49 protein-coding genes, 1 pseudogene and 1 riboswitch (2 of these 51 running past the window's edge) are annotated in these 57,671 nt (G+C 42.8%); of the genes and pseudogenes, 38 read left to right on the top strand and 12 right to left on the bottom strand.

Going from position 1 to position 57,671, the window contains the following annotated elements; all coding sequences use genetic code 11:
• From NSQ66_RS29795 to NSQ66_RS29770, 6 genes are all read left to right on the top strand, one after another.
• Positions 1 to 319: the 3' portion of a response regulator gene (locus NSQ66_RS29795; RefSeq protein WP_306018805.1), read on the top strand. It extends 1,262 nt beyond the left edge of the window; 319 of the gene's 1,581 nt are visible here — the last part of the coding sequence; the start codon falls outside the window, past its left edge; it ends in the stop codon at positions 317 to 319.
• A gap of 195 nt (positions 320 to 514) precedes the next feature.
• Positions 515 to 1,435: an ABC transporter permease subunit gene (locus NSQ66_RS29790; RefSeq protein ID WP_036682339.1), complete on the top strand. Its 921-nt coding sequence runs from the start codon at positions 515 to 517 to the stop codon at positions 1,433 to 1,435.
• A 40-nt stretch (positions 1,436 to 1,475) separates the two neighbouring features.
• On the top strand, positions 1,476 to 2,357 hold the full coding sequence (locus NSQ66_RS29785; protein ID WP_036682338.1) for a carbohydrate ABC transporter permease: 882 nt from the start codon (positions 1,476 to 1,478) through the stop codon (positions 2,355 to 2,357).
• 54 nt (positions 2,358 to 2,411) lie between these two features.
• Positions 2,412 to 3,998 carry an ABC transporter substrate-binding protein gene (locus NSQ66_RS29780; RefSeq protein ID WP_036682336.1) on the top strand — a complete coding sequence of 529 codons (1,587 nt, stop codon included), beginning with the start codon at positions 2,412 to 2,414 and terminating at the stop codon, positions 3,996 to 3,998.
• 459 nt (positions 3,999 to 4,457) lie between these two features.
• Positions 4,458 to 6,884, top strand: a complete 2,427-nt coding sequence (gene helD, locus NSQ66_RS29775) for an RNA polymerase recycling motor HelD (protein WP_076140596.1) — start codon at positions 4,458 to 4,460, stop codon at positions 6,882 to 6,884.
• A gap of 14 nt (positions 6,885 to 6,898) precedes the next feature.
• Entirely contained in the window at positions 6,899 to 7,483 is a 585-nt protein-coding gene (locus NSQ66_RS29770; protein ID WP_036682333.1) for a Crp/Fnr family transcriptional regulator, read from the top strand.
• A gap of 8 nt (positions 7,484 to 7,491) precedes the next feature.
• On the opposite strand, the gene NSQ66_RS29765 is transcribed toward NSQ66_RS29770, so the two are convergent.
• Positions 7,492 to 8,211, bottom strand: a complete 720-nt coding sequence (locus tag NSQ66_RS29765; protein ID WP_076099759.1) for a DUF4386 domain-containing protein — start codon at positions 8,209 to 8,211, stop codon at positions 7,492 to 7,494.
• Between the two features lie 81 nt (positions 8,212 to 8,292).
• Complete coding sequence (locus NSQ66_RS29760) at positions 8,293 to 8,874, bottom strand: TetR/AcrR family transcriptional regulator (protein ID WP_036682330.1); 582 nt, start codon at positions 8,872 to 8,874, stop codon at positions 8,293 to 8,295.
• 293 nt (positions 8,875 to 9,167) lie between these two features.
• On the opposite strand from NSQ66_RS29760, the gene NSQ66_RS29755 reads away from it, so the two are divergent.
• The 7 genes and pseudogenes from NSQ66_RS29755 (at position 9,168) to NSQ66_RS29725 (ending at position 14,887) form a co-directional block, all read left to right on the top strand.
• Positions 9,168 to 10,355, top strand: coding sequence for an MFS transporter (locus tag NSQ66_RS29755; protein WP_051491242.1), 1,188 nt, complete (start codon positions 9,168 to 9,170; stop codon positions 10,353 to 10,355).
• Between the two features lie 75 nt (positions 10,356 to 10,430).
• Positions 10,431 to 10,715, top strand: coding sequence for an alpha/beta-type small acid-soluble spore protein (locus NSQ66_RS29750; protein WP_036682328.1), 285 nt, complete (start codon positions 10,431 to 10,433; stop codon positions 10,713 to 10,715).
• Positions 10,716 to 10,944: 229 nt separating this feature from the next.
• Positions 10,945 to 11,157, top strand: a pseudogene (locus tag NSQ66_RS29745) (YiaA/YiaB family inner membrane protein); the annotation flags it as partial.
• A gap of 27 nt (positions 11,158 to 11,184) precedes the next feature.
• Positions 11,185 to 11,421 (top strand): YiaA/YiaB family inner membrane protein, encoded by a 237-nt coding sequence (locus NSQ66_RS29740; protein ID WP_305953524.1) that lies wholly within the window; start codon positions 11,185 to 11,187, stop codon positions 11,419 to 11,421.
• Positions 11,422 to 11,670: 249 nt separating this feature from the next.
• Positions 11,671 to 12,747, top strand: coding sequence for an ankyrin repeat domain-containing protein (locus NSQ66_RS29735; RefSeq protein WP_076140597.1), 1,077 nt, complete (start codon positions 11,671 to 11,673; stop codon positions 12,745 to 12,747).
• A 118-nt stretch (positions 12,748 to 12,865) separates the two neighbouring features.
• Entirely contained in the window at positions 12,866 to 13,783 is a 918-nt protein-coding gene (hprK, locus tag NSQ66_RS29730; RefSeq protein WP_076140599.1) for an HPr(Ser) kinase/phosphatase, read from the top strand.
• Positions 13,784 to 14,005: 222 nt separating this feature from the next.
• Positions 14,006 to 14,887, top strand: coding sequence for an SMI1/KNR4 family protein (locus NSQ66_RS29725; protein WP_076105116.1), 882 nt, complete (start codon positions 14,006 to 14,008; stop codon positions 14,885 to 14,887).
• A 447-nt stretch (positions 14,888 to 15,334) separates the two neighbouring features.
• Here NSQ66_RS29725 and NSQ66_RS29720 read toward each other — a convergent pair whose 3' ends face one another.
• Positions 15,335 to 15,772 carry a MarR family transcriptional regulator gene (locus NSQ66_RS29720; RefSeq protein WP_076105115.1) on the bottom strand — a complete coding sequence of 146 codons (438 nt, stop codon included), beginning with the start codon at positions 15,770 to 15,772 and terminating at the stop codon, positions 15,335 to 15,337.
• Positions 15,773 to 15,893: 121 nt separating this feature from the next.
• Here NSQ66_RS29720 and NSQ66_RS29715 point away from each other — a divergent pair, with 121 nt between their 5' ends.
• Together NSQ66_RS29715 and NSQ66_RS29710 are read left to right on the top strand one after the other, a co-directional pair.
• Entirely contained in the window at positions 15,894 to 16,481 is a 588-nt protein-coding gene (locus NSQ66_RS29715) for an NAD(P)H-dependent oxidoreductase (protein WP_036682318.1), read from the top strand.
• Positions 16,482 to 16,930: 449 nt separating this feature from the next.
• Positions 16,931 to 18,343, top strand: coding sequence for an alanine/glycine:cation symporter family protein (locus tag NSQ66_RS29710; RefSeq protein WP_036682317.1), 1,413 nt, complete (start codon positions 16,931 to 16,933; stop codon positions 18,341 to 18,343).
• A 137-nt stretch (positions 18,344 to 18,480) separates the two neighbouring features.
• On the opposite strand, the gene NSQ66_RS29705 is transcribed toward NSQ66_RS29710, so the two are convergent.
• Positions 18,481 to 18,882, bottom strand: a complete 402-nt coding sequence (locus NSQ66_RS29705) for a RidA family protein (RefSeq protein WP_036682315.1) — start codon at positions 18,880 to 18,882, stop codon at positions 18,481 to 18,483.
• A gap of 414 nt (positions 18,883 to 19,296) precedes the next feature.
• On the opposite strand from NSQ66_RS29705, the gene NSQ66_RS29700 reads away from it, so the two are divergent.
• The 3 genes from NSQ66_RS29700 (at position 19,297) to NSQ66_RS29690 (ending at position 21,850) form a co-directional block, all read left to right on the top strand.
• The gene (locus NSQ66_RS29700; RefSeq protein WP_036682313.1) at positions 19,297 to 19,863 is read left to right on the top strand and encodes a TetR/AcrR family transcriptional regulator; all 567 of its coding nucleotides are present in this window, start codon (positions 19,297 to 19,299) and stop codon (positions 19,861 to 19,863) included.
• On the top strand, positions 19,860 to 20,396 hold the full coding sequence (locus NSQ66_RS29695; protein ID WP_076140601.1) for a DUF2798 domain-containing protein: 537 nt from the start codon (positions 19,860 to 19,862) through the stop codon (positions 20,394 to 20,396). Before NSQ66_RS29700 ends, NSQ66_RS29695 begins: the two co-directional genes overlap by 4 nt.
• A gap of 272 nt (positions 20,397 to 20,668) precedes the next feature.
• Complete coding sequence (locus NSQ66_RS29690) at positions 20,669 to 21,850, top strand: multidrug effflux MFS transporter (protein WP_036682310.1); 1,182 nt, start codon at positions 20,669 to 20,671, stop codon at positions 21,848 to 21,850.
• 106 nt (positions 21,851 to 21,956) lie between these two features.
• Here NSQ66_RS29690 and NSQ66_RS29685 read toward each other — a convergent pair whose 3' ends face one another.
• From NSQ66_RS29685 to NSQ66_RS29675, 3 genes are all read right to left on the bottom strand, one after another.
• On the bottom strand, positions 21,957 to 22,847 hold the full coding sequence (locus NSQ66_RS29685; protein WP_076140603.1) for a diacylglycerol kinase family protein: 891 nt from the start codon (positions 22,845 to 22,847) through the stop codon (positions 21,957 to 21,959).
• 135 nt (positions 22,848 to 22,982) lie between these two features.
• On the bottom strand, positions 22,983 to 23,966 hold the full coding sequence (gene guaC, locus NSQ66_RS29680) for a GMP reductase (RefSeq protein ID WP_036682307.1): 984 nt from the start codon (positions 23,964 to 23,966) through the stop codon (positions 22,983 to 22,985).
• A 166-nt stretch (positions 23,967 to 24,132) separates the two neighbouring features.
• Positions 24,133 to 24,741 (bottom strand): LysE/ArgO family amino acid transporter, encoded by a 609-nt coding sequence (locus NSQ66_RS29675; protein ID WP_076140605.1) that lies wholly within the window; start codon positions 24,739 to 24,741, stop codon positions 24,133 to 24,135.
• Positions 24,742 to 25,022: 281 nt separating this feature from the next.
• Here NSQ66_RS29675 and NSQ66_RS29670 point away from each other — a divergent pair, with 281 nt between their 5' ends.
• The 6 genes from NSQ66_RS29670 to NSQ66_RS29645 all read left to right on the top strand — a co-directional run bounded on the left by NSQ66_RS29670 (position 25,023) and on the right by NSQ66_RS29645 (position 31,092).
• Positions 25,023 to 26,813 carry a hybrid sensor histidine kinase/response regulator transcription factor gene (locus NSQ66_RS29670; protein WP_076140606.1) on the top strand — a complete coding sequence of 597 codons (1,791 nt, stop codon included), beginning with the start codon at positions 25,023 to 25,025 and terminating at the stop codon, positions 26,811 to 26,813.
• A 189-nt stretch (positions 26,814 to 27,002) separates the two neighbouring features.
• On the top strand, positions 27,003 to 27,599 hold the full coding sequence (locus NSQ66_RS29665; protein WP_036682302.1) for a sensor domain-containing protein: 597 nt from the start codon (positions 27,003 to 27,005) through the stop codon (positions 27,597 to 27,599).
• A 23-nt stretch (positions 27,600 to 27,622) separates the two neighbouring features.
• Entirely contained in the window at positions 27,623 to 28,228 is a 606-nt protein-coding gene (locus tag NSQ66_RS29660) for a hypothetical protein (protein WP_038573845.1), read from the top strand.
• On the top strand, positions 28,228 to 28,992 hold the full coding sequence (locus NSQ66_RS29655) for a polysaccharide deacetylase family protein (RefSeq protein WP_052097389.1): 765 nt from the start codon (positions 28,228 to 28,230) through the stop codon (positions 28,990 to 28,992). Before NSQ66_RS29660 ends, NSQ66_RS29655 begins: the two co-directional genes overlap by 1 nt.
• 104 nt (positions 28,993 to 29,096) lie before the next feature.
• Complete coding sequence (locus NSQ66_RS29650; protein ID WP_036682298.1) at positions 29,097 to 30,335, top strand: amidohydrolase; 1,239 nt, start codon at positions 29,097 to 29,099, stop codon at positions 30,333 to 30,335.
• Between the two features lie 97 nt (positions 30,336 to 30,432).
• Complete coding sequence (locus NSQ66_RS29645; protein ID WP_235219470.1) at positions 30,433 to 31,092, top strand: uracil-DNA glycosylase family protein; 660 nt, start codon at positions 30,433 to 30,435, stop codon at positions 31,090 to 31,092.
• A gap of 22 nt (positions 31,093 to 31,114) precedes the next feature.
• Here NSQ66_RS29645 and NSQ66_RS29640 read toward each other — a convergent pair whose 3' ends face one another.
• On the bottom strand, positions 31,115 to 32,029 hold the full coding sequence (locus tag NSQ66_RS29640; protein ID WP_036682294.1) for a phosphatidate cytidylyltransferase: 915 nt from the start codon (positions 32,027 to 32,029) through the stop codon (positions 31,115 to 31,117).
• 95 nt (positions 32,030 to 32,124) lie between these two features.
• Here NSQ66_RS29640 and NSQ66_RS29635 point away from each other — a divergent pair, with 95 nt between their 5' ends.
• The gene (locus NSQ66_RS29635; protein ID WP_036682293.1) at positions 32,125 to 32,685 is read left to right on the top strand and encodes a hypothetical protein; all 561 of its coding nucleotides are present in this window, start codon (positions 32,125 to 32,127) and stop codon (positions 32,683 to 32,685) included.
• Positions 32,682 to 33,437 carry a class I SAM-dependent methyltransferase gene (locus NSQ66_RS29630; protein ID WP_076140608.1) on the top strand — a complete coding sequence of 252 codons (756 nt, stop codon included), beginning with the start codon at positions 32,682 to 32,684 and terminating at the stop codon, positions 33,435 to 33,437. The genes NSQ66_RS29635 and NSQ66_RS29630 overlap by 4 nt, the downstream gene beginning before the upstream one ends.
• A 59-nt stretch (positions 33,438 to 33,496) precedes the next feature.
• Here the strand turns inward: NSQ66_RS29630 and NSQ66_RS29625 are convergent, their stop codons facing one another.
• Both NSQ66_RS29625 and NSQ66_RS29620 read right to left on the bottom strand, forming a co-directional pair.
• Positions 33,497 to 34,771 (bottom strand): HAMP domain-containing sensor histidine kinase, encoded by a 1,275-nt coding sequence (locus tag NSQ66_RS29625; RefSeq protein ID WP_036682290.1) that lies wholly within the window; start codon positions 34,769 to 34,771, stop codon positions 33,497 to 33,499.
• Positions 34,771 to 35,448: a response regulator transcription factor gene (locus tag NSQ66_RS29620; protein ID WP_036682288.1), complete on the bottom strand. Its 678-nt coding sequence runs from the start codon at positions 35,446 to 35,448 to the stop codon at positions 34,771 to 34,773. Before NSQ66_RS29620 ends, NSQ66_RS29625 begins: the two co-directional genes overlap by 1 nt.
• Positions 35,449 to 35,708: 260 nt before the next feature.
• Here NSQ66_RS29620 and NSQ66_RS29615 point away from each other — a divergent pair, with 260 nt between their 5' ends.
• From NSQ66_RS29615 to NSQ66_RS29605, 3 genes are read left to right on the top strand one after another with little or no spacing between them, the layout of a single operon-like run.
• Positions 35,709 to 36,452, top strand: coding sequence for a polyphosphate polymerase domain-containing protein (locus NSQ66_RS29615; RefSeq protein WP_036682286.1), 744 nt, complete (start codon positions 35,709 to 35,711; stop codon positions 36,450 to 36,452).
• Positions 36,445 to 37,125 carry a DUF4956 domain-containing protein gene (locus NSQ66_RS29610; protein WP_036682284.1) on the top strand — a complete coding sequence of 227 codons (681 nt, stop codon included), beginning with the start codon at positions 36,445 to 36,447 and terminating at the stop codon, positions 37,123 to 37,125. The genes NSQ66_RS29615 and NSQ66_RS29610 overlap by 8 nt, the downstream gene beginning before the upstream one ends.
• A gap of 23 nt (positions 37,126 to 37,148) precedes the next feature.
• A complete protein-coding gene (locus NSQ66_RS29605) occupies positions 37,149 to 39,218 on the top strand; it encodes a carbohydrate-binding domain-containing protein (RefSeq protein WP_038573842.1) in 2,070 nt (689 codons plus the stop codon).
• Positions 39,219 to 39,286: 68 nt separating this feature from the next.
• On the opposite strand, the gene NSQ66_RS29600 is transcribed toward NSQ66_RS29605, so the two are convergent.
• Positions 39,287 to 39,853, bottom strand: a complete 567-nt coding sequence (locus NSQ66_RS29600) for a TetR/AcrR family transcriptional regulator (RefSeq protein WP_063829811.1) — start codon at positions 39,851 to 39,853, stop codon at positions 39,287 to 39,289.
• A gap of 269 nt (positions 39,854 to 40,122) precedes the next feature.
• On the opposite strand from NSQ66_RS29600, the gene NSQ66_RS29595 reads away from it, so the two are divergent.
• The 3 genes from NSQ66_RS29595 to NSQ66_RS29585 all read left to right on the top strand — a co-directional run bounded on the left by NSQ66_RS29595 (position 40,123) and on the right by NSQ66_RS29585 (position 43,134).
• Complete coding sequence (locus tag NSQ66_RS29595; RefSeq protein WP_036682280.1) at positions 40,123 to 40,884, top strand: SDR family oxidoreductase; 762 nt, start codon at positions 40,123 to 40,125, stop codon at positions 40,882 to 40,884.
• Positions 40,885 to 41,311: 427 nt separating this feature from the next.
• On the top strand, positions 41,312 to 42,106 hold the full coding sequence (locus NSQ66_RS29590) for an alpha/beta hydrolase (protein WP_036682278.1): 795 nt from the start codon (positions 41,312 to 41,314) through the stop codon (positions 42,104 to 42,106).
• Positions 42,107 to 42,144: 38 nt separating this feature from the next.
• Complete coding sequence (locus NSQ66_RS29585; RefSeq protein ID WP_036682276.1) at positions 42,145 to 43,134, top strand: sensor domain-containing diguanylate cyclase; 990 nt, start codon at positions 42,145 to 42,147, stop codon at positions 43,132 to 43,134.
• A 15-nt stretch (positions 43,135 to 43,149) separates the two neighbouring features.
• Here the strand turns inward: NSQ66_RS29585 and NSQ66_RS29580 are convergent, their stop codons facing one another.
• Positions 43,150 to 44,001: a leucine-rich repeat domain-containing protein gene (locus tag NSQ66_RS29580; RefSeq protein WP_038573837.1), complete on the bottom strand. Its 852-nt coding sequence runs from the start codon at positions 43,999 to 44,001 to the stop codon at positions 43,150 to 43,152.
• Between the two features lie 135 nt (positions 44,002 to 44,136).
• Between NSQ66_RS29580 and NSQ66_RS29575 the strand changes: the two genes are divergently transcribed.
• The 6 genes from NSQ66_RS29575 to NSQ66_RS29550 form a co-directional block, all read left to right on the top strand.
• Positions 44,137 to 44,820, top strand: a complete 684-nt coding sequence (locus NSQ66_RS29575; protein ID WP_076140610.1) for a Crp/Fnr family transcriptional regulator — start codon at positions 44,137 to 44,139, stop codon at positions 44,818 to 44,820.
• A gap of 307 nt (positions 44,821 to 45,127) precedes the next feature.
• Positions 45,128 to 45,859, top strand: coding sequence for an EAL domain-containing protein (locus NSQ66_RS29570; RefSeq protein ID WP_305953606.1), 732 nt, complete (start codon positions 45,128 to 45,130; stop codon positions 45,857 to 45,859).
• 116 nt (positions 45,860 to 45,975) lie between these two features.
• Entirely contained in the window at positions 45,976 to 46,542 is a 567-nt protein-coding gene (locus NSQ66_RS29565; RefSeq protein WP_036682474.1) for a hypothetical protein, read from the top strand.
• 157 nt (positions 46,543 to 46,699) lie between these two features.
• Positions 46,700 to 46,786: riboswitch (cyclic di-GMP riboswitch) on the top strand.
• A gap of 258 nt (positions 46,787 to 47,044) precedes the next feature.
• Positions 47,045 to 52,858: an NPCBM/NEW2 domain-containing protein gene (locus NSQ66_RS29560; protein WP_076140613.1), complete on the top strand. Its 5,814-nt coding sequence runs from the start codon at positions 47,045 to 47,047 to the stop codon at positions 52,856 to 52,858.
• A gap of 244 nt (positions 52,859 to 53,102) precedes the next feature.
• Positions 53,103 to 53,738, top strand: coding sequence for a response regulator transcription factor (locus tag NSQ66_RS29555; protein WP_038573832.1), 636 nt, complete (start codon positions 53,103 to 53,105; stop codon positions 53,736 to 53,738).
• Between the two features lie 84 nt (positions 53,739 to 53,822).
• A protein-coding gene (locus tag NSQ66_RS29550; RefSeq protein WP_339279508.1) for an AAA family ATPase crosses the window boundary here: on the top strand, positions 53,823 to 57,671 show its 5' portion. 1,233 nt of this gene lie beyond the right edge of the window; the window shows 3,849 of its 5,082 coding nt (coding positions 1–3,849); the start codon lies at positions 53,823 to 53,825; its stop codon lies beyond the right edge, outside the window.

The following is a 57,671-nucleotide window of genomic DNA, read 5'->3' as shown; positions in this document are numbered from 1 at the left end:
GAAGTTAATTGATGAAATCACGGAATATGTGAAAGAAAGATTAGATCAAAAAATAACGCTGAACGAAGTGGCCGCCCACTTCGATTTTACGCCTAACTATCTGGGTCATTTGTTCAAGCTTGAAACCAACAGTTTATTCAGCGATTTTTTAAGTGAATTACGGATGAAACGGGTATGCGAGCTGCTCGAAGATCCGACTAAGAAAGTGTATGAGATTGCGGAACAAGCCGGATATAAAAATATTATTTATTTTAACAGACAGTTCAAGCACTACATGGGCATGTCGCCCGGCGAGTACCGGAAGAAAAATAAAATCTAACAAAACAGCGGTGAAATGAAAACCCGGCGATGATTTTTCTGTTATTGGAGAATCGCTGCCGGGTGTTTTTGGTTTATCCGCTAACCTTTTTTTGTCGAATCGTTGAATTAGTATTATGTTTAGTTGTTTCGCTGAATTATCTAAGCGTCTCCGCCCTTTTATAATGAGAGATATAGAGAAGAGAGGGGTGCAAAGATGAAAGGGCATACATTTTGGAGCGATTTGAAAAATTACAGGGTTCTCTTGCTGATGCTGGCTCCGGCGGTTGCTTTTTTCCTTCTGTTTGCCTACGTCCCGATGGCGGGTATTATTATTGCCTTCAAGCATTACGATTACGCGGGCGGTATTTTTGGAAGTGCCTGGAACGGACTCGACAACTTCCGCTTTTTCTTTGAATCAGGCGATGCTTGGCGGGTAACACGAAATACAGCACTATATAACATTGCGTTTATCGTCGTCAATAACAGTTTGCAAATTTTTGCAGCGATTATGTTGTTTGAGGTCGGTGGTAAATGGTTCCGCAAAATCACACAATCGGCGTTGTTCCTGCCTTACTTTATCTCATGGGTCGTTGTCGGAGCGATTGCTTATAACCTGCTCAATTATGATATTGGCACCGTGAATGCTTTGCTCAGAGGTATCGGACTCCAGCCTGTCGATATTTATAATACACCTTCCTATTGGCCGTATATCCTGGTTATAGTTTCTGCATGGAAAAGTCTCGGATACGGAACGGTAATGTACTTGGCTGCGATTACGGGGATAGATACAGAAATGTATGAAGCGGCCGAAATTGATGGGGCTAATATTTTTCAGCGAATTATGAAAGTAACCATTCCAAATTTGTATCCGACGATTATTATTCTGGTGCTGCTGGCGGTCGGAAATATTTTCCGTGGTGATTTCGGGATGTTCTATAATATGATCGGCAACAACGGCTTGCTGTTCTCCTCGACAGACGTTATCGACACTTTCGTATTTAGGTCACTGATTACTTCGAATGATATCGGCATGTCAGCTGCAGCTGGTGTTTTCCAGTCCGTTCTTGGCTTTGCGACGATCATGTCAGTGAACTATGCTGTCCGTAAATACGACAAAGACCGCGCTCTGTTCTAATCGTATCAGGAGTTAAGTCTTTCATAATGGAGGTAACGATATGAAGCAGCTCGATCGTAAAATATTTTCAGGTATTGGTTATGTGTCCCTGATTTTTCTCTCAGTTTTATGTATTTTCCCTTTTATACTTGTCGTATCTTCATCCTTTACGGAAGAAACCAAAATCCTAACGGATGGTTATCAATTTATACCGACGGCCTTCTCAACCGAGGCCTACAGCATTTTGTTTAAGTATCCCGAACAGATGATTCAAGCCTATATAGTGACAATAGGGGTTACTATACTCGGCACGGTGCTTGGCTTGTTTCTGACTTCGATGACTGCTTATGCGCTATCCCGAAAAGATTTTAAGTGGCGCAATAAATTTTCATTTTTCTTTTTCTTTACGACTTTGTTCAGCGGCGGTTTAGTTCCGTGGTATCTGCTTATGGTCAACTACCTGCATATGAAGGATACGCTGATGGCCTTAGTGGTTCCGATGATGCTCAATGTCTTTTATATCATTGTTATGAAGTCTTTTATGGGCAGCATTCCGGAAGCGATTGTAGAATCAGCAAAAATTGACGGCGCAGGCGACTTTAAGATCTATGCTCGTCTAATCCTGCCGCTGTCCAAGCCGGCGTTAGCTACCATTGGATTGTTTCTAGCGCTAGCCTACTGGAATGACTGGTACAATGCATTGCTGTTTGTATCGAATGAAAACTTGATGCCGCTTCAATATTATTTGTATAAAATGCTAGGCAATATGGATGGCATGCGCAAAGCGATGATGGGTGCAGGGGCAGTCGTAACGACATCGATCCCAACCGAGAGTTTGAAAATGGCGATGACAGTTGTGGCCACTGGCCCGATTTTGCTGGCTTATCCATTCGTGCAGAGGTATTTTGTCCAAGGTTTGACGATTGGTGCTGTGAAAGGATGAACCCGGGGACACTCGGTTTATCAATATAATTAAACACAAGGGGGAAGGCTTGAGATGCTGAAGAGAAATAGATTGATAATGCTAGCGCTCGTTTTAACCTTCGTAATGATTCTAAGTGCATGTGGTGGTGGAAACAACAATGCTAATACTTCTGCACAGGCTACAAATAATGCGTCAGAGGGGGGAAGCGACACTACGAACACCTCAGAACCTGCAACTACCTCAGACACCCTTGATACCTCAAAAGAAGTGAAGCTGAAAATGATTTTTGTTGGCCCTAAACCGATAGACTATGATAGCGTTTTTGCTGAGATTAATAAAAAGCTGAAAGAAAAAATTAATGCTACTGTAGAGGGCGAGTTCCTGGATTGGTCGGACTGGGCGCAAAAATATCCGTTGAAGCTGGCAGCAAATGAAGATTTTGACCTCATCTATTCGGCAAACTGGGCTGGCTACAATGACCAGGCGTTGAAAGGCGGATTCCTGGAATTGACTGATGAGCTGCTTACCAAATATATGCCGCAGACTTTAGCAGCCATGTCTGATGTGAGCTGGGATCAGGCTAAAGTAAACGGCAAACTGTACATGGTTCCACAAAACAGAGGGGAATCCGTTGAAAAACTGATTTTGTACCGTGAGGATTTGCGTAAGAAATACAATCTTCCTGAGATCAACAGCCCAGAAGCGTATGCCACTTACTTGAAAACCATAGCGCAAAACGAAAAAGGAATTACACCGTTCACTCCGGAAACAGGAGACTGGAAATTTCATAATTTGGACCGTGTATTGCTGAAGCAGCAAAACGAATGGAATATGTTTGATCTCGACCTTCCGTTTGCTTTCAAATTGACGGATGAAAAAGGGCAAGTATTTAACGTATATGAAACCCAAGAGTTTAAAGATCTACTCGTATATTACAAAGATCTTGCTGATAACAATGCATGGTCGAAAAACGTCCTTAACAGTAAAAATGATCATCAGGCCGATTTTAAAGCAGGCAAAACAGCATCGATTACACACAACAACGGAACACTTGGAGCACTTATGGCTTTGATGCGCCAAGAGAATTCCCCTTATGAAGTAGCTTTGGCTGACATCAACCAAGGCAAGAAGAAATCAGTGGCAATTTCAACACAAAACGGTACTTCGATCCACGCTACTTCCAGAAATGTGGAACGCTCCTTGATGTTCCTCGATCTGATGCAAAATGATAAAGAACTGCACGACCTGATGATGTACGGCCTTAGCGGTGTACATTACGAAGCGGTTGGCGATGACAAATATAAAGCACTTGAAAAGAATCCGAACTTTATGGGCTTCTCTAACTGGAACTTCAACTCGCCACTTAACCGTGACAATGAAGCATTCCCGCAAGAAGCAAACGATCTGGCTAAAGGCTGGGAAGCAAATGTCTATCACTACGCGCTTGAAACCTTTGTATTCGATAACAGCAAAGTGAAAACGGAAATTGCCAACATTGGTAACGTAATGCTCCGTTATGCGATTCCGCTCGAATACGGCGTAATTAAAGATATCGATAAAGGCCTTGAAGATCTGAACAAGCAACTGAAGTCCGCTGGCATTGATAAAATCCAAACCGAACTGCAAACTCAAATTGATGCTTTTTTGGCAAACAAATAAGATAAGGAATAAGGGAGACCTAACAGTCATCAAATGGCTGTTAGGTCTCCCTGTTTAATTGAACTCATCCGCGGGTGAAGTCGCTATCGGACACAGCGGACCCCACAGTCGCTATCAGCCTAAAACATGCCTAGAATGAAGCTCAGGATAAAGAATAGCTGCACTGGAGTCCGAAAGTCTGCTTTAAAGGCTGAAAATCAGTAAACTCAGGAGAACGGATACTCTTTGTGAAAAGGAATAAAAAAGAAGAACCAGCATGAGCTGCCGGTTCTTCTTAATATATAATTTGCGCACAACGAAATAACGTGATAATATGAGAAGATCACTGTTAATACGTGTATTTTAGACAGATTTACTACATCTTATTTATACATTAATAATACCATGCGGATTAGCAGTTTGTCAAATTTGTATTTTTGCTTCTTGATAACAACCTTGAAAAGGAGCGTGTTAGTAAAAATGTTAAACGAAAAAGATTGGCAGGGAGAACAGAAACGGCTAGATTTGGTCACGGAAGAATTGCAATCAAAGATTGGCGAGCTGGAACCGGAAGTGACAGGATTACGTGAACAGGTGACGGACATCCGCAAGCAGTTTTGGGAGGAAGTTACGGTCAATACGAGCACACATGAGGATTTCGAGGAGACCTTTTACAGTATAAAACAGCAGGAAGCATTGTTGTCTGAGCGGGAGCGTAGCCACCGCCAACGGATGCAGCGTTATAAGAACATGAAACGGCTGCTGCCGTCACCCTATTTTGGACGAATGGACTTTCAAGAAGATGGATTGAACTCTAATGAGCAAATCTATATCGGGGTGGCGTCTTTCATCGATGCAGAAGGTGTCAACTTTCTGGTATATGACTGGCGGACACCTATTGCAAGTATGTATTATGACCATTCGCCAGGCGCCGCCTCTTACGATACACCCGGAGGACAAATTTCGGGGACAATGATGCTGAAGCGGCAATACCAGATCCGTCAGGGTCAGCTTCAGAACGTGTTCGATACGAGCTTAACGATCGGTGATGAATTACTTCAGCAGGTGCTTGGTAAGGGTGCGGATTCACAAATGAAGAGCATCGTGGCGACTATTCAGAAGGAACAGAACGCTATTATCCGCAACGACAGTAGCCATATGCTAATTGTGCAGGGGGCGGCGGGCAGCGGAAAAACATCCGCAGCGCTGCAACGGGTAGCCTATTTACTATATAAACACCGTGATAGGCTCAAGGCAGATCAGATTGTTCTTTTTTCGCCTAATCCGATGTTTAACAGTTATGTATCTACGGTGCTTCCCGAGCTTGGCGAGGAGAATATGCAGCAAACAACCTTTCAGGAGTATGTTGATTATTGGCTCGGATCTACGGTTCGTTTAGAGGACCCGTTCGAGCAGATTGAATTTGTACTGACGTCCAAAGCTTCTCCAGAGTATGAAGCGCGCCTAACTGGAATGCAGTATAAAGCTTCAGAAGCTTTTCTGCATGCTCTGCAAAACTATGCGTTGTGGTTAGGGAAGGAAGGGATGTTGTTTCATAGTATCCGTTTTCGGGATCGCGAGTTGATTACTGCGGAGCAGATGAAATCACAATTTTACAGCTATGATAGCTCCATTCGTTTGGCTAATCGCATCGTTTTATTGCGTGAATGGCTACTGCGTCAGTTGGCTTCGCTGGAGCGTCAGGAACAGGAGGCATTCTGGGTTCAAGATGAACTCGATTACCTCGATACCGATCAGTATGCCGAAGCTTACAGTGAGATACTTAAGAAATATCGGCGGGAAGAAGCCGTCTTTGATTTTACGACTCAGTATCTTGAGAACTATGGGGATTTTCCTAATCAGGATCAAGGGGAAGAGAATGTTTTTGACTTTGGTCTGCAGGAAGAAGAACTGCTGCGCCGCATGATTGTGAAGGAGCACTTTAAACCGCTGAGACGGGATACCAAACGGCTTAAGTTCATAGATACGATTGGGTTATACAATCAGTTATATAGCGACGATGTCATTTATCGAAGAATGACGAACGAGACTGAGGTACCTGCTCAGTGGCTGGAAATTTGTAAGCAAACGAAGGAAAAGCTGAGCCGCGATGAACTCTTTTGCGAGGATGCGACTCCATTCCTGTATTTAAAAGAACTTGTCGAGGGGACTCGTATGAACACAGAGGTGCGGCATCTGTTTATCGATGAAGGCCAGGATTATTCGCCGTTCCAATACGCGTTTCTCAAACAGCTGTTTCCCCGCGCGCGCATGACTGTGCTCGGCGATTTCGGCCAAGCGATTTTCCCGCAAGCAACGAATTTGCACGAGGTGGATTCGCCTTTGATCCGGCTTTATGGGGAAGATGAAACGAGCCTGATCCGTCTAATTCGAAGTTATCGATCAACTCGTCAGATTGTGGAGTTTACGAAGGCGTTGCTGCCTAAGGAGGAGATCGTACCTTTTGAAAGAGAGGGTGAGAAGCCGTTCCTAGTGAAGGCGAGTAGCGACGTAGAGCGGGCGATAAGAATTAAAGAGGATCTCGCGGCGCTGATGGCTGAAGGGCTCGACTCTATTGCCGTTATTACCAAGACTGCAGCTGAAAGCCGTGCGGCCTATGAAGAATTAAAGAAACAAGGATGCGAAGCTCTGCGGCTTATTACGAAGGAGACGCTCACTTTTGAGAAGGGCATTTTAGTAATTCCCGCTTATCTCGCAAAAGGGGTTGAATTCGACGCCGTACTGATTTATGATGCTTCCACACAGACGTATGATCGGGAAAGCGAACGCAAGCTTTTTTATACAGCCTGTACGCGTGCGATGCATCGGCTTCTGCTGTACACAACGGGTGATTGGTCACACTTTATTCAGCGGTTAGAGGTATCTTTATATGAGGTCGTGCAATGAGATTGGAGAGATAAATGAAAAGCATATTGTATAAGTATATGAGTAAATTTACATCTCTTAACGAAATGGAACAGCAGGATATTGTTGAAGGTATTCCTATTGAGGAATACAAGAAGGGAACGGTACTCCTTAGACAAGGAGACGTTCCCTCAAAATGTTTTTTTGTGTTAAAGGGATGTGTGAGGCAGTCCTCGGTAGATGAATCGGGCAAAGAAGTCACATCTAATTTTTATACGGAAGAGCAAGCGGTTTCGATTTTTAATCGGCATCAAGAGAGTAGACCCTCAGCGTACACCTTAACCTGCCTAGAAGACAGCATATTGGTGGTTGGTGATCTTAATGCGGAACAGGATATGCTCCATAAACACGCTCAGCTGGAAACCATGATACGCAAAATGGTAGAGGAAAACCTGGGTGAGGTTCAGGATGAGTTGACTTCCTTTATTGCTTCCAATCCTGAAGAACGTTACAAAGCCTTGTTACAAAAAAGACCTCATTTACTTACCCGTGTCCCCCAACATCAACTAGCCAGTTATTTGGGGATTACGCCAGAGTCATTAAGTAGAATTAAGAAGCGGGTTCATTCCGGTGATGAATAGCAAAATCGTTATACACTTTTGGGGATTTTTCCACCTCTAAGCAGTAGCCATATCCCAAAGCCTAGTTCTCCTACAATCATAGGAATAGTAAAAATAAAATTAAGTGTTGTAATGACTGCCTCATATTGTGTGAGAAACATTTTGCTTAGATGAATGATAATATAGCCTATTGAAGCAAGCAGCAGCAGGATGCTGATTACTTTAGGAATGACATCGGATTTTAAAGCCACATAGCCCACTATTAACAAATGCCCGCCAAAAACGACTAACCCCATAGACCAAATGAATTGAAATGCATCCAGAAATAACATCATAAATGCTTGAGTTTGTTCGATTGTTAATGTGGAAAAGCCATTTGTGTTTCCCGTGAACAGCAGCACAAATATCAAGGTTAAGATAGAGATTGCCAATATAGCGGAATAGGTTAAACGGAGCCATGCGCCGAGTAATGAAAGATTTTGGTTGACGGGTTCTAGAAACATATAAAACGCCCAGGCGACCAGAATGTCAGCAATCATAATGATGATCCAGCCCAAGATTTCCCCTTTGAAAAGGTTGTTGGAAGATACGATGTTAATAAATGTGGCACTGGCATCGCCTTGCACAACAAGAGTCCCATGGACAAAGCCATATGAAAAAAATGAAGCAATGGTCATGATGATCAGTGATATTCCAGCTGTTAAAGCGGACTTGCGCTGATTCGACAGGTCTTTTTCTGAGATAGCCATAAGATAGCCTCCTAAAGGACTTTTATTTCATTGTAATTAGGAGTACTATGTCGGGCATTGACTTAAATCAAGACTCTGAATTTAATCAAGCGAAGTAAGTATCATTGTTATCGCGTTATCAACAAAGGATCGCTCTGGGCGAGATTTCAAGAGTACAGTAAGCCCTATTAGCGATACGATTAGTGCCTGTGCCAAGGCCTTCGCATTTACACCACCCTTAAGCTCACCTGATTGTATACCGCGTTCAATAGTTTCTTGAAATATGACCGATAGATACATTTGATGTTCTCTTGTAAGGATCTCGAATTTCTCATCATGAGGTGCCAGCTCGACCATTGTATTGATGCAAAAACATCCTCGGTTCACACTGCCTGAATACTCCTCCGCCACCACATCTTCAAAAAAACTACGAAAGGCTTTTTTCACGGATGGATTGCTTTGAAGTTGGGCTCGGACACGAGAAGCATGGGACATCGTATATTTACGTAGCGCAGCTTCGAACAATTCTTTTTTGTCTCCAAAAGCTGAGTATATACTGGGGCGTTGAATGCCCATTCTGGAAGTTAAATCACTTAATGAGGTAGCCTCATATCCCTTTTCCCAAAATAGCTCCATAGCTGATTCTAATACTTTTTCCTCGTCAAATTCACGGGTTCGAGCCATTATAACACCCCTCTTTATATTTGATTTCAATAATTGATTACCGAACAGTATTTTATAATACTAGAACTAGTCGTATAAATTGTCAAATGAAAGTCGGTGGCGTCAAATATTTATGTTGACATCATTTGTTTTGTGAGATAAATTTACTGAGCACAATAACATACTGATCGGTATGGAAAGTGTTTGCGATTTAAATTTAACAGAGAAAGGGTGTGTCCAAAATGCAAGGGACTAAAGAGAAGCTTTCGTCACAAGAGACGCATACGCCATCTGATTCTATTCATGCTTCCTCGATGCCTCGTTATATGACACTTTTGTTTGCCGTTGTCTGCGGGATGTCGGTTGCAAACATCTACTTTGCACAACCATTGCTTGATCATTTGTCGAGAGAATTTGGTATTGATTATTCAACCATTGGTATTCTTATTACTATCACGCAGATCTTTTATGCAGTGGGGCTGTTACTGCTCGTGCCACTAGGAGATTTACTGAATCAGCGCCGCCTGATTATCGGCCAGATGTTATTATCTGTGGTGGCTTTGATTATCGTGGGTACTGCCTCTTCCAGCACGGTACTATTCGTAGGTATGGCCTCAGTGGGACTACTCGCTGTTGTAACACAGACGCTTGTTGCGTTCGCGGCGACAATGGCTGCCCCTGCCGAACGCGGGCGAGTCGTAGGCATGGTCACAAGTGGAATTGTGATTGGAATACTTCTTGCGCGATCCATTTCAGGAATACTTACAGATCTTGCAGGTTGGCGTTCCGTATACCTTTTTTCTGCTGCTTTAATGCTTTGTATGGTGTGTACATTATTTAGGGTGTTGCCAAATGTGGAACGTGAGGTAAAAACACTGTCATACGCTCAGCTGCTTAGTTCAGTGTTTATGTTGTTTGTGCAAGAGAGAGTATTGCGTATCCGCGCTATTCTGGCTTTGCTGATTTTTACTGCTTTCAGTATTCTGTGGACTTCTGTGGTCTTGCCTCTCAGTGCTCCGCCGTTATCACTTTCACATACTGCAATTGGGGCATTTGGTCTGGCGGGAATTGTGGGAGCATTAGCTGCTGCGCGGGCGGGAAAGCTAGCTGATCAGGGTCATGGACAGAGAACGACAGGCATAGCATTACTTCTATTGTTGATATCATGGTGGTTTATCAGTTTTACGGAGCAGTCGCTGTTGGCATTGGTCATTGGTATTGTTCTGCTTGATTTGGCTGTGCAGGCGGTGCATGTCACCAATCAAAGTATCATACTTACCTTGCGCATGGAGGCACGTAGTCGGCTCACCGCAGGGTATATGGTTTTTTACTCCATTGGAAGTGCTACCGGATCGATTGCTTCCACTCAAATATATTCTCACTATGGCTGGAACGGGGTATGTTGGCTTGGAGCTTCTGTTAGTGCTGTGGCTTTTTTATTTTGGGCTGTAACCTTGCGTGCTACGAATGCCGCGTTGCAACGGCGCCCTGCTTGGAAATAATCGGGGCAAGTCAATAAGGGTGGAGGTTCCGTTTTCCGGGCATGTTATTTAAAACAGGTTTGGGAGGGGATAAGGATGTCTAGAAGAAACAGGAAATATGCAGTGCCGGGAGCCAGCCGCGGAATGCAAATTTTTAAAGCGGAAGTGATGCGGCGCGAGGGGTATGATGTAGATCCGGAGCGGCCTGATGATGTGAAATACGAAGTCGCAAAAGAACTGGGTGTCCCTTTGGAGCACGGTCAAAATGGTCATTTGAGCACAGAATCGGTGGGCCAGATCGGCGGTAAAATTGGTGGATCGATGGTCCGCGAAATGATTCGTCTCGCACAGCAGCAATTGGTGGATCAGGAAAGGCAGTAGCATTTTTCTAATATATGTTGCAGAGATCGCGGGAGGCGGTTTTCGTCCTATATTGTACGGGACTGAGGCCGTCCTTTCGGTGTTTGCGTTATTTTATAATTGTATAGTAAAAAAATTCCTGAAATTCCCTAAAACAACCTGATTCATGGTAGAATTTTACCGATGTTCCACGGTATAGTGGAGAAGGATATATCATCATTCAAGTCTGTAGTGGGAGAGGAATTATCAGATGAATCAGAGATATCGCAAACGCAACACGGCTGCTTTTACGGGGGCATCGTATTTTGCATTGGGGGCAGGACTTTTTCTATTCTGTTTGGGAGTGTACAACGACACTTGGGAGCTAAACGTAAAAGGGTATTATTTGCTTTGTATGGTGTTAATTACGATTTCCTGTATCGTTGTGCAAAAGGTGGTCAGGGACAATACAGAGGATAAAGAATTTCGTTTGGATAACCCTAAACACAGGATGAGAAACACAGGGGCCTTCACAATTATGGCTTTTGTGGGTTTGATTATCGGGTATGCGATGTTTTTTATTGGTCTTTACAATGCTCCATTTGAATTAAATGTAAAGGGGTATTACATAGCTGTTATTCTCTTGATTTCTTATAGCGCTATTGGCGTTCAGAAAGTGACGCGGGATAACGCGGAAGATAACGAGATTCTTGCCGAGCAAGAGGCGAGACGGGACATCCAAGGATAAAGAGGGATATAGCCAGCTTTCTCGCTGCCAACAGCAAGCTGCTTCAACTTTACTTACCATCATAAATTGTAAACAGGAGCTTCGTGTATTAACGGAGCTTCTGTTTATTTTTTTGAAATAGCAGCAATAATCTTGCCGATCTAAATATTATGAGGACTATTTGTTAGAACAACATCCTTAGTTTGGATTGTTTTTTACTATACGGTTCTCTATACTCTTCATAATACTTGAAGTAGGAGTGGATAATGGATGATCCGTCTGAAGGATATAGGGAAGTTCCAGGAACTGCCGCAAATGGCCATGCATATTTACAATGGAAACATTCCGGAATTAGAGGCTGCCATTAGAGCAGGCTGGGATATTGAAGAGGGCATCGTCCTTAGCCAATATACTACGTTAACCCCGTTAGATTTGGCGCTTATATCAGAGAGAATGGATGTCATAAAGCTGCTGGTACAGCACAGTGTAAATCTGAATGTGAAGAATAATCCGGCTTTTTTGCTCGCGGTTCGCTATTGCAAAGAAGATATCGTCCGCTATATTGCAGCACAAGGGGCTAAACTGGACAAGCTTAATCAGGTCAAGTCAGGTGCATATTCGCAGGCCTACTATGGCAACAAAAACAATATCCCGCTCATACATGAGCTAGGATTAGATATTAAGCAGCATGGTGGGGGTGTATTACGCAAAGCGGTGTCAGATCATGACCTTAAGACCGTTACTTATTTACTGGATCATGGGGTGGACATTAATTACAACAAATCCGATATGGTCTATCCTTATCAAGCGACTCCGTTAACAGTTGCCACGAGAATTGGTAATCAAGCGATGGTACAATTTTTGATTGAACGTGGCGCAGACGTTACCTTGGCAGAAAAAGATGGCGATCGCCCGTACACCATTGCAGTGAGTAATAAGAATACAGCTTTGGCTGACTATTTGAAATCGTTAGAGCCGGCTGAATTTCATGATATCGAGAACAAGAAGTTTGAGCTGAGAAAATATAAATTGTCTGATGAATTGGTTAGCTTTCTTACTGGAAAAAATCTGCGTCTTGAGCTAACACAAAATGAATATGAAATTAGATATATCGACTTTTTCACATTAACTGATACCATTGAAATGAAAATCGGCCGGCAAAAGCTGCTCCGTCTGTCAGCCGATATAGATAATTACTCTGATCTGCTGCTTATGTGGAATCCGAAGAAAAAAGGCCTGATCGGCTGTTACGACGTGGAACATCAGACGTACGCGGATTTATGTAGTTTTGCAGAATTTCTCACGCAGCCGGAGATATACCTTATTAATTTTCTTGAAGGAACATAGTTGTTAATATCTCTTGATCTGCCTATTTCTTTTGCAGGAATCATTCTATTCGTCGTTGAATATATCCCGGTAACCGTATTACGTATTCAAAATACGTAGCCACAGGAGGAGAACAACATTGAAATCGATTACCGTTCAAAGCCTTACGGAAACGTTTAAGCTGGAAGTGCTTGCGGGTGCTAGCTGCATGGACCGTGAGATTACTCGCTCAAAGACACATAGACCTGGCCTGGAGTTCGTGGGTTACTTCGATTTTTTCCCCATGAAGCGAGTACAAGTATTGGGCCGCAAAGAAATCAATTATCTGCTAAAGCTAAGCGTTGAGCAACGCAAGTTACATATTGGCAATATTGTTAAGTATCATCCCCCATGCTTTATTGTGACGACGGGTCAGCAGGAGATTCCTTATTTGACTTTATTCTGCGACCAAGAAGGTATACCACTACTTCGAACGGAAGAGACGACGTCAGAGTTCATCGCAAAGATTGATACTTATCTGGTGAAGGCGCTGGCGCCTGAACTTTCAATTCATGGAGTGTGTGTGAACGTGTCCGGCATAGGGGTCCTATTGAGGGGCAAGTCCGGGATCGGAAAAAGCGAAACCGCTCACACGCTCATTAGAAGAGGTCATCGGTTTGTGGCCGATGATGTAGTTGTGCTTAAGAAGCTGGGACCGGCGACGCTTCTCGGCACGCATAATGAAACGACCCGTGAATTCCTAGCGCTGCGCAGTATTGGTCTGATCAACGTTGTACGGCAGTACGGGCGTAGAGCTTTTCAGGAAGAGACACGAATTGTACTCGACATCGAGTTGTCACCATGGCGGGAGAATTCCTTGAATAATGAGCTCGAAATCGAACCCCAGTTCACAGACTATCTTGGCGTGCAAATTCCGCATATTGAAATTCAGCTTCAGCCTGGCCGTGACGTGGCTGGCCTGATCGAGGCGGCTGCGAACAATTGGTACCTTAAGCAGCTTGGCTATAGTGCCGCTGAAGAGTTCCTGCAGAGGATCGAAAACGGGATGCAGTCGTAAAGGCAGGATAGAAGGCAGCAATTATAGTTACCCATAAATAAATGGTTTTCTGTATACTCAAAACAGACCGCAGATAAACGCTGCGGTCTGTTTTTCACAGCAAAAAGGGAAGTTGTCTTTTGATTGATATGGCTAGGACATGCGTTATTGGCTGGGCATAGGTTAGAAATGGTATAATTTCTAATAGGTATTTTGAGTGATCGTTAATAGGAGGTATTAATGATGAGTGATGAGTTATTGGCAAAATTGGATGAATGGCATGAGGAAGATGAATTTCAAGAAATCGTGGATGCAATCACGGAAATTCCTGAAGAGGAAAGAGATTATGTTCTGACTAGTCATTTGGGCAGGGCGCTTAATAATCTCGGGCAATATGAAGAGGCTTTAGAGCAGTATTTGAGCATTGAAGAAGAGGGTGAAGGTGACCCGCTCTGGCATTACCGTATCGGGGTTTCTTATTATTATCTGAAAAGATATGACGAAGCTTTAAAAGCGTTTACGATTGCCGATCAGCTGGAGCCTGATGATGAAGACACACTGGAGTTTCTGGGCTGGATCAAACGTAAATTGGCTAAAAAAGCTGCGAAAAAGCCTGTAAGCAAACCTGCAAAGAAGCCTGTAATAGCGTTGGATACCACTAATTTCTGGGATGACAGCGAGTATGCGTTCTCAGAATATATCTCTGATCCGCCTTCAGATGCGTTGATTACTTCAGTACAAGAAGAGCTGGTCTTCAAGCTGCCTGCTTCCTATGTGGATATGATGAAGTTACATAATGGGGGAATTCCTCATAACAATCGTTATCCGATTCCGGGAACAGGAGAATTTATTACGATTTCTGGTATCCTCGGAATTGGACGAGATAAGAATAAGTCGCTGTGTGGAGCTTCAGGCAGCCGGACTGTGATTGAAAATGGACGTTATCCTGAAGTTGGCGTGGTGATTTGTGATTGTCCTTCTGAGAATGAAGTGGTGATGCTGGATTACCGCGAATTCGGGAATGATGGCGAACCTGAGGTTATTCATGTAGATCGGGATAACAAATACAAAATCACGCGTTTGGCTGATAATTTTGAGACCTTTATCAGCGGACTGGTGAAATAGTCTATTTCGCTGGCTAAGAATACTTATAATCAAATCAAGGCATTCCTTAAGAGGAGTGCCTATTTCTATTAGGTGATTATAAGGGGAGCGTCTTTCGGACTCAGCTGACCTTAAATGCAGCTTTTTCGCATATTTGAAATGCCAACGGACCGCATAGCAGCTATTGGCATAAAAAACACCCAATATGAACCCGATTCATAGGAATAGCGTCGCTGGAGTCCGAAACTACGCACAAAAGGCTAAAAATATGCCAATAACGTCATCTGGGTCCGAAAGCCTCAGTGGACGAATACGATTCGGCGATTTAGCTGAAGGTGGGGCTGATTCGAAGTCGTTGGGTTTTACTAGCCAATAATCGGTCTTGAGTCAGCTAACCAACGACCCAAAACACAGAGCAGCGGTGCCCCCATTAATGGGGAACCGCTGCTCTGCTGTCTTTTTCTCGGATCATTGCTGGGTGCTAAACACCTTAGATTGCAGGATATCGAGGGCATGGTTAATCTCGGCTAATTCCTCTGGGGGAACCTCTTTAATCCGGTTCAGAAAACGTTCACCGATCCGTTCAAAAGCCTCGTTCATCATCGCTTGTCCAGCATCAGACAACCGAATCATTTGCTTACGCCGGTCCTCGGCGACATCAAGCTTCTCACACAGGTTTTTTTCTGTTAATTTCTTGAGCTCACGGCTGGTATTCGGCATAGAGATATTCTTACAATCGCTGATTTGGCTGAGGGTAACAGGCTGGCTAACCGCAATATATTCCAGAATACTATATTGAACGGGCGTAATGCCTTCCGGTCTAACATCTTTGGTAAAGTCAAATGTTACTTCATGGACTGCTGTCGTAAAGGTAACAATTTTCTGAAAAAACGCTTGTTTGTCCATAAGGATCACCTCTTATTGTAAACCTTAACAAAATAATTATCATAATACAATTATCATTTGACAACTAAATAACGGTTGTGATACCATTTTGTTATCAAATGATAATTAAAGAGGTGGAGCAATGAACGTTTTAGTCATCTATACACATCCGAATCATAAAAGTTTAAGTTATGCTTTTTTCAATAAAGTCATTCAGGGAAGTAATGAGAATCAAAAGATCACGAAGATAGAGGTCCTTGATCTTTACGAAGAGCAATTTGATCCTGTGCTGGTCTTTAATGAAAATAAACGTAGAAGAGACATGCATATTGATCCCAAGCTCGAGAAGTATCGGGAGCAGATTCGTCAGGCCGATAAAATTGTGTTTGTGTATCCAATCTGGTGGGGACGTCCTCCCGCGATGTTGCTCGGTTATATTGACCAAATGTTTGCTTCTAATTTCGCTTACAGAGAAAAGGGTGGCCTCATCCCCGAAGGGCTGCTGAAAGGAAAGTCAGTGGTTTGCATTTCCAGCATGAAGGGGCCGACCCTCTATCCTTTATATTGGTTGAATAATTCCCATAAAGTGCTGATGAGAAAAGCATTATTTCAATATTGTGGCATCAAGAAAGTGAAGTTTTTCGAATTTGGGAATATGGAGAGTCCGAAAGGGAAACATGATAAGAAGTTAAATCAGGTGTACCAATATTTTAAAGCTGTGGCTAATTAATACCTCGAAAATATCTGCTCTATGATTATTCGAGATAACACTGGAAGTGGATGTCTCAAGCGATCCCATAGTTGGATGGTTCAAAACAACGGTGGGATCAAACCAAATGTTCTCCACGATATAAATACGCGCATACATTGTAGTCATACATTTCTTCCACCGGCTGCTTTTTTTATTCAGCCTCCTTATTTACTATTAATTGTGAAAGCCTTAATTATATACAACTCGTATGTGATTAAATATAATTAATGTAAAAAAAGCCTATATTATTCTAAAGCAGCTTGTGGCTCAGATGAAGATGGAGAAATAGCTCTCACACCGGTGTAAGGTATGGTGTTGCTGGCTAATTTTTTTTGTTGGCTTTTGAAATAAGGGCTGTTATATTTGAAAATACTATGTAACTTAAGGTTCAGCAACTGGGTATCGACACAATGGAGAGGCGGATTCACATGCAACAAATGTTAGACAGTATGATTAGCGCAACAAATGACTTTCTTTGGTCGAAAATTTTGGTGGTTCTGCTTATTGTTTGTGGAATTTATTTCACCATTCGATCGAAGTTTGTTCAGTTTGGCATGTTTAAAGAAATGTTTAGGGTCCTTAAAGAGTCCAATGAAAGGTCAAAAGATTCCATTTCGTCGTTTCAGGCTTTCTGTATCAGTATGGCAGCAAGGGTTGGGACAGGGAATATTACAGGGATCGCAATTGCTATCGCAATAGGTGGACCAGGAGCTGTTTTTTGGATGTGGGTCATAGCTATTATTGGATCAGCGTCCGGATTTATTGAAAGTACTCTGGCACAGGTGTATAAAGTGAAGGACAAGACTGGATTTCGTGGTGGTCCCGCCTATTATATGGAGCAAGGCCTGAAAAAACGCTGGATGGGCGCGGTATTTGCGGTTTTGATCACGTTATCCTTTGGTCTTGTATTTAATGCAGTTCAATCCAATACGATTACAGTGGCCTTTGAGAATTCATTTGGCACTAATCGGGTGATTCTTGGACTTGTAGTCGCTGCTGCTTTTGCGGCTGTTATCTTTGGTGGGGTTAAACGTATTGCTAGAATGTCCGAATATATTGTAGTGGTAATGGCAGGGATCTATATTGGGGCCGCTGTTATTATTATGTTAATTAATATTACGGAAATACCGGCGATTCTGGCGCTTATTGTGAAAAGTGCTTTTGGATTTGAACAAATCGCGGGGGGATCTTTTGGGGCAGTCATTCTGCAAGGGGTGAAAAGAGGACTATTCTCCAACGAAGCGGGGATGGGTAGTGCTCCAAATGCTGCGGCAACTGCAACAACTAGTCATCCGGTGAAACAAGGGCTGATGCAAGCGCTGGGTGTACTTACAGACACGTTACTTATTTGTTCGAGTACTGCTTTTATTATCTTGTTATCTGATGCGTATAAACAGCCAGGGCTGGATGGAATTAAGCTGACACAAGCGGCATTAAGCGAACATATTGGTTCGTGGGCCTCTGGATCCCTAGCGATCATGATTTTGTTGTTTGCTTTCAGTACGTTAATCGGAAATTATTATTATGGTGAGACCAATATAGAATTCTTGAACTCCAATAAAAAAGTATTACTATTCTATAGATACAGCGTCTTGGCGATGATTATTTTTGGCTCCGTAGCTAAGGTTCAATTGGTATGGGATTTGGCTGATTTATTTATGGGCTTCATGGTCATCGTGAATTTGATCGCTATTCTTCTATTATCTAAGGTGGCCTTTGCCGCCCTGCAGGATTATAAGCGCCAGAAGCGTGCAGGCAAGGACCCTGTCTTTTATAAAGATAGCATAGAGGGTTTGGAGAACGTGGAATGTTGGGACAATTCTTCAGATATAAAAACATAGTAGGGTAAGTATTTGAGGGCTCAGGAAACTGAGCCCTTTTTGGTATAAAGGGGTAGTTAGAAAAACGAGCCTTTAGAATCGCTTCTAAGGCTCGTTTGGTGTACAGAAAATTAAATTACTCCCTCTTGATTTAGGGTTTAACCAGCAGCCCATACATCTAACTCAATTTTTAATTCAGGTAACCCTAATCCTTTAATATAAGCAATTGTCATTGAAGGAGGTGTCATGCCGAATACTTTATTCCAAATTTCATAGAAATGGTTCCAATCGATTTCTTCCGTAGCCCAAATGTTGATTTTGATTACATTATCAGGTGTTAGCCTTTGAGAAGAAAGGACTTCAACAATATTACTCATCGTATTTGTTACCTGTTGGTTAAAATCTGTAGGGATATGATTGTTTTGATCGATTCCAATTTGGCCAGAAAATACATACATTTCAGCATTTCTACTTATTTTTGTTACATGACTATAGTTACCAACCGGTTTAGCAATATTCTCTGGATTATATCTTGTAATAACATTATTATTTAAGTTCATTTTGTGAATTCTCCTTTAAATAGAAGATACATACCGATATCTAAGTTATATATCTCCGCTGTTTTTTAGTTTCTTTTAATTTTTGACAGACCTATCCTATCAATAATTAATTCTAGAAAAAAACAGCAGTAGAATACCCAATACCAAAAGATAGATATTTTAGCGATCTCTTTTTCACCGGGTATTCCTCCTTCATATTTAAAGTAAGATAAGTTTCCTCAGAATGATATCATTAATCCAAGTGATACTGCAACAATTCCACTTTCGACACAATTTTCTAAGCTTTTTTTGCTGTTATAAATGAAAATAATGAAATATTTTTTGAAAAAAAAGCAAAAAAGACTTACATTATTCTTTTTTATATTGTTATAATAACAAACAGACCGGTTGGTATGTTAGGGGGAGTACGTTATTGTGGATACAAAATCGCTAATGATTGAGACGGCGACACTTCTTTTTCAGCAAAAAGGATATAAAAATGTAGGCGTGAGTGAAATTTTAAAAGCCTGTAATGTGACCAAAGGAGCGCTTTATCATCATTTTCCAAATGGAAAAGAAGAACTATTAATTGCTTGTTTAAAGGGCTTAAATGAAGCAATTACGATAGATATTGAGGATATTTTTAAAAAGCATCCATCGACGTTAGAAGCTACACAATCCATGATTGACAAGTTAGTTCACAACTTAGAAACTGAGGGCACGATTACCGGATATACCTTTAGCAGTATTGTCAGTGAAATGGCTACGGTGAGTGAACCTGTTCGCCAGGCATGTAGCTTGCTCTATGAGAACATGGAACGAATTTACTGCGATAAGCTTGTAACTGAAGGTTATTCGCAGGAATCAGCCTCCGATATGGCTTTGTGGATGACGGCTTCGATTGAAGGGGCGATGATGTTGTGCCTAACGCAAAAATCTACAACTCCCTTAAAAACTATCGCCAAACTATTACCGACAATATTGAAAGGAAGAACATCATGAATCAAGAAGCAAGATTACCAAGAAACGGTAAGGAGGGGGCATTATATGGTGCAATCATTTGTACACTGACGGTACTGTTTATGTCTTCAATAAATATCATTTTAGGGGTTGGAGAATTTAATGGTGAGGTTGCCTTAACGATTCTTAAGGTGTTTCCGATCATTTGGGTAATTGTCATGATTATTGAGCCTGTTGTTATTGGCCGTATTGCCGAAAAGCTGACAGCTACATTCACACAACCCACAGATAGCTTCAACGCCAAAATCCTATTCCTTATCTTGTTCACCGTACTAGGGATGTCATTTTGTATGACGTTTATTGGAGACATTATCGGAAACGGGTTGAGTTCTCAAACGTTTAATCACTTCTTAGCCAATTGGCCAAGAAATTTCCTGATTGCACTGTTCGCTGAAAGTATATTAATACAGCCGTTTGCAAGATTTGTGATGGTAAAGCTACATGCTTCTCAGGACAAAAAGAAATCCAGCGCTGTTGGCGTAACTATACATGGATTATCAGAACAAAATTCCTAACATAAATAAGCTCTCAGGCGAAGCGATTCGTTTGAGAGCTTTTCTATTACCGTGTATAATGATGTTTTGGTTGAATAATTGAAACTCAAATCTTTGCCCGATATCTTTCGGGTAAGCCCTCCTATATAACAATGAAAGCATAACAATGAAAGGTGATTTTCTGACATGATGATCTATAGTCGTCTTGCCATAATGATGCCCCCATTTCCCTAGCTAGGCTCATATTCTTGTAGTTGTTCGAGGATATAAGCTTGTAGGAGGGCGAAAATAAGATGAAAAAATATGCAGCACCATCGTTACTTTTAATGATTGTTCTTGTGGCTTTTCCGCAAATTAGTGAGACGATTTACACCCCATCGTTACCGGATATCGCAGTAGCACTTGGGGCCACCAATAGTTCTGTACAGTTAACGTTAAGTATATATTTTATTGGATTTGCTTTAGGTGTTTTTAGCTGGGGTTGGTTGTCTGACTTCATCGGGCGGAGATCTTCCATGCTGGCTGGACTTCTTGTATACGGTATGGGAAGCCTGATGTGTTTTTACTCAGAATCCATTCATCTGCTGTTAGTCAGCCGGTTTATACAAGCGTTTGGAGCAGCAACAGGTTCGATTATTACCCAAACCATTCTTCGTGAGAGTGTCTCCGGGAATAAACGGCATGTTATGTTTGCCCAAATCTCGGCGGTCATTGCTTTTACTCCCGCAGTAGGTCCGTTAATTGGCGGATGGGTGGATCAAGCTTTTGGTTTTCGAGCGGTTTTCTTTACATTAGTGATGATGAGTGTGTTGTTATTTATGTATGCTTTTTGGAAGCTGCCAGAAACCACTGATGTTTCCATGAGAAAAAAGGTGGCTATTCTGCCTATAGTCAAAAAAATGCTCGCATTGCCACGTGTATTGGTGTTTGGATTACTAATTGGAGGCATTAACGGAATCTTATTCAGCTATTATGCTGAAGCTCCTTTTATATTTATTGAACACTTTCAGATTTCGCCAGGAGTCTATGGTTTTCTCGGCATTATTGTGGCTTTGGCGTCGATTGTAGGAGCAATGATCTCCAAAAGGTTATTAACCCTCTATGCCCCAGAAAAAATAATCCATATCGGCTGTCTAGTAATGGCGGGCGGAGCCTTGCTATTAACAATCGCAAGCAGTCTTGACTCGCTGCCGGACATGATAGTGATCGTATGTATTCTAATAGCGCTGTTTGTCCTATTAATGGGTGCAGGGATTGCTTTACCTAATTGTCTAAGTCTTGCTCTTGTTCAATTTCAGGATGTTGTAGGAACAGCAGGCGCAATATTTAGCTTGGGCTATTATTTGCTTGTTAGCTTGGCGACGTGGGGAATGAGCGCTCTTCATAATGGTTCATTACTGACGATGCCTATTTATTTCTTAGGGATTAGCGGCGGAATGTGGTTATTAGGCAAAAAATTTATTGTAGTGGAATAGAAATAACTTCTTAGTCATTTGATTAGTAGGAAGATATGGATCGGGGCGTCCATAAATTAAGGGCAGCAGTCTGGAACTTTTTGAGTTCCGGACTGCTTTTTGTTTGTTAGTCCACTTCTGGCACAATGACTTGGATATGACGAGGGAGAACACTTAGTGTAATAGGCAAAGTTGGACCTTCTTCGCCATCTACATTGGTTCTTACGGTTTCTAGAGAGCTTACACTTACATTGTGGGCTGTGAAATAGACAACGTCTTTATGATCTTTGAGGGTACCCAGCAGTAAAGATATACTGGCTGTAATGGTATTGAATATACTGAGGTCCAAAATAATAAAACAATGAAGCAGACCGTCGTCAACCGCAGCATCCGGTATTAGATTCTCGAACCCGCCGACTGAGTTGGTTAATACGGCGAGAAAGAGTAAGGAGTCTCCTTGCCATATTTGTTCATCATGGTGAATGACAAGGGGGTGGGCTGTAGGGCTTGTAAGTTGTTTAAGACCTTCTTTCAAGTATGCCAATGAGCCGAGTTTGGTTTTATCTTCGGAGGATACAGAGGATAATGATCCGGCAATTGAACCTACAGCAACAACGTTGCCGAATAGGCGGTCATTTAAGCGACCGATATCTACGTTTTTTAGGTTAGAGGAGGCAAGGGTTTGAATGGCTATTTCGGGATTCAGTGGAATTTGTAATGCACGGGCGAAATCATTAGCCGTTCCTAAAGGAACCACACCTAATATTGGGTGGTGTTCCTGATCGATAAGACCATTAATGGTCTCGTGAAGCGTGCCATCCCCGCCGATAGAGACAACCAGGTCATAACCTTCCTCACAAGCAGTGATGGAATAACGAGTGGCGTCTAGTTCTTTTGCCGTCTCGTTGATCGTAACGGAGTAGTCTTTGTCACTTAGGACTCTTGTTGCGTATCTGACATATTGGCTGGCTTCCTCTTTACCGGATGAGGGGTTAATAATAATCATAGCTTGCCGCATAAGGATAATCCTCTCTATTGTGATCTAATAGAAGTTTATTCTTACCATTACCCCAAAGTAGGCCAGCGGAACTCGTTCTCATAAAAAAAGGTGAGCAAGATTGACCTAAGTCATCCTGCCCACCTGTGTATTCAATTAATAGACTTTATCTCCATTAAAAATGGAGTTCTTAACGATAACGTAATCCACATTACGGATAGCCTCTAATTTATTGCCACCTGCATAAGAGATGGAGGATTGAAGATCCTGCTCCATTTCTCTTAGGGTTTCTGCTAAAGCCCCCTTATGCTCAACCGCAATTTTCTTACCTTCGACGTTCTTCTTTTCACCTTTTTGGTATTCTGAAGCGGAGCCAAAGTATTCTTTATAGAGCTTCCCAGCGATTTCGATGGTTTCACCCGGAGATTCTTCATGACCAGCAAATAGTGAACCAATCATGACCATAGAAGCGCCAAATCGTACGGATTTAGCAATATCACCGTGTGTGCGAATGCCTCCATCGGCAATAATAGGCTTGCTTGCAGCCTTGGCACACAAGCGTAGCGCAGCTAACTGCCAGCCGCCTGTACCGAATCCAGTTTTGATCTTAGTGATACATACCTTCCCTGGTCCAATCCCAACTTTAGTAGCATCAGCCCCAGCGTTTTCTAATTCTCTAACGCCTTCAGGTGTTCCTACATTTCCTGCAATAACAAAACTAGCAGGCAGGTATTGTTTAATATGTTTGATCATCCGAATGACTGCTTCGGAATGGCCATGTGCAATGTCAATTGTAATGAATTCCGGAACCAGCTGTTCTTTGGATAATTGTTCGACGAAATCATACTCTTCTTCTTTAACTCCGACGCTGATGGATGCGATTAATTCACGGGAGTGCATGTCTTTGATGAAAGACGTACGTTTCTCCGGTTCAAAACGATGCATAATGTAGAAATAGCCATTTTGCGCCAAGGAGATAGCGATCTTCTCATCAATGATGGTTTGCATGTTGGCAGGTACCACCGGCAATCTAAATTTATGCCCACCGAGGGTGACTGATGTATCACACTCCGAACGGCTGTTTACGATACATTTTGCAGGAATTAATTGAATATCTTCATAATCGAATACTTCTTTCATAATTTACACCTCTAAATGCGAACATTATAGTATTTTGGTTTGTTAATTGTTCGTCCAAATTGTAATGTACCTCATTCTGCGCCGTAAGTCAAAATTCTAGTACATTATGGTGTAAATTGGACATAATTATACGGCAAATTCGTGTACGGCATTCTTTTTCCTCCATTTAAAAAAGCTTGAAGGCAATATAAGCAGCAACGGTCCAGATAATGATCGCGGAGATCTTATTAATGATCCGCATGATTTTGCCACTTGAGTCGATTTGTCCTACGGTTTTTCCGGCTACAGCCAGCCCAAAGAACCAAATCCATGACACTAGGATAGTCGCGCCAGCAAATACAACTTTGTCTACACCTGTGTAACTAAGCGAGCTAGTGCCGATAACGCCAATAGTATCCAAAATCGCATGTGGATTTAATAAAGAAACGGACAGCGCGAACAGGATTTGTTTTTTGGAGGATAAAGGGGTTGCGTCTTGCGCTGACGATGCCGGTGTACTTTTCCAGATAGACCATCCCATATACAAAAGAAATAAAAGTCCTACAGCAAATAAAGCGGTCTGCAGAACGGGGATGGCAAACACAAGGACTGAAACACCTAATACGGCTAATAAAATAAGCAGGGTATCGCATAAAGCGGCTGTAACAATAACGGGAATGGCTTTTTTAAAATGTGGCTGCGAGGCCCCTTGGTTAAATACAAAGACATTTTGTGCGCCAAGTGAAAGAATTAATCCAAAGGCTAGTGCAATGCCATGAAGTAGTGCGGCTAACATAGTTATTATTCCCCCGATACTGGTCATACGTTATAAAATTTACGGACCTATTGGTTTGATTGGTCTACTACAATTTTATGGACAAATAATATGTACTATCATACAGTCTGGGCTTTGCTTTAAAAAGCTGCTTATTCAGAGGGACATTGAATGATCAATTACACTAATTACACCATTAGTAAAAATGTCATCTCAACTCATGACTTTTTGTAACTAGTGAGTCCTTAAGGGGTTACACTATAATAAAGATTAAGTCAGCAGAGTATATAGGGGGAAATGTCTTGTTTAATCTGGTCAAACAGTGGTTCTGGTACGATTGGCTCGTCCTCCTGTTTCGGATTTGTTTTTCTACTTCTTTTTTGGTCACCATGTGTTATCTTTCGGAGGATTTTACGATTCCGTTCTGGATCGCGTTTGTTTGGGGCGTGGTCTCTTTTTCTGTGCCTTGGTTTTGTTTGCAGCTGCACTACAAGTATTATCTGATGGCGGAGATCCTCTTTTCGGGTGGACTTTGCTTATATTTGGCTGCTTTGTTTCCTGAATCGTACGTAACTTTTCTGCCTATCGCTTTTATGATTGCCAGCAATAGTGCAGAGAAGTCCTATCGTTGGACAGCTCCGATCACGGTCATTTTGATTCCAATTATGTTATCTAGATTGTCACAACAAATGGATGCTGTATCAATGATTTTTAACATGGGTTTAGTGTATACGCTTGGGTTCGCTTTTCATTTACTAGTGGTGAATCACAAGCAGGGTAGAATTATTAAGGAGCAAAATGCTGTTTTAGAGCAGTATATCTCGCAAGTTGAACGTATGACACTTCTGGAAGAACGAGATCGTTTATCCAAAGATCTGCATGATACGGTGGGGCATTCTTATACTTCAATTATTATGGGGCTAGAGACTTTACGTTCGGAGGTGAACACCTCTGAAGGAGAGCACAAAATAGATGCCTTGTTAAAGCTAACCCGCAATGGCTTGGATGATGTTCGGCGATATTTGCACCATGTGGGCGCTTCGGAGGATGCATTGACGCTTATGCAGTCCCTACAGAAATTAGTGGATGACTTCCAGACCTTCTCCAAGGTTAAGATTCGCTTAAGAACATTCGGAGAGCCGTATACAGTATCTAAGCAGGCCCAAATGGCACTATACAGATGTTTGCAGGAGTCGATAACCAACGCTGCACGTCATGGTCACGCCACTGAAATTGTTATCAGCTTACATTATGAAGAGAAGTTGATTCGGCTGGATGTGCAGGATAATGGATTAGGCACTGAAGATTTAAAAGCAGGATTTGGTGTCAATGCGATGAAGGAGCGTGCCTCCAACTTGCAAGGACAGGTGTATTTCTACTCTAAGCCAGGGGAAGGAACCTTAGTGACCTGCAGTTTACCAAGGCTTGAAGAGATACAGGAGGAAACGGTTCGTTTATTGCTGGTGGATGATCAACCCTATATCCGCGATAGTCTGCGAATTATTCTAGAGCAGGAGCCGGATTTTGCGATTATTGGGTTAGCTGAGAATGGTGAACAAGCAATAAGCCTCTGCGAGCAGGAACAACCTCACGTGGTGCTGATGGACTTAAATATGCCAGGCATGGACGGTGCAGAAGCGACTAAGCTTATTAAGCAAAAGTGGCCAGGGGTACGAGTGTTGATCCTGACTACTTTTCAAGAAGCAGATATGGCAGTCGAGGCACTGCAAAATGGGGCAGATGGTTACTTGTTAAAGTCTACCGAGCCGCAGGAGCTGTTCGAAGGAATACGTCTCGTACATCGGGGCGTAAAGATGATTACACCCGATATTACGAATGTATTAATTGATCACTATGAGATGCATCCAGCTTCAGAGGCGCCGCCGACGGAGAAGAATAATGAATATGGGCTGACCTCGCGTGAGCTGGAGATTCTAGAATGCCTCTCGAAGGGAATGCGTTATAAATCTATTGCCGCTAAACTATATCTGTCCGATGGAACGGTGAGAAATTACGCGTCCACCATCTATGCTAAGCTCGGGGTACGAAACCGTGAGGAGGCAGTCGAGAAGGCTTTTGGCATTTCGGATTAATGCTAACTAAATCTAAATCAGTTAAAATTGAGAAACACCTTATTGTTTGCTTTCCCTTGTGGGAGTAGGCAGTAGGGTGTTTTTTTTGTCATATGACATTATGGCACTGGTCGATTTTACACCAAAAGCACTAGCATAAGAGTTGCTTAGATATGAACAATTTTTTATTGCAGAGAGGGAGAGAAAAGCATGAATCAAATGATCCGGAAACATGTGAGAAATTTCTGTTTCTTATTAATTACTTTTGCCACAGGGCTATTTTACTTTTGTTTTTATTTGGTGGGTATTACCTTTGGAGTTGCGATGTCCTTCACCTTAGTGGGGATTCCGATCCTCTATTATGTTTTGCGTTCTACCGAGACTTTTTTACAGTATGAGCGAATTCGAACTAAAGTCTATACCGATATCTCCGTTCGCACGCTACCAACCCGATCTCACGAAGAAGGCAGCTTGTGGGAAAAGGTGAAGATGGAGTTGCAGGATAATCATAACTGGAGAGCGATTATAGGGTTGATGTTGCAACTTGGCATCGGCATGGTCAGTCTCATTTGTGCCACTCTTTTTTACTTGACCCCTATTATTCTCCTGTTGTCACCTATCCTGTATTTATTAGATGTATCCTCTATAACGCTATTTGGGATTGAAAATAAAACATTCAACATCTCACTTTTCTTCATGTTGTTAGGTGCAGTGTCTCTATGGATAGGTGCTTATCTCGGAAACAGTCTGGTAAAGATGATCGGCAGGTATACGCGGCGTTTAGTGAAGGATTTTGCTAGAAGATAAACTCAAACAGGAAAGAAGGAAAAATGATGATAACCTCAGTTCCATTTATAAAATTATTCTCACAATCCCTTTGGATGATGTGGGAGAACATATTTGCTGTCATCACCAAATTTCGTAGTCAGTCCGTGCGTAGATACGGGATATGTAAATTGGTAGTGTTGAAATATCACGGAGAAATTTTGGTCTGCCAAGATGGGCAACGGATACTTCCTGGAGATTGGGTGGGTGAGCTTCATTTGGACAATCGCCAGATCGTGCAGCTGACACGGACGCTTGGTGCAGATCGGGCCGGAATTCGTACGGCACGCATGCTTCGCGAGGCTATGAAGGAGATCAGTCGTGATCTAGACAGCAATCCGGAACTAAGCAAAGTAAATGCGCTAACCGGGATTACGCTGCTTCACCGGGGGATTATTCATGGAATAGGTTTTGAGCAGCGCCCCATCAAGTCCAAATGGCAGCGGCACTGGTTCGGGATATACCTTCGTTTCTTACTGCGCATGCTGCATCCGGAAGGGAAACATCGTGTAGAGGACAGCACAGAGAAGTTATCTCCCATGATGCTTGTGCTTAGTAAGCAGTCCTTGAAAGCGCGGTTTGCCCCGCGTAAGACAGAGGCGGCTTCCTAATGTGGGCCTTCATAATTTTAGCAGTGGATGTGATTGTTCTTTATATGATCGTTCCTTTTGCACTTACCCGAATATTGGGATGGGGGGTTCACTCGGACGTAGGTGCAGAGAAGGAAATTGCCTTTACGTTCGATGACGGTCCGGATCCTTGTTATACACCTGAACTTCTAGATCTATTAAAAGAGCATGGCATAAAGGCGACCTTCTTCGTATTAGGCAAAAAGGCAAAGCAATATCCGGAATTGATCGAGCGTATGCACAGAGAAGGACACCAAATCGGCATTCATAATTATACTCATACACCCAACTGGATCCACTTCCCCTGGACCAATAGACGGAAGCAAGTAGATCGCACAGCAGACATTGTTGAGCGAATTACAGGAGAGCGGCCTATCTTTTACCGCCCACCTTGGGGGCTTCTTAATTTAGGGGATTTCTTTTTGCTAAGAGAATCTTATCGAATCGTATTGTGGTCTGTCATGGTCGGAGATTGGAAAGCTTCACTGAGTGCAGAACAATTAAAGGATGCCTTAATAAAAAAAATAAAACCAGGCTCAATCATTGTTCTACACGACAGCGGAGATACACCGTGGGCAGATGAAGAAGCGCCCTTGAATATGATCACTGGATTAGAAGAAGTCTTAAAAGAAATGGATAAAAAGGGTCTGAAGTGTCTTCGGATGGATGAACTGCTGAACAAGGAAGTTAGTCATAGTAGAGAAGCTAGATCCAGAGTCAAACATCGGGGGCAGATTGATCTGTAGCTATTGAAATTTCTCAATCATTTTTTATATGGCAAGGGCTATGGTAACATTTAGAGTAAAGCGGTCCGTACCTATATAAATTGTTGAGAAAAGGATGGGGTAGCATGTTGAATGCTTCTTACTGGTTAACCAATATAAGATTAGAACAAGGTTATGTTATTGAGGATGGGCAAGTAGCGGGTACGAATACGAAGATTTGTCATCTCCGCATTGACGGGGATAAGATATCAGAAGTTGTTGGAGCAGACATAGAGCTTCAGAGCCAGCTCCCGAAATATGACTGTAAAGAGTTGTTGATGTTGCCTTCTTTCGAAGAAGCACATATCCATTTAGATAAAACGTATTACGGTGGACCATGGAGAGCGGTAAAGCCTGCGTCCAGTGTTTTCGAACGGATTGAGGAAGAGAAGGTATTATTGCCTAAGCTGCTGCCCATGGCGAGACAACAAGCAGAGAGCATCCTGACGCTTATTCAGGGGTTTGGTGCCACACATGTGCGTAGCCATTGCAATATTGAGCCTGTCAGCGGTTTGCAGCGATTAGAGGCAACTGTACAAGCATTAAATACATTCGCGGGCACAATTTCAGCTGAAATTGTGGCGTTTCCCCAGCATGGCCTGCTGCGCTCGGATTCTGTGCAACTGGTAAAACAATCTCTGGCAGAGGGGGCAACCTTTGTAGGCGGAGTAGATCCTTATACGGTGGATGGAGATATCGAGAAGTCACTTCAGACGATGGTGGAACTAGCAGTGATGAGTAATGCCGGCATTGATATTCATTTACATGATGGAAAAGAAGCGGGAAAGAAAACACTGACGCGGTTAGCTGATCTGACGGAAGAAGCTGGCTTGCAAGGAAAGGTCACGGTCAGTCATGCGTTCTGGTTCGCAGGAGCTCAGCAGCAAGAGGCAGAAGAGGTAGCTAAACGGATGGCATCACTGGGTATGACTATTGCATCCACAGTGCCTATTGGAAGAATGATGATGCCACTTCCGATGCTGCATAGCCAAGGGGTAAAAGTGAAGCTGGCAACAGATAGCCTTACCGATCACTGGTCCCCTTTTGGTAATGGAGATCAATTGGAAAAGGCAGGACGTTACGCGGAGTTGTACGGCTGCAACGATGAATTGGCATTATCTCAATCCCTCGGATTTATAACAGGAGGATTAACACCCCTTGATCCAAAAGGCGAGCAGGTATGGCCAAAGGTTGGCGACACTGCTAGCTTTGTGCTGTTGCATGCCAGCTGTTCGGCAGAAGCAGTAGCCCGAAGAGCGCAGCGCCAAGCTGTCTGGTACGAAGGCCGTCTGGTGAGTGGTTCGATAACAAATAGAGACCTGTGAGGCAGATGATATGCTCCTCTCTAACTATCTGCATCAGTATAAATCGGCGATCCTCTCACTCCCGAAGGGTACAGTGCTAACTAAAGAGGATCTGCAGGTGGATAAGCTTCTAATGGAGCGTAATGGCAAGGTGGAAATGTATTATGCCCCCCATAATGAATACATTAATCCTTCTGCTAAGATGATCATTATAGGGTTAACGCCCGGGTTCACACAAATGGGCATAGCGATACAAGAAGCGATCATAGGTCTGGAAGCTGGTTTATCAGATGAAGAGGTATGTAGGACAGCGAAGGAAGCGGCGAGATTCGCAGGCTCCATGCGGAACACGTTAATTCATATGTTAGATACACTTAAACTGCATCAACACTTGAACCTAACCTCTTGTGAAGAACTATTTCAGCAGCAGCAGACGATCCTGCACACCAGCTCTTTATTGCGTTTTCCTGTGTTCGTGGATAAGAAAAATTATAGTGGGACCCAGCCCAAGCTACTTTCAAATTCATTCCTCAGGGCGCAGGCATTATCTTCCTTGCGTGAGGAGCTGAACATACTGAGCCGGGCCTTAATTATTCCCTTAGGAAAAACAGTGGAAAGTATACTTCAACTCCTTGTGTCCGCAGGTGAGCTAGATAAACAACGCTGCTTATGGGGATTTCCCCACCCCTCGGGCGCCAACGGACATCGATATAAGCAGTTCGCCAGCCATCAAGAACAGATGATGAAGATACTGCATAATCATTCATGGAAGGGCTGATTCAAGCTCACAATCAGATAATTTACATGAAGTCGAAAAAATAACGAATGACATGAAAAAAGACCGGTGAAGTGTAGGTCAAGCTATCGATCCGGCTTAAATGGCTTTGCTTCAAAGCCACGAATTTATCGCCATCGCCGATTAGCAGATCCCGCTTTAACACGGAAACCGTTAAACTGCCAAAGAAGCCGCTCAAGCTGACCAACATGCCTGACAGTAACCCGAAGATTGGGTTGAGCGGCGTCAGGTAGGGATAGATTAGATAGGAAACTCCTGTCGTGATGACAAATGCGAAAGCGAAACCCTCCCAAGTCAAATACGGATTGGCGGTGGGAACTATTTTACGCTTCCCTACATAAAGTGATGCCAGATAGTGGACCACATCATTGAGCTGCGTTAGCACTACTAGAAAAAGTACAAGCCCGGCTCCATACTCCGGTGTAGCAAATTGAAAGTAGGCCAAGTGACTAAGCCCGAATACCATCAGCATTAGCCCCCATTGCGTGGAGCTGACACTACGCATAAAACCAACCGTGCCTTTATTAATCATTCTGGGCAGTGGTAGGAGCAAGAATACATAAACTGGGATGAAGACAATAAACATTCCGTACCACTCGATATAAATCCAGTAGAACTGTAACGGAATGGATAAGTACGCCCACAGAAATAGCCTGCGGTCGGATTTTCGTGATTTCATCATGGAGAAATACTCCTTCAGTGCAAAGAAGCAGAGCACCATGAGAGAAAGAAGAGAGACGACGGGATTAAATAGGGTAGCTAGGCAAAAGATAAAAAGCATTCCCCACCACGTCTTGATGCGAAAGCCAATGCCCGTATAATCTTTATTTGGCTGTAGCTTCCCTATAACTACATACATCAAGTGAATGGCCGATAGGGCCGCAAAGATAAGAATTATAGTTAATAAAGAGCGGTCGATAACTGATCACCAACTTGTCCTAGAGTAGATTCCATTAATGGGTTCATATGTTATTATGAAGGAAACGTTCAAACTTGATAAGGGGAAAATTGTAAATGGCAGCAGATCCATCGGTCTTTATATTACTGACGAATACCGGGACGCTTTTTACGAAGCTCATTCAAGGCTATACAAAAGCACCCTATAATCATGCCTCGATCTCCTTTAATCGAGAGCTTTCCGAGCTGTATAGCTTTGGCAGGAAGCATCCGAGCAACCCCCTGAATGGAGGGTTTGTGAAGGAGGATATTAAGACAGGTACGTTCAGCAAATATCCAAATACAACATGTGTCCTATATGAACTTCAAGTTACAGCCCGCGAAGTGGAGAAAATGGAGCGGGTCTTGCAAGTCTTTATCCGAAGCCGTCAAAAGTATCTCTATAATATTCTCGGCGTAATTGGCATTGCCCTGAAGGAGCCTGTCGAATTCAGCAACTCTTATTTTTGTTCGCAATTTGTAGCGGAAATTCTAGAGCGGTCGGGTATTAAGTTATGGAATAAGCTGCCTGCACTCGTTACTCCGGATGATTTTCGCCAAAGTGATCGGCTGAGATTGGTTTACCAAGGTAAATTAAGTGAATATGAACCTGAGCGCCTAGGAGGAGACGAAGGATGAATAGCAAAGAAATATTTTCTAATCGGGTAGATTCGTATGTGAAATATCGGCCGAGCTATCCTGGAGAAGCCATTAATTATTTGTACAATACTATTGGGCTCCAACCCAATTGTGATATTGCTGATATTGGTGCAGGAACAGGAATATTCTCAGCATTACTTCTGGAGCGCGGGAGTTGTGTGACTGCCGTTGAACCCAATCCGGAAATGCGTAGAGCTGCGGAAGAGAAGTTCGCAAAGGATAACCATTTCTCTGTATCGCCGGGGTCTGCTGAACATACAGAATTATCTGACCAGTCGATGGACTTTATCGTATGCGCCCAAGCGTTTCACTGGTTTGACAGGGACGCAACGCAATTGGAATTCAAGCGGATTCTAAAACCTGGCGGAAAAGTGGTTCTGATATGGAATTCCCGACTCACTTACGGTACCCCATTTCTGGAGGAATATGAGCAGCTGCTGCAGACCTTCGGGACGAACTACACTCAAGTTAATCATAAGAACATTACCCCTGAGATCCTTAGTTCCTTTTTCAAAAAAGGACAGATGCAAGTAGCGCATTTTAGCAATCAGCAGGTGTTTGATTTGGAGGGCTTAAGCGGGCGGCTTCGATCGTCTTCCTACACTCCGGTCCCCGGAGATCCAAGCTATGAGAATATGATGACTGAGCTGCGGAATATATTTGAACGAAATAACCAGAGTGGGCAAGTGTTTTTTGATTATAAGACCGAAATTTATTGGGGCGAAGTGTAAAATAAATAAAAAGACTCAAACCTTAGTGATAACAGGGTTTGAGTCTTTTTTATTTGTAGTTATGAAAGATGTACGTAAAACGTGGTGGACTCGCCGACGAAACTTTTGGCATAAATTTTTCCTTTATGCTGTTCAACAATGGATTTGGCAATCGCCAGTCCTAGGCCATATCCCCCTTGTTTACGCGCCCGGGAGGCATTTGTACGGTAGAATCGGTCAAAGATGCTCGCTAAGTGCTCCGGTGCAATGCCCTCCCCCGTATTAGTGACTGCTAACACCATGTCATTATGCTGTTTTTTAAGGGATAAGGTGACTGAGCCTTTAGGGTTCGAATATTTTACAGCATTGTCCAAGAGGATCATAATCACTTGTTTGATCTGTTCACTATTGCCTAGCACTGTCAGATCAGGCTCGATGTCATATTCAAGGGAGATATGCTTCTCAAAGATTACAGCTTCCATCGTTAAAATGATATTTTCAACCACGTCGCTCAGATTGAATTTCGAATAAATCATTCTCGATCTGGAATCGTCCATCTCGGTCAGGTACAGCAGATCATTGGTCAGGCTGGTCATTCTCTCTGTTTCCGATTTGATATAGTGCAGCCACTTGGACTGATTGTGAATGGTGTCATCACTGTTGGACAGGAGAACATCCGCATTGGTGTTAATAATGGTCAACGGCGTCTTTAACTCATGGGAAGCATCCGCAATAAATTGTTTCTGTTTCTCAAAAGCCTCCTTTACCGGCGCAATTGAACGATTAGCAAAAAAGCGGCTAGCGAAGTACAAGATAATCAGCATCACCGAACCAACTACAGAGAAGGTATAGATTAAATTGGTGAGGATTTTTTGCTCTGCAGTGATGTCCAGAAATACAAGCATCGCCCCATCACTCGTATGCTGGATGTTGAAGATCCATTTGCTGCTATCCAAGGTGAACCTTCCGGTATCTTTACCGGCACTTAGCGCTTCTTGCAGAGCCGTATTATAAAATTCATCGTCCATAGTAAATTTGGAATCTTTCCCTATGAGGTTCGACGCTGTATCTATCTTCAGCATAAATGAGACTGACCGTTCAGGAGGTGGAGTCCCGTTATCCATACGTTTATTATCAGCATGGGGTAACTGGGAACTTCCCTTAGTTGAGCCCATTCGTCCTGTATCACCACCGGGAGACTTGTAGTTTTCCATGATTCTGTGAAGATCCATCTGAATATTGTTTTGGACATCTTGGTACGTAATTACATAAATCGAGATGAAGGCCACCAGCATGATCACCGAGATAGTGACTAAGTTAACAATAAGAAACCGATTTCTGAGCTTCGTGAACATTAGGTCGTCACCTCTAATACATACCCTACGTTTCTGATCGTACTAATACGTACGGTCGAATTTAAGAAGGTCAGTTTTTTTCTCAAAAAAGAAATATACACCTCTACATTATTGTGCTCAGCATCAGAATCGAAGCCCCACAGCTTCTCAATAATTTGTTCTTTGGAGGTTACGGCTTGTTTCCTCAAGATAAGAAGCTCCAATAGTTCACATTCCTTTAGATTGAGCTTGATCTCTTTGCCACCCACGGTAAGCTTCAGATTGGATGTATTCAGTTCAATATCCCCGAACTTTAAAGCATCATCCGGTATCACCTCGCCTTTACGTCTTAGTACAGCCCTTATTCTTGCCAATAAGATCTCTGAGGAAAAAGGTTTGGCGATATAATCGTCAGCCCCATAGTCCAGCCCAGTGACCATATCTGTAATCTCACCCTTTGCAGTAAGCAGGATAACGGGAGTGGGTATCCCCTTTTTTCGCAGCATCTTGAGGACGCTAACCCCATCCATCTCAGGCAGCATAATGTCGAGCAGCAGCAAATCATAGATTCCACTCAGTGCATAATCCAGACCCGACCTGCCGTCATGGACTGCATCCACCGAATAATTATGTTTTTTTAATATTTGAGTTAAGGCTTCAGCGAGATGAAGCTCGTCTTCTACTATTAATATTCTCATGGTTTTGCCATCCCCTACATAGAACCAGTATTTGTTATTGAGGTCATTATATCAGTATTACCTTTATTGAACCTTAATGAAGAGAGACAACAGCGGCCGGAAGTCCAACATACACCGCAGTTACGATGTACACCTGTGTTAAGGGAATGTAAAAGATAATCAATAATTTGTAAAACCATTTAAGATTCATTAAAGGTTTGGGATCTAAGATACATTCATAAGCACACGAGACAACGATAAACAGAAAGGATTGATCACATATGGCGATTGAGGTATTCAACCGTTATGAGAACAAATATTTGTTGGACAACGAAGCCTACTATAAATTTTATAACCAATTGCTTGAATACATGGAACTGGACGATTTCAACAAGCAACATGAGTTTTACTCCATAACCAACTTATATTATGACACGGAGCACAACACCCTGATTCGTAACAGTCTTGCGAAGCCCAAGTACAAAGAGAAGCTTCGTTTAAGAGCTTACGGTGTTCCAAATCAAGATACGAAGGTGTATCTGGAAATCAAGAAGAAGGTATTTGGTCTTGTTAATAAAAGAAGAACGTCGCTTAAATTAAACGAGGCTTATGATTTTGTCGCCACCGGTATGGAACCGGAATTCAAGGATTACATGAATAAACAGGTGATTGAAGAGATCAAATATTTTCTGACACGCTATGATTTGCAGCCCAAGGTGTATCTGTCTTATGACCGAAAAGCGTTGTTCTGTAAAAACAATCGCGATCTAAGAATTACATTCGATACAAATATTCGCAGCCGCCGGTACGATCTGAAGATGGAGCAGGGTGTTCATGGCGAACCCTTGCTGGAGCCGGGGCAGTGGCTTATGGAAGTAAAGGCTGAGAACACGATTCCGGTCTGGCTGGCCAGAATGCTCTCAGAGCATCAAATGTACCGTACAAGCTTCTCTAAGTACGGCAACGAATATAAAAAAATGCTGAAGAACAGTAAAACAGAACGGGAGAGTGCCCTCTATGCTTGATTCATTATTTACCGTAGCAACTAGTACAGAGTTAACGTTTACCAACGCACTGCTAACTATTTTTATAGCTATTGTTCTTGGCGGAATCATTAGCTACACCTATATGAAGACGAATGCCAGCGGCTATTCGCAAAGCTTCACACTGACGATGGTACTGCTGCCCGTAATTGTGGCAATCATCATTTTGCTTATCGGCAGTAATGTTGCCAGAGCTTTCAGTCTTGCCGGGGCGTTCTCCATCATTCGCTTTAGAAGTGCGCCGGGCGATCCGAAGGATATCACATTTGTTTTGTTCACCATGGCTTCTGGACTTGCCTGCGGAGTGGGTTCCTTTGGATATGCAGTTTTGTTCACCCTTATCCTATGTGCCCTTATGTTTATCCTTAACCGGACTAACTTTGGCGTAAGAACAACGTCGCAAAAAACATTAAAGGTAACCATCCCGGAGAGTCTGGGATATGAGGAAGCCTTCGCTGAAGTATTCAATAAATATAATGTTGGGTACGAGCTTAAAAAGATTAGAACAACTGAGCTTGGCAGTTTATATGAGCTGGTCTACGCTGTAACGCTGGGTGAGGCTGTGAACCAGAAGGAATTTTTGGATGCGATTCGTACCCGGAACGGTAATTTAGACCTCTCGCTGACCATGACTCCAACTGTTAATGACTATTAAGATAACGAAAGGATGGATGAAAAATGGATAAATATATAACCGGAAGTAAAGTAGGAATCTTGCTATTGTGTGCATTACTTATGTCGGCTTGCAGCACCAATTCCACAACAACACAGTCTGAAGCGGCGGGTACAGCAGCAGCCTCGGGAACAACGATAACTCAGAACGGGGCTGCCACGGGAGTACAACTGGCAAGCGCCAAATTGTCCGATCTGGTGACGTTCGATGAAGAGGATTCTAATACAACTTGGACGGCTGACCAATCGACGGAAATTGCTTTGGCTGGAACAAGTGCGCTTGTTGACGGCACCGGGGCCGAGTCTAAGGATGGCTCAGTGACAATTACTGCAGCAGGAACTTATGTGCTGTCTGGTAAGCTGAGTGATGGACAGATTGTAGTTAATAATCAGGATGAAGGTAGTGTGCACTTGGTACTGAACGGTGTGAACATCACGAACAGCGATAGTGCTGCAATTGATATTAAAGAAGCGGGCAAAGTAATCATTACCTTGGAAGACGGGACGGAGAACTCCGTATCTGATGGAGCAACTTACGTGTATGCCGATGAAACTACAGATGAACCAAGTGCGGCTATCTTCAGTAAAGCGGATTTAACGATTAATGGTACCGGGAAGCTGTCTGTTTCCGCTAACTATAATGACGGAATTACGAGCAAGGACGATCTGAAAATTATGGGTGGCACTATTGAAATTAAGGCTGCCGATGACGGGATTGTAGGTAAAGATCTTGTCGCTGTACAAGACGGAAATATCAGCATAACGGCAGAAGGCGATGGTATGAAATCAACCAACGATACTGAGACGGACAAAGGCTTCATAGCAATAGCAGCAGGAACATTTGATATTACGGCTGGTAATGATGGAATTCAAGCTGAGACTTCACTTGTAATAGATGGCGGAACATACACCTTAGTTACGGGTGGGGGCAACGAGAAGGGTGAAGTGAAAACAGGTGATCAAGGGCAAGGTATGGGCATGAGAGGTGGCCGAGGTCAGGGAACAGGGGATCAAGCACCAGGAACAACAGGAACCTCAATACCTGAAACAAAACCAGAGACGATGCCAGAAACAAAACCGGAGGTACCAACAACGGAAGCACCAACAACGACAACAACGGCAACAACTACAGAATCGGAAACACCAAGTACTAAAGGATTGAAGGCTGGAGGAGATATTAGCTTAAACAACGGAACCTTTACCATCGATTCTGCTGATGATGCAGTGCACAGCAACAGTAACATTGCTATAGCTGATGGAGAATTCAACATCAAAACTGGCGACGATGGAATCCATGCGGATGCCTTGGTGGCGATATCTGGTGGCAAAATTGATATTACGAAGAGCTACGAAGGGATTGAAGGAGCAAACATCGAGATTTCCGGTGGCGAGGCTCATGTGGTTGCTTCTGATGATGGAGTGAATGTAGCAGGAGGTAACGATGAGGCGACTGTAGGCGGCGGCCCTCAGGAGCAGGATCAATTCAGCGATTCTGCTAGCAATATGCTAACGATTAGTGGAGGAACACTAACGGTGGATGCTTCAGGTGACGGGCTGGATTCGAACGGCTCCATCACAATGTCGGGTGGCACGGTTATTGTCAATGGACCTACCAATAGCGGTAACGGTGCACTTGATTTCGACGGTAGCTTTGAACAGAGTGGAGGAATTTTGGTGGCTGCGGGAAGTTCGGGCATGGCACAAGCACCGTCTGACACCTCTAGCCAACATGCAGTGAGCATGACTTTCCCTCAGACCCAGGAGGCTGGAACCTTGGTTCATCTAGAGGACAGCGAAGGCAACACAATCCTGACCTTTGCTCCTTCGAAGAGCTATCAAACGGTGGTGATTAGTTCACCGGATCTGAAGGACGGAGGTTCTTACACCCTCTACTCGGGAGGTACCTCGACTGGTAGTGAAGCGAACGGACTGTATACGGATGGTGAATACACAGGAGGAACAAAAGTAGTAGCGTTCGAAATTACCAGCAGCGTAACTTGGCTAAATGAATCAGGAGTAACAACCGCAAACACTAATCAAGGTCCAGGTGGCGGTGGTGGAAACAGAAGACCTTAGTTTATAAATTGCATATCAAAAGCCACTCCAGCATTATTTTGGAGTGGCTTTTGATAGTTTGAGGTAAATCAGTCGCCGTTAACAGGGATGGAATTCTGTTTAATCGGTTGATTTGAAGTATTGATGATCACATTATGTGAATTAAAAGACAGAATCTCAATCAGCTGCTCTGCCATATGGTTAGCTGTATATTTAAATCCGCCTTTTACCCATTCTATGATTAATCCAAATAGAGCATAGGCGGTATAACTGGAAAACAATTCGATATTAACATTGGTATTAGTGTTATTAACTGCGACTAAGTCCCGCTTGGTGAGCTCCTTTAAGAGGTCGCAAATCCTATTTTGGAACCCTGGCAGAACATTGGAATTTATAATGATGGTATAAAAATTAGAGTAAGAGACCACATGTTCAAAAATCTTGATGCTCGAGGTGGTCAGCTCACTAACTATAAATTTATCGGTATGAAGATAGGGTTCTTTATAAGCCTTAATTAAATCCTCCAACACATCATCAATTAGCTCATTCAGAAGTTCTTCTTTGGTTTGATAATGTTTATAGAAGGTTCCGCGGTTTAAATCGGCAAGGGTAACGATATCGGTTATCGTAATGGTGCGGAAATTCTTTTTTTCCATGATTAATATCAATGCGTTTTTAAGCTCTTTACGCGATTTGCTAGTTCTCCGATTATTTTTAAGCAACAGAAGACCACCTAACTGTCTATTTTCTAATCCTATTTGAACAGAATCCTGCATTATATATATTTATGAACATTTGGTGTCCCATTTGTATATTGATAGTTAAATTTTAGAGGATTAAACTTGAGTAGTATAAATTTTAAGCGTTAAAGAGATTTTATATATTGATATTTACATTATAGATAAACGTAAAGGAGACTTCCAACATGAAACTTCAAGACAGAGTTGCAGTGGTTACCGGGGCGGCATCAGGTATGGGGAAATCTATCGCAGAGTTGTACGCTAAAGAAGGGGCGAAAGTGATTGTAGCCGATCTTAATCTCGAAGGTGCAGAACAAGTAGCTGCAGGGATCAACAGTAATGGTGGAGTAGCTAAGGCACTGAAAGTAAATGTTGCCCTAGTTGAAGATATCGATAGCATGATTGATACCGCAGTAAAAGAATACGGAACACTAGATATTCTTGTTAATAACGCCGGTATTATGGATGGGTTTGAGCCAGTTGGCGACATTAGCGACGAGAAATGGGATCTTATCTTTGATATCAATACCAAAAGTGTAATGCGGTCCACTCGTAAAGCAATGCCTATTTTTCTGGAAAAAGGAAAAGGGGTTATCGTTAATACCGCTTCTACAGGTGGCGTAAGTGGTGCCCATGCGGGAGCAACTTATACTGCCTCTAAACATGCTGTAGTAGGCTTGACGAAAAATACAGCTTTTATGTATGCCAACAAAGGGATTCGTTGTAATGCTATCGCACCGGGAGCTACTGCCACAAACATCAGTGCTTCAATGAAAAATATAAATGAATTCGGCGTGAGCCGTACACAATTAACACAGGCTGTGATCCCTCGTGTAGGTACACCTGAAGAAATCGCACAAGTTGCGTTATTCCTGGCTTCGGATGATTCCAGTTTTGTGAACGGAGCTATCATCGCTGCTGATGCGGGTTGGACTTCTGCATTCTAAATGTTGGTTGTCTACCTCTGCCTCAACAATTTATCCACGGAGTCTTAGGGACCCAGATGACGTTATTCGCAAATTTTCAGTCTTTTGAGAAGGGATTCGGACTCCAGAGACGCTATTTCATATAAATCGGCCCATATTTGGTGTTTTCGCGCCAATAGCTGCAGTGGAGTCCGATAGCAATTCAAATATGGAATAATGGCGCATTTAAGGTCTGCTGGGTCCGCCAACCAATTTTTTCGGGCAAAATGTTATCGGATTAAACGAAGGAGTGCCCCAGCACGCTACCATTATGCCAAATGATGACCCAAACGGGATGTTACATAAAACTCCGCTAGAGATTAATCTAGCGGAGTTTTTTATACGCTTGATATTTCCAGGGGAACCCTGCAAAATAGAGAGAATGCTAACTATAGAGGAGTTATATGAAATGAACGATGTTATGGTGCGGAATCATGTAAAAGTCATTGGAGCAGGAGAAAAAACTATCCTTTTTGCGCATGGATTTGGGTGTGATCAAAGCATGTGGCAGTTTATTACGCCATCATTTGAGAAAAAGTATCGAATCGTTCTATTTGATTATGTAGGCTCAGGCCATTCAGATTTAAGCGCATATACATCGGATAAATATCATACTCTCCATGGTTATGTACAGGATGTACTAGATGTCATCGAAACATTTGAACTCAAGGATATTATTTTTATAGGCCATTCTATTAGCTCTATGATCGGTTTGCTTGCTTCAATCGAGCGGCCGGATTATTTTGATAAAATGATTATGATCGGACCTTCCCCACGTTATTTAAATGAGGGAGATGCTTATTTCGGGGGCTTTGAAAAAAGTGATATTACTGAGCTTCTGGATATGATGGAGATGAATTTCGCGGGCTGGGCTAGCTTTATGGCTCCACTTGCGATGAATAACCCTGACCCAATGTTGACTAAACAGCTGGAACGAAGTTTTATTTCGGCCGACCCTATTATCGCTAGAGAATTTGCGGAAGTTACATTTTTTTCGGATCATAGAGAAGATCTGCCTAAAGCGACAGTGCCTACACTCATATTGCAATGCTCGGATGATAGTATCGTTCCTATAGAAGTAGGAGAATATTTACATAGACACTTGAATAATAGTACGTTCCGGTTAATGGAGGCCAAGGGCCATTATCCGCATATTAGCCATCCACAGGAGACCATTACTTTGATTAATGAGTATCTTAGGTGAGATGGAGAAGATTATGGTGTTGAAAGGATATTTAGACAATGGATGACCGGTTAAAATATGCGCCGTGCGGATATGTTTCCATTACCCATGAAGGAATGATCCTCAATGTGAATCAAACCTTTTTGGATGGGATGGGATATCAGCAGGTTGATTTGGTAAATAAACATTTTGAATCTATCATGTCTACGGCGAACAAGCTTATTTTTCATTCATACTTCTATCCTTTTATCAATCTGAATGGACATGTAGAAGAGCTATTTATCAATTTGAAGGACAGCAAGGGACAAGCCGTCCCTTACTTGTTAAATGGTAGACGCCTCGAGTGTGAAGGTGTAGAGGTCATTGATTGTATTCTCGTACAGATGGGCAAACGTATTGATTATGAGCTAGAGTTACGATCTGCGAAGAAGCAAATAGAAGAGGCCTATTGGGAAAAAGATCAGGCACTGGCAAAGCTCAAACAAATCCACCTTGAAATCGAGCAAAAGCAAGCTGAATTGCTGGAGATGAATGCCGTTTTAGTAGAGCTATCTACTACAGACAAGCTTACTGGATTAAAGAATAGAAGGTTCCTGCAAGAAAAGCTGGAAGAGCAGATTGCAGCGTATCACCGTGATCAGGCGCCTTTTTCATTATGTATTTTAGATATTGATCACTTTAAAAATGTGAATGATACCTACGGTCATCAGATGGGTGATTATGTCCTGGAGAAATTGGCGAGTATCCTGAAATCCCAATCTCGTAAAGAAGATATCGTAGCTAGGTATGGTGGTGAGGAGTTTATCCTTCTGCTGCCTAATATAGATTCATCGGATGCCAAGGCTATAGCGGACAATTTGCGGCAATTCATTGCCAGCTCCACTTGGGAGATTGGCAGGGTTACGGTAAGCGTCGGCATAGCTACTTTTGAAGCAACCGATACAGACATCACTCTTCTGGAAAAAGCTGACCATGCGCTTTACGCTTCGAAAGAACAGGGGAGAAATCGCGTTACGCATATTATGGATTTGAGTGAAAAGCTTCTTTAATCGGAGGCTTTTTTGTTATTTATAAACGATACATCCTCTTTGCTCTAATTGCTCTAATAATTCTGTTCTTCTTAAGCTGTGATTCCATCTTAAATCCAGTTTCTCTAATCGTCCAAGTTGTAGAATCGAATCCGGGATTTCTTGCAGATTATTATCTCTTAAATCAAGCTCAACAAGGCTGCTTAATTGACCTATTTCCTCAGGAAGCTGATTAAGTTTATTTTTTCTAAGGTTCAGTCTTCTTAACTTGCTTAAATTACCGATAGATGAAGGCAGCTTAGTGATTCGATTATCACTTAAATCAAGTATCCGAAGTTCTTCTATAGCACCCAAATGTTCTGGTAACATGACCAGTTGATTACCATAGAGATGGATCTCTCTTAGCCCTTTTATTTGTGTGATCGAATCAGGTAAACATTCTAGCTGATTATAATAAAGCCGCAATTCAATCAGACTGCTCATTTCGCCTATACGGGCAGGCAATTGCTTGAGATGATTATCTGTTACGTTCAGATACTTAAGTTTCTGGAGAATACAGAGCTGCTCCGGCAGCTGTTCGAACTGATTATTGCTTAGGTATAGAAAAGAATCCAACCCCTGCAATCCGCCAATGCTCTCCGGCAACACCTTCAGCCGATTATGGCCTAAATCCAGCATTCTTAGGTGAACTAAGCGACCGATGTTCTCGGATAACTGTTCGATTTCATTGCCCGCATAATTAAGTACCTCTAATTCGTCATGAAGGAAGAGCTGATCGGGAATCTCTTTAATATGATTGTTGTACATGCTCAGTTCTAGTAGCGGATTGCTCTCAAACACGACATCTGGCGTTTCAATAAGTCCTTTTCCGTCAAAATTATATTTCATGAATGGATCTCCTTTGTAATTTGTATTGGCATCAAGCCTATGTGACAACGTTACGATAGAATATAACAGGATGATGATTTATTATCAGTATGTTGGCATACAAAACTATGGAATGTGTTAGAAAGGAATAATGAGATGGAAGCTTCTTTTTGGACTGGCACTCGCTTTTTTCAAGGTTTACCCTCGGAGAAGATCGAGGCGGTCTCAGGATTATTCACTTATAAGGCATATTCTAAGGGGACCCTGGTGTTTGCAGAATCAGATCCGGGGGATTATGCCTACATTATCTATTCGGGGATTATAAGGGTGTACGCTACCACGAAAGGGAAAGAGCATACCGTAGATCTTTTTGGAAAAGGCGATTTCTTTGGCGACCTGGAAGTGATCCATCCCTCCAATATAAGAGTGCTGTCTGCGGTGGCTATGAATGATACTGTATTATTTGAGATTAAACATGAGCTTTTTAAGCAGATGCTTGCCGATTACCCGTTGATTAAGGAGCAATTGATGCTGCTGCAAATGGACCGTTTATTTTTATCGAATCGGTTATTACATGAAATGAAATTTCATGATGCGAGAGCGCGTGCGATATTTACGCTGAGAAGACTATACCAAAGATTTGGAGTAGAGGAGCAAGGCAAACAGAGGATTGATCTTCGATTGACCCATCAGCAGTTCGCGGATATGATCGGAACGTTAAGGGAGACGGCTACCCTTGTGCTTAAAGATCTGCAAGAGCAAAAGATTATTGAGATTCAACATCAGCAGATCACCGTGTTAGACGCGACATATTTACTGGAGTATACGGATTTCGATTGAGAAGAGCCGTTCCGGGATCTTTTTCAGAGAATCGATTATTAAAGGGGTTATGAATATGGCTTGTAATCATTGTGTAGTAAGAGAGCTGAATTTTCAAATCAAGGCTCATGGTGAGCTTAATCTTAGGGTTTTACCTGAGGTTATTCATCACTTGAGTAGAAGTAATACGATACATAAGGTAGAAGAAAATGTGATTACGATTAAGGAAGCTGAAGCGCGAGATCTTCTAGATTTCTGTAACGATCATATGGAGTCCGGGAAAATTGAATTTCGTATAGATGACCAAGCATGGAGACCTCTATCCGAGATGTCTACTGTAATGGATATGAAGTGGATTGATGAGGTTATCACTAAGGGTCTTGTTACTTGTTACTTCCAACCGATTGTGAACGTAAGGGAAGAGATTTTTGCATACGAGCTCCTATCCAGATTTAAAAAAGAAGACGGATCCCTTATCTATCCTAATGAGATTTTTGCGGCGGCACGGAATCGTGGGCGTTTATATGCTTTAGACAGGTTATGTAGAATGACCGCTGTAAAATATGCTGCACCCTTAAATAAAAAAACGTTTATTAATTTTATCCCTACATCAATTTACGCTCCAGAGTTCTGCTTAAGATCAACGGTTGAATTGGCTAATCAATTAGGTGTCGATCCCTCTCTTTTTGTCTTTGAAGTTGTTGAAACGGAGAAAGTGGATGATCTCGCTCATTTGAAAGCTATTTTGACATATTACAAGGATCGGGGATTTGAATACGCTTTAGATGATGTTGGGGAAGGCTTCAGCACAATCGAGATGTTATTGGAGCTTAAACCTCATTACATGAAGTTAGATATGAAATATGTTCAAGGCGTGTCCAGTGATCCGAACAAACAGAAAATAGCTAAACAATTTTTAGAAAAGGCTTTAGAAATCCAATCTGTTCCTTTAGCAGAAGGTGTGGAGTTTAGAGAGGACTTTGAATGGCTTAAGCAGAGTGGTTATCAGTTGTTTCAGGGATATTTATTTGGAAAGCCTGATCCTATTCCCAAACAGTAATCCTAATGAGTATATATCGGTCCAGAGGATGAGAAGAATTTCAGGTCAGAGTCTGAGTACAGCCAACCCCCGGGGTTGTATAATTTAGGTAATTTGAAAAGGGGGACGGGATGGATATGAAATGGCATCAATTTGTAACGCGCTGGGCGGATTCTAGGGGCTTTGATGGACGAGAAATTGATTATCAATGGCCTTCTCCCTCATTTCCGGTCATCAGTATTCGTAGTAATTTAGGGCGATACTCAGGTCAAAAGTATGGTCATGGAAGTAAACCCCGTGTAAAGACAGCCGTTGGTTTAATCGCTATTGGAGATGTAGCTGTCGGATTGATTTCCATAGGTGCGATAAGCGTGGGCGTACTTTCCTTAGGAGCAATATCACTGGGAATGTGGTTAGCGATTGGAGCAATAGCACTTAGCTGGCTTGGCTTCGCAGTGGGAGCGATTGCGATTGCAGGAGTGGCTGTAGGAGCGATCGCAATCGCGGAAAAAGCGTTGGGGGCCATCGCCATAGGGGATACGGCGTTTGGTGCGATAGCGATAGGCAGGATCGCTGGGGGTGCCATAGCTATCGGACAATGGGCATATGGTGTAATCGCAGTTGGCGAACATGGTTTCGGATTAATTCCCATCACGGGCGATGTGTGGAATTGGTTCCGGCGTTTGTTCGGATCGGGGAGTTAATTAGACCTCCAGTCCTAAAGGATCCCATTCTCTTCCGGGATAGTCGATAAATAATATCTATCACATGAGAAAAACTAATTGCAATTACCTATACTCATTTCATACCAATTAATCATGCGATCAGATCTAGGCTTATGTTACTCTTTGAATGTATTCGAAACTTCATAGGCAAACCTATGGAAATGTAGGGACGCAAAGCTATAGGGACTAAGGTTATCATAACTATTGTCAGCCAGCTGCCAAAGAGTGTGTAACGCTTTTTGTTAAAATATAAGAAAGTATAAGTTATACACCTATACTTAATATCTTATATTTCTCGCTTAAACGCTTACCGTCCTTATAAGGACGCCGAAGGCGTTTATGCTTGTTAAGGTTTAATAAAAATTAAGTCTTAATTTTTAGGCGACTTTATACGCAATCAAGCTACTCTTTTGGGGTAGTTTTTTTTGTGCCCATTTTTGGGCACTGGAGAGATTCATATGACATCTGGGGGTAAGAAGAGATGAAGAAAATGATTGCGATCGCTACATCGGCGGCCATGTTGGCCAGTTTTTCGAGTGAGGCAGGTTATGCTTTAGCAAGTGAGGCAAGCAAGGTAAAGGTAACAAAAACAGTCGCGCAAAGTAAGGTCAACTTATTAAGCAACGCTTCGGTTATTCCGTTTGAGCTGTACGGCAAGGATGTTCTAAATGCCTATAATGAGGTTTTTAGAATGAATCCAGCAAATATTAAAACCATCACAAATAACGGTGGCAACTACTCAGGCTCACCTATAGCTAAGGCTATGGATGGGGATATGAGCACGCATTGGGAGACTGGCAAACCGAATAGTTCAACGTTTACGAATGAGGTTGTGTTTGTTTTCAATGAGTCCGCTGAATTAAATAGAATGGTATATGCCGCTAGGCAATCCGGTGCTAAGGGTAAAGGCTTTGCTCAAGAATTTGATATCTATGGCTCCACTACAGATGCGGGCGATTTCACACTCGTGTCTTCTGGGGAATATACAGGCTCAACCGGTGATGTAGTGGAGATTCAGTTCGCACCTACGGCCTTTAAGAGACTTAAATTTGTCTACAAAAAAGCAAACCAGGATTGGGCGAGTGCAGCTGAGTTTTCTTTTTATAAAGAGGATAGTGTCTCTGCTAAAATGAAAAATTTATTTACAGATGATACCTTGAGCCAAGTTAGTGCTGCCTTTAATACGACAGAGAAATTAACAGCTTTAGAGAATGAAGTGCAGGCACATCCACTGTATACGCAGTTTAAAGAAGAGATAGAGAATGCAAAGATCCTTTTGGAGAACCATCAGGTAGACGCAACGGCAGCCAAGGTTTCGAAGCTAAAAGGGTATGGTACAGCCTATGAAAATGCCTATAGCCAAGCTTATAGAATGCCAAATGCAAACGTATCAAAAGTAACGGTGAACGGTGGAAGCTACCCAGGTACGAAGCCTGAATATATGCTGGATGACCAGCCCACTACGCATTGGGAAACGAACAAAAACAATGATGCAAGCTTCACGAATGAAGTCGTGTTTGAACTAGCGCAAGCGGAAGTGCTGGACAGAGTGGCTTTTTTGGCTAGAGATAACCGCAAAGGATTCCCAGAGGCTTTTGAAATCTATGCATCAGAGACGAGTAAAGGAGAGACCTTCCAACTTGTATCTAGCGGAACCGCGATTAGTACCAATGATTTTCTGGAATTTAAATTCGAACCGACGAAGTTTAAAAGATTAAAATTTAAGTTCACAAAAGCTAATATTAACAGACCTTTTGCGGCTGAATTTAGATTTTATACAGAAGATAAAGTAAGCGAAGCTGTAAATGGTATTTTCACAGATGGAACGATGAGTGCGGTTGTGTCTGCTTATAATAACGTTGCAAAAATCAATGAATTGGAGGAAGCGGCAAAAGTACATCCGCTCTATCCAATCCTGAAAGATTCTTTGGATTTAGCTAAGAGGCTAGTGAATGGTGAAGTTCAAACCGAAGGCACCATCATTGAGGCGGAACAACGTGGAGATATGAAAAAGCATGCGCAGGAAAACCTGAGAATTGGTTTTGGTACGAACAACCAGCCTACAGGTCTCGTTGCAATGCCTGGAGATACGATCAACGTTTATGTGGATGCAGCTTCTAACGATAAGCTACCTTCTTTAGTCTTTTCTCAACAAGAGGCCGCTTGGAATGTTTGGGCTAGAGGTGTGCAATTGCGTCCAGGTAAGAACATTATAACCGTTCCTGAATTTGCTATGAATAGTTATTATGCACATGAAGTGACTAAGGGCGGCACCGTTTATATCGTAAATCCCTATACAGCAGAGGAACAAGGGAAAGCGCCATTGATCCGCTTCGAAGGTTTAGAAAAGATTCCTTTTATGACCAAGACCACGGATCCAGAACAATTCAAAACCTTCTTAATCACATACAAACAAAGACTAGACGAAGATAAAGCGGCTCATCCAAATGTTCAAGATCGTAAACTCATAGATGTGGTAGAACTGGCCAGCGATCATGTTATTTTCACAGGAACGGCGACGGAGGCGTACAACAAATATATTACGCAAGGAAATAACCCGCTGGACACCGTAACTGGGTATGACACCTGGATGAAGAGTATTTTTGCCTTCTATGGCCTGGATGGCAGTAGCGAGATTCATGATGCCAAGCTAATTCGTGAGAATATTCGCTTGATGCAGCCTTATGGTGCGATGTATGCAGCGGGAGATCATACAGGGATCCAACTTGGAACAGTAGGAACCATGTTAGGTGATTTTAACAAAGCTTATCCGGGCTGGGGACTGAATCACGAAATCGGGCATCGCTTGGCTATGGGTGAACGGGAATATGGCGAAGTAACTAATAATATGGTGTCTATGTTTATGTCTGTCGCGGCGAATTCGATAGATAATCGTATACCGTATGAATCAGATATCTATAAATATGTCCTCGAAGAAAACAAAGTGGTTATGAATCAGCAGGGCTTATTTGCACAACTCGGAGCCTATTGGCAGCTGGAGCTGGCACATCCGGGATACTGGACAGAGCTGACCAAGCTATATCGGGAGCGGAAGGTCATCCTTACCAACGGTGACAATTCTAAGCAGCAGTATTTGGTGGAGTTCTCCTCCGAAGTACTGGGATTAGATTTAAGCAGCTATTTTGCCAGACATGGCTTCACTGTGAATCCTGAGACAAAAGCGAAAGTAGCCAAGTATCCGGCACCGCAAAAGTTATGGTATTTAAATAACTCGGTGATTAATTATGAGGGAACTGGAATAGCGGATAAAAATCTGGCCATTAAGGTTAATATCACACCTAACACCACGGCTAGAACGAACACGTTAAGTTTCAGTATAGATAAAGAGCTTAAGCAAGACTTTTTAGGATATGAAGTGTATAGAAATGATGTGTTAGTTGGTTTTACAGGAACTGAGCAATTTGTGGATCAGAATGTAGATGCGAGTATCAACTATACGTACAAGATCGTCGGTTATGACAAAAAGCTGAACCCACTGAAGCCCGTACAGGTTAAAGCCTTTAAGCCAGCCTTGTCTGTTGAAGATCAGCTCACTTTAAAGCTTAATCAAACCTTTGATCCGATGAGCTATGTAAAAGCGGCTAACTATCTAGGAAACGATATTACTGCAGATGTCTCTCTGAAAGCCAATAACGTTGATGTAACGCAAAAAGGCAACTACGAAATTGTATATGAAGTGAAAAGCGAAGGGGTTACGGAAACGAAAACCACACAGGTTACGGTAACGAGCGACTACGCCTATATTTCCGATCTCAATGCCAAGTCAGTCGTTGTAGGCTGGGGTGAATTAAAGAAAGATAAAGCCGTTTCCGGGGGAATCATAACCCTTGTTCGCCAAGGGTTGGCTGCGACGTACGCGAAAGGGATTGGTGTTCATGCCAACTCTGAGGTAGTTTACGATATTGAAGGTAAGGGTTACGACTTCTTTGAAAGCTACATTGGGATTGATCAAGCCATGAAAGGGAAACCTTCCTCGGCTACTTTTGCAGTGTATGTGGATGGAGAACAGAAATTTGAGAGTGATGTTTTCCGGGCAGGAACAGAACATCAATTTGTGAAAATCCCTGTGACTGGCGCAAGAGAGGTGAAGCTGGTTACAACAGATGCTAAGGATGGCAATGCTTCAGACCATACGGTATGGGCCGATGCGAAGTTCTCGAATAATTCAAGCAAACCTATCATTACAGTGCCGGAAGAGACAACCTTCGTTAAGCTGAACAGCGAATTTGATGTGTTGAGCGATGTTACGGCTTTTGATACGGAAGATGGTAACTTAATTGGAGCCGTTGATGTAAACCCAAATGGGTTCACATCAAGCAAAACAGGGACTTACAACGTCGAGTTTTCAGTCACAGACTCAGATGGGAACTCCGCTGTGCAGGCCAGAAAGATTGTTGTATACAGCGCTAGTAAATACCTGAGTGATATAGATTGGCAATCAGCAAAAACGGATTATAATGTGGTTCGAAAAGATAAGGCTAGCTCTAACAATCCGATTAAGCTGCTGGTAAATGGTGAGGTCAAAGAGTTCGCTAAGGGCTTAGGAACCCATGCCAGCTCTGAAATCGTGTATAATCTGGCGGGTGCAAACTATGAATATTTTGAAACGTATGTAGGGGTTGATAGGAATATCGCTGAGCAGAGCAACTCCAGTGTAATTTTCAAAATCTTTGCCGATGGGGCAGAGGTTTATAACAGCGGACTGATGAAATTTGGTACAGAAGCCAAGCTTGCGCGGATACCTGTTAAGGGTGTAAGTGAATTGAAGCTGGTGTTAGATAATGCAGGTAACGGAAATGCTTCAGATCACGGTGATTTTGCTGATGCGAAGTTTATGATCTTGAACAATACACCAGAGCTTACCATATCTAAATCTGTCTCAACCAAAGTGGGCCAAGCAATTGATATCAATGAAAGCTATTCGGCAATGGATTCGGAAGACGGTGACTTGACGGCTCAAGTGAAGGTCACAGGCCTAGAGCAGGTTAATTTCAACCGGGCTGGAAAGTATCCAATCACTTACACAGTAACAGATAGTGATGGAAATACGACCACGAAGATTAGAACGATAGCCGTAGTAGACATGACGGACCTTACGTACCTGACGGATTACGACTGGAATTCTACTCAGAACAGCTATACTGCACCTTTGAAGGATAAATCTATTAGTGCCAATACGCTGAGATTAACAGATGAGAACAATCAGGTAGTGTCCTATGAAAGAGGAATTGGAGCGCACTCTAACTCGACGATTGTATACGATCTAAGTGACAAAAACGTGGACTATTTCACTTCCTATGTAGGTGTAGATAGACAAATGTACGGTTCTGTTGGTTCGGTGAGCTTTGAGGTGTTTGTCGATGGAGCGAAGAAATTCGATAGTGGGGTCATGGGTTCGAGAGATCCGCAGAAATTCATCGAATTGGATATTAATGAAGCAAAAGAACTGAAATTAGTCGTCACAGACGGGGGAAATGGCAACGGATCTGACCATGCTACATGGGGTGGAGCCAAACTACATTTCGCGAATGGAGATCACTTATTCACTAGAGATCTTGAACAGGCGATTGCAGCGGCTAAAGCAATTTCTCTAGAAGGCTTCACACCTGAGAGCATCGCGGCATTTACGTCCAGCCTCTCGATAGCAGAGACAGTGTTGGTTAACTCTTCTGTTACGCAAAGTGAAGTAGACGAAGCTGTAGCAGCGTTGCAACAAGCAACCGAAGGTTTGGTCCAAATAGATCTTACGCAAGTGATTACTGTGGCGGACCCGTATTTAAGTGCTTCGATCAAGACTACATTGGGCGTAACTGGAGAACTAACGCTAGGGGATATGTATAGCCTTACAACGTTAACCAGCGAAACCAGAAGAGTCAGATCCTTGGAAGGTTTGCAGTACGCAAAGAGCCTAGAGACACTTGATATTACTGGAAATGAAATTACAGATTTCTCCCCATTACAAGGGTTAACTAAACTAACGAGCTTATTGGCCGACCCACAAGTGGTAGAGGTAGGAGAATTTAAGGGACCTGTGGTTGAAGTAGCTAATCTGGTGAAAGGGCTCGATGGCAGCAAAGTGATCCCTAATTCCGCTGGGGTAAGAAACACTAGAACATCTAAAGAAATTGTGTTTGATATGAAGGAATGGGCTGCTAATCCGGATGTGTTCACTATTGACCTATCGAACGAGGAGAAAGGAACTTACATGCTGGGGTTAACTTACCAAGTCGCAGGTAATCTCGTGCAAATCATTTCTTTTATTAATAATAATTAAATTCCCAAGAAAACAGGCGGATTGTGGTCTCTATAACCATGGTTCGCCAGTTTTTAAATGAGGGATTTTTATGTAAAAATATCCATTTTGTCATATGACAAAAGAAATGACAACGCTCACTATAAGCGGTGTAGTCTTTTAACTATACTTAATCAGAAATGCGTCAAATTTAAATGAATACTCTAATTGAAGCTTTTTATACAAAGAAGTAAATAATGTATGCGGTTTAGAGAGAGGTGTTTCTGTGAAAATCATCATTGTAGATGATCATCCTTTAGTTAGAAGAGGGCTGGCATCTGTCATTGCAATGCAATCGGATATGCAATTTGCAGGTGAAGCTACGACTGGCCCGGAAGCACTTGATGTGATTGAAGAGACAAAGCCAGACATTGTCCTCATTGATCTTAAGCTTGCTGATGAATCAGGACTGGATGTCATTAAGATAGCACGTACCCGCGGCATGGTTAGTAAATTCATACTGTTGACTTCCTCTGCGAGCAGAGAGGATTTTTTGAGGGCTGAAGAAGTACTGGTAGACGGATATGTACTGAAAGAGGCACTGCCGGAGGAATTACTCTTTGCTATCCAGTTGGTGTACAAAGGGAGAAAATATTACGATCCTGGCCTAATGGAAGAAAAGATGCGAATGAGCGCCAGCAGTCCAACAGATGAATTGACACCAAAAGAGAAGGAAGTCCTGATTCAGCTTGGACAAGGTGCTTGCAATAGAGTGATTGCCACACGTCTTTTTATCAGTGAATTTACGGTGAAGAAGCATGTCAGTCAGATTTTAGCGAAGCTGCAGGTTACTGACCGGACACAGGCGGCACTGTGCGCCAACGCGATAGGATTAACGAAATATGAAATGTCTTACGAGTAGAACGGCAAGATCAGATGTTATAATGGCTTTAACTACTTTGCAAGATTGAGTATTCTGTCTAATTGTAATTAGGGAGTGCTGTTGATGTTTGAATTGCCAGGATACCAAACCTTAGATCTGATAGATAATACCGCGGATATCAGATTATACAGACTCCTACGTCAAGAGGACGGCCTAAGGGTTATCGCTAAGACAACAATAGGAGAATACCCGGGAGCTGCCATGGTCGATGCTTTTCGTCATGAGTATGACATGCTTAAGCGACTTTGCGGACGTGGTGCAATAGAGGCGTACAGTTTGGAAATTATGGCGGACCGACCAGTCCTTCTCTTAAAAGATATAGAGGGGAGTACTCTTGGGCAGATCCTGCGTATGCCTGTTAATTCACTGGGTCTTCCAGCGCTGCTTCGGATCGCTACAGCTATTGCTGATTGTCTTATGCAAATTCATCGTGAAAAAATAACACTAAATGAACTAACCCCCGCTCATCTAATCGTCAATCCCATTACTTTTGAAGTGAAATTTATTGATATAAGAATGTACTCTACCGAAAACATCACGAGTCCTTTGTCACCGTTAAGCGGTCGGCCCGATGTTCTGCTTCCTTATATAGCTCCAGAACAAACGGGACGAACCGGAGTCAAACCGGATTACCGTTCTGACTTTTATTCGCTTGGGATCATCCTGTATGAATGTCTCTCAGGCAGCCGCCCCTTTGAGCTGCATGATGTTGTTGATATTGTATATCGTCATCTTGCAGATACACCTGAGCCTCTGCACCGCAAGTTCCCCACTATCCCTCTATCGGTCTCTGATATTGTTGGTAAATGCATGGAGAAGATGCCTGAAGCGAGATACGCCAGCGCATTAGGCATTAAATCGGATCTTGAGGAATGTCTATCCCGTCTAGAAGAATCCGGGCATATTGAGCCTTTTCCACTAGGAAGCTGGGATATCCCAGAGCGGTGGATGGTATCAGGACGCTTCTATGGAAGACATCTTGAGCAACAAAGCTTAAGGGAAGCGCTGCAACGAGCATCACAAGGTGCCGTAGAGACGGTCTGGATTAGCGGGGAGAGTGGTATCGGCAAAACAACCTTTCTAAAGGAGACCCTTAGAAATACAGTCTCTTTGGATGGTTTCTTCGCCAGAGGCAAATTCGAATCCCGACATACCTCACTCCCTTATGGCATCTGGCATCAAGTCATAGAAGAGTTGGTTAGTCAGCTGCTGATGGAAACAAAGCTGCAAGTGGAGGTTTGGAAGCTGCGTATTCTACAAGCAGTGGACAACTACGGTCAGTTGCTGATCGATTTTGTTCCTAAGCTTGAACTCTTGATTGGCCCACAACCCTCCGTGCCTTCACTGCCACCGCTGGAAGCTCAGCATCGCTTTCAATTAATCATGAGCCGATTTATTCAACTCTTTCCTCATGAGGATCATCCATTGATCTTGGTATTGGATAATTTGCAATGGGCTGATGATACGTCGCTGCAATATCTCACTTCGCTTATAGAGGATACGGCAACGACTCATCTGCTAATCGTGCTTTCCTATCGCAATCGGGAGATTACAAGGCTGCACCCGCTCAGTAGGCTGGAAAAGCATCTGATTGACCGCAACGTAGCGATGAGCAGAATTTCTTTACAAGCGCTTGAACTCACCGATTTAAAACAACTGCTACTTGATGTTATGCGTTACGAGGCAGCTGACTTGGACGAGCTGGCGCGTGTGCTGCTTCATAAGACAGATGGAAACCCGTTATTTATTAAGCAATTCCTTCAAGATTTGATAGATGATCAGCGAGTGGAATTTGATGAGAATATTCGAAGCTGGAAATGGGATCTCCAGCGTATTACTGAATTAAATGTTCCCGATAACGTAGCTTCATACCTTTCAAGTAAATTGCAACAATTTCCTGAACAGACGGTATATGCACTTAGCAGAGCCGCATTCATAGGCAGCCTATTTGATTTACGTACACTTGCTGATATTACGGAGACCCCGATAGAGGCATTGAGCGAAGCGTTGGCGGTTGCTGTACATGGGCGCTTGTTGCAGCCCGTTAACGGGGAGGAATATCCGCATTATAAGTTTCAGCATAACCGCATTCATCAGGCAGCATATGCCTTTATTTCCGAAGAGGAGCGTTCCGAGCTGCATTGGAAGATTGGTCTGTTATTGCTAGGCCGCAGCCCGCTAAGTGAAGGAACGACCCTATTTGAAGCTGTCCAGCATTTGAATCAGGCACTTACATGGTTAGACCGCCCTGAACAGAGGCTTCAACTGGTAGAGCTGAACTTACAGGCAGGGGTAAAAGCGAAGCAAACAACCGCACATGAGACAGCCTTGCAATATATGCTTCAGGCAACGTCATTATTAGCGGAGCAGAGCTGGGAGGCGCAATATGGGCTAACCTTCCGGGTATTTCGTGAAAGGGCGGAGCTCGAATATTTATGTTCCCATTTTGATACGGCTAATGAATTATTCCATCTGTTAATTGATAAAGCTACGACAAATATGGATAAGGCTTACGTCTACGCAATGAAGGTGCAGTTGGAAGCAAGTAATGATAACCACGAAGAGGTGATCTCCTTAGGCCAGCATACCTTATCGTTACTGAAAGTGAAGCATCAATTTGATCCTGGTTATGTTCAATTGACGCTTCAATGGTTACGATTGCGGCGTAGACTCAAGAAGGTCTCACTCGAATCGCTTACTCTTTTACCTCCAATGACTGATGAAGCACGTAGAATCGCAATGTCTACTTTAGATCATTCGAGCAATGCTTGTTTCTACGTCAATCGAGAAGGGTGGCTTGCTTCTTCCTTCACCATGATTGAATTAACGCTTGATTATGGGATGACTCCGGAGGCTTCCATTGGATTCATAGGTTATGCAATGTTTCAATACTATTACTTCCGTAATGATGAAGAGACATTTAAATGGGCCATGCTGGCGTTCAGCTTATCCGAACCCTATCCGAAACAGCATATGACAACCTTAGCCGCGTTCGCCATGTGCTACGATAGCTGGCGGCATTATGATCCTGCTATGCTCCATACATTTACCGAGAAGGCTGGTAAAGTGGGACTGGAATCAGGTGACTTATGGAAGGGCAACCAGAATGTGCTGATCAACTGTGCCTCCCTTTTGCAATTTGGTCATCCTCTCGGCGATATCTATGAGCGATTAATTACTCATTCCGGAGATTTGCTGCGCCATAACAACAGTCTTCATTGTAAGCAGGCTATTGTAGCGGCGGCCATTCTTGTTCGACTGACAGGTTATCGCTCTATAGATGATCCCTTTCCTATCGCGGAGATTAGCGAGCCTGATTTTGCACAGTCGGTTCATGGGGACACCTTTGATTTTATACAAGAAATGGTCTGGATCTATCAGTATTTGACGGGCTATGTATTTGGAGAATACCGAGAAGCCAGTGAGGCATTAGCCAAATCAGCGGCCATTATAAAATCACGCGAAGATGGCTTAGACAGTCCCATGCAGATCATGTATGAATGTTTAGTCTGGGCTCAGTTGTATGAGGAATATAACGCTGAAGAGCAACGTACATATCGGGCAAAAATGCGTAAATGCTTGAAGAAAATGAAAAATCTTGCCAGGCGTTGTCCGGGGAATTATCAGCATAAATATCTGTTGATGAAGGCTGAGTTAACTCGTCTATCGCGAGATCCCCGCCAAGCTGAAGCGTTGTATGAGCAATCCATTGAGACCGCCCGGGTCCACGGTCATATTCACGATTTAGCGATGGCGGCGGAATGTTATGGCAAATATGGGCTTCGTCATGGCAAAATGCATCTGGCAAGAATCTATATGACTGAGGCCTATGAGGCTTATCTGCAATGGGGCGCAAAGGCTAAAGCGGCTGACCTGGAGCAGCAGCATCGCCATTTGCTGCATATTAAACGA

The organism is Paenibacillus sp. FSL H3-0329 (assembly GCF_037963285.1).
Lineage (GTDB): Bacteria > Bacillota > Bacilli > Paenibacillales > Paenibacillaceae > Paenibacillus_AQ > Paenibacillus_AQ odorifer.
The sequence above is the reverse complement of the archived record's forward strand: the minus strand, read 5'-3'. Positions and strand labels throughout refer to the sequence as shown.

Bases quoted from the DNA above. Each gene is read 5' to 3' on its own strand.
- NSQ66_RS29685 (WP_076140603.1), bottom strand. From the start codon at position 22,847: ATGCGGCAAGCTATGATTATTATTAACCCCTCATCCGGTAAAGAGGAA.
- NSQ66_RS29635 (WP_036682293.1), top strand. From the start codon at position 32,125: ATGGCAGCAGATCCATCGGTCTTTATATTACTGACGAATACCGGGACG.
- NSQ66_RS29660 (WP_038573845.1), top strand. From the start codon at position 27,623: ATGATGATAACCTCAGTTCCATTTATAAAATTATTCTCACAATCCCTT.
- NSQ66_RS29610 (WP_036682284.1), top strand. From the start codon at position 36,445: ATGCTTGATTCATTATTTACCGTAGCAACTAGTACAGAGTTAACGTTT.
- NSQ66_RS29725 (WP_076105116.1), top strand. From the start codon at position 14,006: ATGAGTGATGAGTTATTGGCAAAATTGGATGAATGGCATGAGGAAGAT.
- NSQ66_RS29690 (WP_036682310.1), top strand. From the start codon at position 20,669: ATGAAAAAATATGCAGCACCATCGTTACTTTTAATGATTGTTCTTGTG.
- NSQ66_RS29790 (WP_036682339.1), top strand. From the start codon at position 515: ATGAAAGGGCATACATTTTGGAGCGATTTGAAAAATTACAGGGTTCTC.
- NSQ66_RS29620 (WP_036682288.1), bottom strand. From the start codon at position 35,448: ATGAGAATATTAATAGTAGAAGACGAGCTTCATCTCGCTGAAGCCTTA.
- NSQ66_RS29565 (WP_036682474.1), top strand. From the start codon at position 45,976: ATGAAATGGCATCAATTTGTAACGCGCTGGGCGGATTCTAGGGGCTTT.
- NSQ66_RS29780 (WP_036682336.1), top strand. From the start codon at position 2,412: ATGCTGAAGAGAAATAGATTGATAATGCTAGCGCTCGTTTTAACCTTC.
- NSQ66_RS29715 (WP_036682318.1), top strand. From the start codon at position 15,894: ATGAACGTTTTAGTCATCTATACACATCCGAATCATAAAAGTTTAAGT.
- NSQ66_RS29625 (WP_036682290.1), bottom strand. From the start codon at position 34,771: ATGTTCACGAAGCTCAGAAATCGGTTTCTTATTGTTAACTTAGTCACT.
- NSQ66_RS29695 (WP_076140601.1), top strand. From the start codon at position 19,860: ATGAATCAAGAAGCAAGATTACCAAGAAACGGTAAGGAGGGGGCATTA.
- NSQ66_RS29735 (WP_076140597.1), top strand. From the start codon at position 11,671: ATGATCCGTCTGAAGGATATAGGGAAGTTCCAGGAACTGCCGCAAATG.
- NSQ66_RS29655 (WP_052097389.1), top strand. From the start codon at position 28,228: ATGTGGGCCTTCATAATTTTAGCAGTGGATGTGATTGTTCTTTATATG.
- NSQ66_RS29765 (WP_076099759.1), bottom strand. From the start codon at position 8,211: ATGGCTATCTCAGAAAAAGACCTGTCGAATCAGCGCAAGTCCGCTTTA.
- NSQ66_RS29580 (WP_038573837.1), bottom strand. From the start codon at position 44,001: ATGAAATATAATTTTGACGGAAAAGGACTTATTGAAACGCCAGATGTC.
- NSQ66_RS29665 (WP_036682302.1), top strand. From the start codon at position 27,003: ATGAATCAAATGATCCGGAAACATGTGAGAAATTTCTGTTTCTTATTA.
- NSQ66_RS29600 (WP_063829811.1), bottom strand. From the start codon at position 39,853: ATGGAAAAAAAGAATTTCCGCACCATTACGATAACCGATATCGTTACC.
- NSQ66_RS29570 (WP_305953606.1), top strand. From the start codon at position 45,128: ATGTCTACTGTAATGGATATGAAGTGGATTGATGAGGTTATCACTAAG.
- NSQ66_RS29740 (WP_305953524.1), top strand. From the start codon at position 11,185: ATGAGAAACACAGGGGCCTTCACAATTATGGCTTTTGTGGGTTTGATT.
- NSQ66_RS29705 (WP_036682315.1), bottom strand. From the start codon at position 18,882: ATGAACTTAAATAATAATGTTATTACAAGATATAATCCAGAGAATATT.
- NSQ66_RS29605 (WP_038573842.1), top strand. From the start codon at position 37,149: ATGGATAAATATATAACCGGAAGTAAAGTAGGAATCTTGCTATTGTGT.
- NSQ66_RS29770 (WP_036682333.1), top strand. From the start codon at position 6,899: ATGAAAAGCATATTGTATAAGTATATGAGTAAATTTACATCTCTTAAC.
- NSQ66_RS29585 (WP_036682276.1), top strand. From the start codon at position 42,145: ATGGATGACCGGTTAAAATATGCGCCGTGCGGATATGTTTCCATTACC.
- guaC (WP_036682307.1), bottom strand. From the start codon at position 23,966: ATGAAAGAAGTATTCGATTATGAAGATATTCAATTAATTCCTGCAAAA.
- NSQ66_RS29590 (WP_036682278.1), top strand. From the start codon at position 41,312: ATGAACGATGTTATGGTGCGGAATCATGTAAAAGTCATTGGAGCAGGA.
- NSQ66_RS29750 (WP_036682328.1), top strand. From the start codon at position 10,431: ATGTCTAGAAGAAACAGGAAATATGCAGTGCCGGGAGCCAGCCGCGGA.
- NSQ66_RS29720 (WP_076105115.1), bottom strand. From the start codon at position 15,772: ATGGACAAACAAGCGTTTTTTCAGAAAATTGTTACCTTTACGACAGCA.
- NSQ66_RS29785 (WP_036682338.1), top strand. From the start codon at position 1,476: ATGAAGCAGCTCGATCGTAAAATATTTTCAGGTATTGGTTATGTGTCC.
- NSQ66_RS29615 (WP_036682286.1), top strand. From the start codon at position 35,709: ATGGCGATTGAGGTATTCAACCGTTATGAGAACAAATATTTGTTGGAC.
- NSQ66_RS29760 (WP_036682330.1), bottom strand. From the start codon at position 8,874: ATGGCTCGAACCCGTGAATTTGACGAGGAAAAAGTATTAGAATCAGCT.
- NSQ66_RS29575 (WP_076140610.1), top strand. From the start codon at position 44,137: ATGGAAGCTTCTTTTTGGACTGGCACTCGCTTTTTTCAAGGTTTACCC.
- NSQ66_RS29560 (WP_076140613.1), top strand. From the start codon at position 47,045: ATGAAGAAAATGATTGCGATCGCTACATCGGCGGCCATGTTGGCCAGT.
- NSQ66_RS29650 (WP_036682298.1), top strand. From the start codon at position 29,097: ATGTTGAATGCTTCTTACTGGTTAACCAATATAAGATTAGAACAAGGT.
- NSQ66_RS29675 (WP_076140605.1), bottom strand. From the start codon at position 24,741: ATGTTAGCCGCACTACTTCATGGCATTGCACTAGCCTTTGGATTAATT.
- NSQ66_RS29595 (WP_036682280.1), top strand. From the start codon at position 40,123: ATGAAACTTCAAGACAGAGTTGCAGTGGTTACCGGGGCGGCATCAGGT.
- helD (WP_076140596.1), top strand. From the start codon at position 4,458: ATGTTAAACGAAAAAGATTGGCAGGGAGAACAGAAACGGCTAGATTTG.
- NSQ66_RS29755 (WP_051491242.1), top strand. From the start codon at position 9,168: ATGCCTCGTTATATGACACTTTTGTTTGCCGTTGTCTGCGGGATGTCG.
- NSQ66_RS29630 (WP_076140608.1), top strand. From the start codon at position 32,682: ATGAATAGCAAAGAAATATTTTCTAATCGGGTAGATTCGTATGTGAAA.
- NSQ66_RS29710 (WP_036682317.1), top strand. From the start codon at position 16,931: ATGCAACAAATGTTAGACAGTATGATTAGCGCAACAAATGACTTTCTT.